Below are 57,671 nucleotides of genomic sequence, written 5' to 3'. Positions count from 1 at the left end.
CGAATAATCATTTTTGTACATGTGTACGATAGCGATCAAGAGTCCTAAAAGCAGGGTTACTATCATCGTGACAACAATTTGCTGAAAAGTTACCAAATGGTGTTTTGTTCCTAAGTAGCTAATGAGCATAGTGAAAATCCTCCTTAATTAAACCATATTTATATGCCATTCCGTATTTTGAGAATGGACGTGGACGTAGTGCAAGTTGCGAAAAAGTCTTGCTCCAAGAATAAGGAATTGCATTCATAACTTTTATCTCCATAACGACCGTTCCCGGTTCAAGTAGAAAATGATAAGAATCGTCGTCATTCATTTTTTTCCAGCGAATATTTTCATCAAAAGTCATACGAATAGATGAATCTAGCTTTCCAAAGCAAGCTGTTCTTTCATAAGCAATCTCAGTTTCGTTAACTAGAGGCCATTGTTCGACAAAAGTTGTTATTTCAGAGAAACCAGGTTGACCTTGACAGAGTTGAGGCAGTTGCTGTTGCTGTTTCATATAGTTGAGTGCTGATAATTTAGAGCTGCTGATACGCCTTTTGTAAGTTATGCCGCTCAACTTTTTTTTGAGTTCAATATAGGCAGGGGACTCTGGCGTTGCTTGTCCATAAGTTCGCAGACGAAGCTTTTCACGAAAGCTTTGTTTTGTCAGCTGCTTGCGAGCAAAAAAATAATCTTGGGTATCATAATAAATCGAACGGATGGTTTGGCTGCCATATTGATCAATCTGTATTGTTGGTTCTAATTCTCCCATAAGTGTTTGGTATTGAGCAGATGTTAGTAGATACTTTTGTTCAACACGCTTAAAAGTTGCTTGAAATGTTTTTTTCTGAGATAAAACATTGTTAGTAGTCAATTTAAATCTCCCCCTAAATTATATTTATAACTGTTCATTGATAAGGATGCTTCTTTTCATAGAATAAAATAACTATGTACAACAGAAGTCCAATACTAGAAAGAAGGAATCCACTTATAAGACCAGGTGAGCGGTAGCGCAAATCAACGTGGTTTTTTCCTGTATTGAGCGGCAAAACAATAAATCCATGCAACCCTTTCTGAATTTGAACAGGATGGTGGTTAACTTCAGCATGCCATCCTTTTTCGTATGGAATAGATAAGAAAAGATGACGGCAAACAGATGTGCCTTCAATTTCTCCATGCAAAGAGTTACGGGTCATGTGTTGCAGGTGAAATCGTTGTTCATATATTTTATTCATTGCCTCATCAAATTGTTGGGTATTTAGGACAACTAATTGCTGTGCTTTGTTCCAATACTTTGATTTTGTAGCAACTGAAAGGTGGACTACTTGATTTTTTTGATAATTACCCAGCTGACAAATCATACGTTGTCTTTGATTGTCTACAAGAGGTTTTTTTGGAGTATCATTTATTTGTAAAGTTTTCAAATCGGCAGATGCATCTTGAGAGTAATAATATAAAGGACCAGCAGTTGTTGTTCGTAAAGTAACTCGATGAATGAATTCTCCAGAGCTGTTTCTTTTTTGATCATGGACTTTTAGAAGATCAACCTTTTTAAAATAATGTTTTTGCGCGGGAGCGAGATTTTGAAGAATCTTTTCTTGATTCATTAAAGCATGCTGTTGCGATAGGTTGAGGTTCAAAAACTTCTGATTGACAGCAGTGCCCAAGCCAAAATAGGTTGGATTAATTCTAAGTTGGGCGTTGTTTTTATTAAGATCTAGTTCATTTTGGACACCCAACAAACTGTTAGTCAGTTCTGTGCCGCCGACAAAACTTATGCGCCGTGAATTAATACTTAAGTATCCGAGAGTTGCCAAACTTTGGCGTGTTGCTTTGTTCAAGGTGGAACTGTACAGACTGATACCATAATAGTGAAAAAGAAGAGCATCATTGTAACAGTTGTATTTTTCGTTATAAGCATCTTGCGAGAATGTATCTTTAACAACAGTCCGGCCGTGGTAATGAGAGTATCTGTCACGGTTCAAGTTTGTAATTTGTTGTCGTTTTGACAGGTAGTTAGAAGCATAGTTTTTCTGATTACCAAAAGGAGTTCCAGCCATATTTAAGCCAAAATTGATCATCAGTTCGATACTTGTTAATGTAATTAAAAGCAACGATATTTTGTTTGAGGGTTGGAGCTTGAAAAATAAAAACCACCCTAGAATGTAAAAAACTATACTTAACAAGAAAGATATACAAATTGTCATTGAAGGAACTGTGACTTGTATAAATGGCTTTACTTGAAATTCACCCGAATTGATTTTTAAAATGTTTTTCCAAATTAACCCGACAGAAAAAAATGCAAGTGGAATGAGAAGTGTTGAAAACTTCTGGGAATCGGTTAATGCATGCCAAGGCTTGTATTGTAGGGAGCGATAAGCCGCGTAAACTGCAAAAAAGGTGAAAAATAAGGCATTGCGGAAAGGAAAACCAGCTGGATGCTGAAATAAATGCCATATGGTATTAAAACAATTGATCCACATACATAGAAATAAAACTAGCAATGTTGTTGCAGTGCGTTTTTTTTCTTTTGAAGGAACTTCTTGATTGAAAAAAAAGGCAACTATCAATAAGATAATACAGCTACCAGCAAAGAGTGCAGGACCGTGATTTAAACGTGAGCTATAATCGTTGGCTCCTAAACCTAATTGCTTGAGGCTTCCAAGACCAAAAGTAGGCAATAAACTGTAATTTGACCATTGAAGGGCTGCTTTATCTGTCGCTAACATTCCAAGAAGGGAGGGCAATAGTATAAACATACTTGAAAAAGCTGCTACGAGCGAACTCAAAATAAAATGAATGATAAGTTTTTTTTCGCGTTTAAGAAAAGTTTGAAAATGCTCATTTTTATTTTGAAGACCTGAAAGCTGATATAAAAAATAAATTACAGCGAAAAGACAAGTCATATATCCCAAATAGTAGTTAGTAATAATCGATCCAAACAAGGAAATGAAATATATTTTTGAGGTGTGTTTACGAGTCAAACGGTCAAGCCCAGCACATACTAGCGGCAGTAGGAGAAGGGCATCAAGCCACATCAGTGTGTAATATACAGAAGCAACCCAACTTGAAACAGCATACCCAGTTGAAAAAAGCAAAATTATTATGTTTTTTTTGTTTTGATAAGATGTAGTCGAGAGAAAATATGCCATTGTCAAACCACTCAGACTGATTTTTAAGGTAACAATCCAAGTCAGCGCAGTTGGGATCTGAGACGCTGAGAAAAAGACAACTAATAAGTTTATCGGACTCATCAGGTAATAAGCATATGTGGGCAATGTGTTACTGCCTAAACCTAAATAATAGGAATACTGACTTAAGGCGTGGTGAAGAATATCGTGACGCAAGTTTGTGAGAAAAATATTATATTGTGTACCTACATCACTAAAAAGCAAGTTATGATTGCCCCATGGAGTGATTTGCCAAAGCATAAAGAGAATTATCATAATTGCGAATGGAAGCAGAAATGCAAAGAAAAATAATTCTTGTTGTCTATGTGAACGAAAATAACGTAGCATAACGATTTAAATACTCCTCAAAAAAATTTATGGTAGTTTGGAGTGCAAAGCTTTGTTTGCCGTAGAAACAGGTAGACACAGCTTGTTAGAAACTAGCATGGAATTAAAATAACATTATTAGCATACACGCTTGCTTTCACTAATGCAAGTAAGCACTTGTATGCTTTTTGGGGCGCCAAACAATAATATATCAAAGAGTAAAAAGATTTATTTATAAGTTTTTTTTAGCGCAGACTGTTTAATTTTGTTTCTTTAATTAATAACGATGGGTATCGTCAAATTTTTGATGTTTTATTTGTGTTACATGGGCTTGATACTAGCGAAACATATGGTTATTTCTCTGCCGCTTTGTCGGGATAACATTGCTTCATTTATCTTTTTGTTTTAGATAGATGTAAATACTTACATTTATTTAATTATTATTTAAAGACGAATTGTTTTTATCTTACGGAAAACTAAGACTGTTGTGAATAGATAATTATGTTACAATAAACATTAAATGTTCATTGTACAGAAAATGGTGCATAAATTATTTACGGTTCCTTGAAAAACATGTCCTAAAGGGCAATCAAAAATAACTTTCTTTGAATTATCGGATAGTTCAGGATATTTTTGAAAAATATTTACATGAGATGTAACCGAACAAAAGCTTAGGGATTTTTCAGTTATGTAGTTTCATCTTGCTGATATGTGTAGATGTTTGCCGGAGTTTAACTCGTAAAGCCTAGTTTATATAATTGGCAAAACTCTGTGGATGACTGGAATAGTATAATTATCCAAATTTAATCAATTATTGCTGATGTGATTGTTCCTTAATTGATATTCCTTCAAACAACTGCAAAATCTAATTTTTTACATACAGGCATTAATTACCTTTAGAAATGGCAGCAATAGAGTATGCGGTCAATTAAGCACATATTTCAGTAAAAAACATGAAAGTCTACCCAACATTGATTTGGATAGACTTTCATGTTTTTTGAATCGTATTTCGTAAAAGCTTTTTTTAATTAAGTTGCTGTATCTTTAAAAGTCCGAATTTACGCTTAACTTTCAAAATACGGTAGATAGAGCTATTAATTTGTTTTTCTTTAATTTTACCGGTATGTACAGCTTGTTCGATAGCAGGTATGCCCTGCGCGTAATTATTGCTGAGCAATGCATCGTTACCTGCTTGAACAGCAAGAACATCCGGTGTAACATGATGCTCTTGACTGTATTTTGTAATGGCACCCATTCCTAAATCATCTGTGATGATCATTCCTTTAAACTTAAGCTTTTTACGCAAGAGTTGATGAACTGCTGGGGATAAGGATGCAGGCATTTGACTATCAATACTTTTCATAATGACATGTGCAACTAATACTGTTGCAGCATTTTTCTTAATGCCTGCTTCAAAAGGGAGAAAATCATTTTTTTGAAAATTTTCAAGTGAACGATCAGTGCTTGCAAAGCCTATATGAGTGTCGGCGGCAGAACCATAGCCTGGAAAGTGTTTCAAACTAGTAATTACATGCTGTTTTTGAATAGCAGGAATGACTTTTGAAATATAGGAGGCAGTCGTTTGGTAGTTTTGGCCTAGTGTACGCGAGTAAATAAAGCTCTTTGAATCACTTGAAACATCTGCAACGGGAGCAAAGTTCCAATTGATTCCCAGAGCATACATAATCTTGGCTGTTTCAGAGGCTTCAGTGACAGTTCCGGCAAGACCTTTTTCTTTGTATACTACTTGAGGCGAAGGGAACGATCTACCGTTAGTCAATTGCGGGTCAGTACTTAGCCGTGAAACATCACCGCCCTCTTGATCAGTTGCGATGAAGAGGGGAAGCTTTGCGGAACCTTGCAGAGTGCTGATTTTTTCTTTTAGCTGGGCAGCATTTTGGTTTTTAAAGTCATTGCCGAATAAAACTATTCCGCCTAAATGATATCTGCTGATGTCACTTTTAGCTTGGGAAATATCCACCGGACTTGGGCTAACGTACATTTGACCAATTTTTTCAGCAAGTGACATTTTTTTAATAACTCTATGAAGTTGATTATTAGTCGGCTTGGTTGTTTTGGCATGCACAATTTGGTTGGGTGAAAATAATACTAGTAATAGTCCGAAGACTAGGACACTTAAAAACTTTTTCTTCATTGCAATAGTTTCCTTCTTTATATAAATCATTTGAAAGCACACGATCTATTATATATTTTTTTTTACTAAGACGATAGGTGTAAAAAGAACAGTTTATAAGATTAGGTTCGTAAAAAAGACATGGTGAATTGAATGATGGTTTTAAAAAACGACGACAGTGACATACTCAGAAACTATGCTAATGATTTTTTAGACAGAGTTGCCTATAAATCATTCTTTATTTTTGAACATAAAATATTTGCAGCATTGATTTGTCAAAGATAGGAAGTGTATACTTATATGTGGTATTTTTTGTTACACAATTTTGCCTGAGCAGGAAGGATTTATAATACATACTATGAAAGAGAACAAAGCGTTACAAAAATTTAATGAGCTCAACAGCTGGCAGCTTTTTGCAATGACAGCTTCAATGGTGATGACTGTTTATGGCTTTGCACCATTTGCTAAAGAAGGACCAACTGCACTATTTTTCCTTTTTTTGGCAGGAATTTTTTGGTTTACGCCTGTTACTAGAGCTGCTGGAGAGATGGCATCTATCGATGGTTGGAGCAAAGGCGGTGTTTTTACATGGACAAGTAATATGTTAGGAGAAAAGTCTGGATGGGCCGCCTTATTTTATCAGTGGATTCATATCACTGTCGGAATGGATGCTATGATGTACTTTATTATCGGCTGTTTTTCAATGGTTTTCGATGTGCCGCTTTTAAATAACAATCCGCTAATAAGATTTGTCTTAATGATGGTCATTCTCTGGACGATTATTCTGTGTCAACAACACGGAACGAAACGTTCAGGCAAAATTGCACAATGGTGTTTTTCTTTAGGGGTTATCTTACCAGTCTTTTTTTTGCTACTTTTATTCGTAGCATACTTGGTTCATGGTAATCCAGTATATGTCCATGTTTCCTGGAAGACCGTAATTCCGCATAGTTTCAACGGAACAGTATTAGTGGGCTTTGTCCCATTTATGCTGGCTTTTGCAGGTGCAGAAGGATCAGCTGCGCATGTTAAAGATTTGAAAAAAACCAGTTCATATCCTACTGTTATGTTCGCATTATCGATAGCAGCGATTGTGTCTGATATTGTAGGCAGTATGTCAATAGCAATGACGGTTCCAAATGATCGCATTCATCTTAGCACAGGGATTGTCTATGCTTATGGTGAGCTAGTTAAACATATTGGATTGGCGCCTGTTTATTTTGAAAAAATGATTGGGCTTATGCTTGCAATTGGAGCGATTGGTGAAATCAGTAGCTGGGTAGTAGGACCAAATCAGGGGATGTTTGAGGCTGCCAAAAAAGGTTTTCTCCCAGCTCGTTTTGGGAAAGTAAATAAATTTGGTGTTCCAACTAAAGTTATGGTATTACAAGGTATCATTGTGTCTATTACCGCAGCATTATTTACTTTTTCAGGTGGAAAAAATGCTGATTTGGCATTTAATATGGCGATGAGTTCAACGGTGGCTCAATACACGCTTATGTATATGCTGCTTTTCGTGAGTTACTTGGTTTTGCAGTTCAAACATGCTGACTTACATAGGGCTTACTTTGCCTCAAAACACAAATTAATCAGGCTGCTTTATGGTTTCTTTGGTTTAGGCCTATCAGCCTTTGGATTTATCGTTACATTCTTTCCAACTGCAGGAATGGACCAGCGTATGCGTCATGTTTATACATGGCTATTATTAGTAACTTGTCTGTTAGTTTTTATAGCTCCATTTGTTTTATATAAGTTTCACTATCGTTGGAGTCAGAGAAAACTGAGTTAATCTGATTGAAAAAATTATTTGCACGTGGTGAAGATTGCTAGGAAAAAGTTGTTGTGACAATTTATTTTAAATACCAGTAACATAGAAGTGAGGACTTGATAGATGTCTTAAAAAGTTTATCAAGTCCTTACTTTTTTTGTGGTAAATTATCTTGTCAGCAACTAAATGGTGAAGTTTTTTAGAATGCAATTAAGTAAAAAAGCTTCTGCAACCTCATTTTTGACAATTAACACTATAATAATGATATAAGTATTTTTTTAAATTAATATGAAAAGTGAGACAGAGGGGTAAATATCTCTCAATAGATAAGATCAGAGTTGAACAGTTTATGATGAGGTGAAGAAATATATGTTGGAACATGGACGAGCAAAGATAGGGGACTCATTTTTAAGATATGCATCCTCAGTAATTGCATTGGGCGGTTTTCTGTTTGGATACGACACGGGTGTAATCAATGGAGCACTTTCATTTTTGAGCCAACCAAATCAATTAAATTTAAATTCGGCTCAGCAAGGTATCGTATCAAGCTCTTTAATCATTGGTTGCTGTTTTGGTGCATTGCTGAGTGGTCGATTAGCAGATAAGATTGGTAGAAAGGCTGCCTTGCAGTGGGTGGCTGTTGTGTTCACTGTAGCGACACTCGGATGCTCCCTATCAACTACTAGTAATATGCTGATCGCTTTTCGCACTATTTTGGGTCTGTCTGTTGGCTGCGCTTCAGATTTAGCACCAATGTATTTGGCTGAAATTTCACCTAGAGAACAGCGATCTCGAAATGTTAATAAAAACGCAATAGCAATTGTTATCGGGCAATTGGCTTCATTTACTGTCAATGCTATTTTAGGAAATGTTTGGGGAAACTGGGGTCCAATTTGGCGCATAATGATGGGGGTTGCGGCCTTGCCAGCATTTTTACTTTGGCTTTTATCTTTCGATTTGCCACAAAGCCCTAAATGGCAATTATTGAATACGTCCTTGGCACAGGCAAAGCAAAATTTTAAAAAACTAGGTTTTTCCGGTATTGATATTCGAAAAAATTTGATAAATACTAAAAAAATAGTTCAAACCGAAGAGAGTAAGATAGATATTAAAAGAATATTCAACAATAAGTATTTAGTGTATCTTCTCGCAGTTGGTATCAGTATTGGTCTTATTCAACAATTGTCTGGTGTTAACGCTATTATGTATTATGGCACGATTCTGTTGGAGAAGGTCGGAATGAGCAGAGAAATGTCTCTTTACAGCAATATTCTTGTGGGTGTAATTTCAACGGTGGCAACACTTTTGGGGACACGATTAATAGTTAATCACAATCATCGAGAAATGTTGGGAATCGGACTACTTGGCAATGCGTTCTTCTTGGGTTTGTTAACAGCAGTTTTGCACTTTAATTTTTTCTCGGGTGTAAATACAAACATAGCTGTCTTGCTGCTGCTAGCTTTTTTCTTAGCTACACAGCAAGGAATTGTCAGCCCGGTTACTTGGCTGATGCTATCTGAAATCTTTCCACAACGGCTCAAAGCTCGCTTCATGGCTGTTTCCACAACGGTTATTTGGCTGACTAACTTTGTAATCAGTTTGGTTTGTCCTATCTTGCTTGGAAGTTTTGGTACAACCAATGTTTTCTTGCTTTTTACAATCAGTAATATTTTGTGTGTTTGTTTAACGTTCTTTTTTATAAATCCACAGGCAATGAGAAATGCTCTTAAACGAGTAAAATAGAATGTTTTTTTAAAATTGTGTCCTACGACTTTTAGGAAGATGAATTGTTTGTTTTGAGTTCGTACTTTGTTGATTGGATAAGTGTGAAAGTATACAGTCAGAGGCTCCTTACATGATGTATAATCAAGAAGGAATAAGACTAAAGGAGGTTTTATTATTGAAAACAGTTGTTATAACAGGTGCAGCATCAGGTATGGGGCTTAGTGCTACAAAATTGTTTTTAGCAAAAGGTTGGAAAGTCATGATGGCTGATTTTAACCAAAAAGCAGGAGAAAATGTAGCTAATGAACTAGCCGATCTTTATTCCAAAGAACAAGTGGCTTTTCACAAAACCAATGTTGCAGATGCTTTATCAGTTAAGGAACTGAAAAGCGCCACAGAGCAAAGATTTGGTGTTGCCGATACAATTGTGAATAATGCTGGTATATTCACTAAAGGAGCATTGCATGAGGTTTCAGAAGAAAATTGGGATCGAATTATGGCTGTTGATGTCAAATCCATTTTTTTAATGACTAAGTATTTTGTGCCGGATATGATAAAACAGAAGGCGGGAACAATTGTTAACACAGCTTCTATTTCTGGATTAACAGGTGATTATAATATGGCTGCCTATAATGCTGCCAAGGGAGCTGTCGTTAACTTGGTTCGTGCGATGGCATTAGATTATGGCAAGTATAATATTCGCGTCAATAATGTTGCTCCCGGTCCAACGAATACTCCAATGTTTCAAGCAAATCCCCAGTCCGTAATTAAAACATTCAAACAAGCTAGCCCGTTAGGGCGCTTGGCTGAACCCGATGAAATTGCTAAAACAATTTATTTTTTGGCATCTGAGGATTCCAATTCAATAACTGGTGAAAATATTCCAGTTTCAACGGGTTATGAGATTTATAGCGGTCAGCCGGTTCAGTAAAAAATTAGGAAAAGAGAATTGTAGAAAAGGGAAGAGCCTGTGACAAAATGTTAGTTTTGTCACAGGCTCTTCCTGCCCACTTGATAATTATTTTACAATAATAAAAGGAGTGAAACCATGTAACTAGGGGAAGTTACGGGGATTTGAAGGATCATCATGCTTGTAAAATAATTAGTATGTAGTTTAATGTCATTGCGGACAAACTAAAGTTTCTTATCCGCTAGCAGGAGTAGGTCCCAATAATAATGTACTTGGGTAGACATCAAGGCTAAATCTGGTGTATACCGTTCATCTGCTAGCTGGAAGAAATATAAGGGCAACGGTGTAAGAGAAATCGTAGGAATTTTATAATCAGTGGCCTTACTCAGATGAAAATAATGTCTAGGAGATACGAATATTCTTTTAGTCGTCAATTGTTTTTGCTTATAAATTTGAATAAGCAGTTTTCGAACAGAACGTGTTGAATCATAAACAATATTTGTTGGATTCTTTGCTTCGGAGAACTTTTTTGCTCCGAAGCTTTTAATTTTCTTAATTAAGGCGGCGATACGTTGACTGGTAATTCCAGGACGCAGGATTTTTGATGGAAAGCTGAATTTGCCCGGTAATTGATCGTAAATTCTGAAAAGCAAATGTCTATTTGTTTCATAGGGATAAACATCTAAAAGAACTAATTTATTTTTGCCCTTTTTTTGCTTGAACCGTGTCCATTTGACCAATGTTTCGGTTATACCGCCAGTGGAAGTCAAACCTGAATAGGGAACATAACCGCCAGACCTAATTTTTTGAAAGTTTTTATCAGGCATCCGCAGCTCAAACTGCCAGTGATTAACTCATAGTAATTAAAGAACTGTGGACAGCTTTTGAAGTTGTAATGCATGTTTAACAGTTCAGTCTTCAATCATTCAATGAATGCAACATGTTCACAATTCCCAGTTAGATGCGGTCCAAGCTGATCAAGGTGTTTCTGCCATTTTGCTAGAATAACCCTTAACTGTTCTTGCATCTGTTTATCCAACGAATATACCTCCCAAACAAGTAAATTAATCTGCGGCTTTTGTAACACCAAATTTTTTGTAGGTTTTACAACTGACAATGATTAAATGTATAATAATTGAAGCTAATCCAAGCAATATCAATGAGAGGAGTAAATGATGATAATCCGGTCCTCCATACAAAAGGTTGAAATCAGCTTGAATAGTGTAGAAACATGGGGAGACGCTGCTCATTATTTTGAAGAACCTCGGGAGAATCATTGCTGGAATCAAACCTGCTCCCGAAACGACTTGAACCAGCATAAACGGCATGTTAATCAGAATTCCTAATTGTCCCAAAATAAGTGTAAAAATAAAGTTAACGTTTAAAGCGGTAAACAGTTCAGTACCATGGACCATCCAAAGCTGTAGAAAGGCTTGGTTGTCAAAGCTATTGAGATGTTTTGCTAAAGCGATAACAAGTGGTGGTGCGATAACAGCAAGCAGGACAATGGATAATTCAGTAAGCGCATAGGATTTCCATTTACCTATGATGCTTACGAATTCGTTATAAGTCATATATAGGATCATTGCTCCAATCATTGATCCTATATAAAAGGCAAGTGAAAGAAAGAAGGGTGCCATGCTGTGGTTCATACCTGAAGGTACTTTGTTGATCTTCTTTATTTTGTAATTTACAGTATTACCAGCTTTTTTGTATAAAGCAGCAGATGTGCTAGTGATGTTTTTGCTCTGTTGCTGAGCCTTGGCTTGAATTTCTTTTGCTGCAGCAGGATTGTTTTTGATTTCCTGTTCGGTCTGACTCTGCAAAGCTAGTAATTGGCTTTTAGTAAATATTGCTTGTCCAGATGTCAGAGTCACTTTGTTTTTTATAGAGGACCCGATCAGATTAGCGGTGCTTTCCATAGCTGTAACAGCCGTTGTGGGATTTGATTCGTTGATCCAGAATTTTAAATTTGTGTTCTGTTTCTGTTTAACAATATTGTTGTGAAAATTTTGGGGTATTTGAATGATCATATAAACTTTTCTGTTTTTCAATTTTTTTTGTGCTTGGCTTAAATTGTACTGAGTTCGAACATGGTGAAAAGGCAGATCTTTTTTGAGTTGCTTTTTTAAACCTTGACTTTGATTATCTTGATTAACAATGGCGACGGGCAGATCTTTTACTTTGTGAGGTATTACTTTGTAGCCTGAAAAATATGTCCCTACCATTACTAATCCATAAAAAAGAATCATAAACAAAGCTCCGATGGTTCCTTTGCTTATTAAAAATTTGCGTACGTTGTTCATTGAATATTCCTCCCTATCTGCTATGGAGATAAGATAACACTTTTATTGCAAGTGTGCAAGTGCTCACTTGCGATAAAAGTAAATGAGATCATTATGGCTGCAAAGCTAACTTTGACGCGTATGGAATCGTGGTAAGCAAAATAAAAAAAACATGACTAAACTCAAAAGAGCTTAACCATGTTTTTATCTGAAGGAAAGAGCGATCTTAAGTGCTGTGGATACTTATGCTTTTTTTAAGTAAATACGTGATTCATAAGGCTTGAAAATTTTTGTGTTGGAATTCTCATAGTTTCCAAGCAGAAGCTTGTCATATGTTTCTTGACCATAATCTCTTTCGATATTCTGGTTTGTAAAATTATTTATGACTAAAAGTGTTTGGCCTTTGTAGTTGCGTCGATAGGCAAAAACTTCATTATCTTCTGGATCAAGTTCTTCATAATTACCATAAACAACTATGTCATTTTGGTGACGGAGACTGATCAATTTTTGGTAATAATAAAATACTGAATCAGGATCTGCTAATTCATCTTTGGCATTGATTTCAGGATAGTTAGAATTTAAAGCAAACCAAGGTTCACCGTTTGTAAAACCTGCATTGGCAGAAGCATCCCATTGCATAGGCGTACGTGCATTATCACGAGACATATTTGCAAGATAACGCAACATAGTTTTTCCATCAACTAGCTTTTCTTCTTCTACTAATTCTTTATATGCATTAATAGCTTCGACATCCTCATATTGAGATAATTGCTTGTAGTGAGCATTCGTCATTCCAAGTTCTTCGCCTTCGTAAACATAGGGCGTTCCTTGCAGCATGTGTAGGGTTGTTGCAAGCATTTTTGCCGCTGTTACTCGATATTTAGGATCATCAGCTGCGAAACGCGATACAGCCCGTGGTTGATCATGATTGTTCCAGTATAGACTGTTCCAAGCTTTCCCGTCCAAAGCTTTTTGCCAGCGCGATAGTGCGTGTTTTAGTTCGACTAGTTTGACGGGTTGATCATTCCATTTGCCTAAGCGTTTGTTGGGATTGGGAGACAAGCTGACATGTTCAAATTGGAAGACCATATTTAATTCATGTGAATCGAAGCCCGTGTAATTGATAACATCTTCTGGTGTTGAACCAGGCATTTCACCAACGGTCATTATATCGTATTTTGAAAGAACTTTCTTATTCATTTCTTTAAGAAATTCATTTAGCCGATGACCATCTGCTACAACTGCTTGGACATCACCATAAACAGCATTATCGGGTGTAGGGGCATCGGGCAATCCTGCCGGTTTAGAGATCAAATTAATAACATCCATTCTAAAGCCATCTACGCCCTTGTCTAACCAGAAACGCATGATGTCCCACACTGATTCGCGAACTGCAGGATTTTCCCAATTTAAATCAGGTTGGCCTTCTTCAAATAAATGTAAATAATATTGTTTTGTTTTTTCATCGTACTTCCAAGCTGGACCGCTAAAATAAGATCCCCAATTATTAGGTTCGCGGTTGTTTTTTGGATCCCGCCAAATATAGTAGTCACGGAATTTATTATCCGTAGATTTTCGGCTTTCTTTAAACCACTCAGCCTGATCGGAAGTGTGGTTGACAACTAGGTCCATTAAAATCTTTAAGCCTTTGTTATGGGCTTCATCTAAAAGTTCGTCAAAATCTTGCATAGTCCCATACATAGGGTTTATTTTTCGATAATTACTGATATCATAACCATTATCTTTGTCAGGTGATTCATAAATCGGATTTAACCAGATTACGTCAGCACCTAGTTTCTTGATGTACGCTAAGCGGGATCTTAAACCGTTCAAATCACCAATTCCATCACCATTACTATCTTGATAACTCCGCGGATAAACTTGATAAACGACGGCGTGCTGCCACCAATTATTACTTGCCATAATATAAAACCTCCATTATGTTATGTTTGTTTTCACTGCCTTCCAGTTAAGTTAGCAGTTGATACGCAAAAGTTTAATTTGAAAATAAGTTTGACCAATTAAGGCTGCGCTGTATGTGAGCAATAAGTAGCTTCAAGCGCAATACCGGTTTTATTTAAGGGTAAATATAGCGCTTACGGTAAGTAGAAGAAATATTTTATGATTTTATTCGTAACTAAAGTTTTTAATACCTATTGCAAACGTTTACTGGAATAATATAACATTTTTAGTAAACGTTTGCAATGGGCGGTATAGAAATTATCTGATTTTTTGCCAAAAGACTAGCAGATAAGCTGAGGCAGGGGATAACCCCCTTTTTGTCGACTAGTTGTATTTTGAATACTTAAGTAATGCAGTATCAATGAAAAGTTTTTTTTATAAAAAAACTGCAAAAAAAAGAGAAAATTTTCTCAATTTTTTGCAGTTTTTGTGACAAATTTTATTAAAAACCTGACAATAAGGAGTAGCTGTTGTTTTATAATTTTTCCGCTAGTTTTTCACTAATTTCAATTAACTCGGAATTCAATTTATGATGCTGTTCAATTAACTCTTCAATTGATTGTTTAGCTAATTTACTAAACATTTGTTGTGTGAGCCACACTTTGTTTCTAATGTCTTTAAGTGTTTTGAAAGAATTTCTATCTAATGAAATTTCCAGACATCTGCTGTCTTTGGCAGATCTTTTTTTTGACAACCATTTTTTGTCAACCAGTTTTTGAATAACTGGGGTTAAGGTGTTATTTGCCAAATCTAGTTTTGAGCAAATTGTTGATAGTGGGATCTGTTCTTCGTTCCTTACAACAATTAAAACCATATATTGCAAGTAGGTTAAGTCATATTGGCTGAGTATTTTACTGTATAGGTGATGAAAATAGCGATTGGTTGTGTATACGGAAAAACACAATTCATCATAAGGTTCATGTGCTGGTTTGGTCATAGTTAACGAGCTCCTTTACAAATTATACATCGTGCACGATACATGATAGCACATAAACCGAAAAGGTCAAGAAAATTATCTTTTTATTTTGTGTTTTTTTAAATGATGGCAAGCTAATATGGCTTACAAGATTTTTGGCTTGAGGATAAGATTACGAAGTAATGGCCAGCTTTTTCGTATTAACATAGGCGTAGATGTGTTGCAACTTGCTAATGTAATTCTGAACATCAAACTTGACAGCAGTTTTTTTAATTTGATGACGATCAAGTTCATTGCGTAAATAGTAAATTTTTGAACAGGCATCCACAAACGCACCTTGGTCATTCATAGGGGTTAAAATGCCATTCTTAGCATTGATAATGTCGGCTGGACCTGTTGGACAGTCAGTTGAGATGACGGGAAGACCGTGGGAGACGGCTTCAATAACAACCATCGGAAAACCCTCATATGTTGAGCACAAAAGCAGACAATCGGCTTCTGAAATTTGATCCCAGGGATTAGGTGTCCAACCATGCCAAATAATATTTTGATCAATGTTTAATTGATGAGCCATTTGTTGGGCAGCATGTAGATCTTTACCCTGTCCGAAAATATCAATCAACCATTTAAAAGGTAGTTTAGATAAGACATGGAGCAGCATACGGACATTCTTTTGATCGTCCAGTAGAATACGCCCGATAAAAACTGCATGAAAAGATGATTCGGTCTTTGGACGAGCAATTATTTTATTTGAATCTGTTTGAATTGGATTAAAAATCAGGAAAACATTTTCTGGCGCGACACCAAAATCAATCAACTGTTTTTTGATACCCGAACTGATTGCTAGATGATAGTCAGCATAATGAATGTTTTCTTTCATAAAGTTTTTTGAATCGGTAATTGAGGTATGTCCCCATGAAATAATTTTAAAATGAAGATGGTAGTGTTTCCTGACATATGAAGCCAATTTGTTGGCTTTTCCCTCTAAGCAAAGAACAATAGCGGGTTTTTCGGTCAAAATATTTTGAATCACAAAACAGCGTTTTTCCTGTTCGGTCTTGCGGTGGCAAATTTTAACAGAATACCCGCCTTGGCGATTAAACCATTGAAGCCACTCGGGTTTTCCGCTTGAAGGTACCAAAACCTGATAACTGTTTTTTAAATCATGATTAATTAATTCTGAAATTACACGTTCGGTTCCTCCGTGTCCTTCTAAATATTGCGTTACTAATGTTATTTTCACGGTATGTCATCCTTTCGAGTATGAACCTAACATTAAAAGTTACCATCGATGAAGCTTCACTGTAATTGTTTTATAAAAATACATAAACAAATTATCTATAACATAAAGTACATCTTAATTATAGTACGATTCTAATTATATGTTAATTATAATGTTATAAATTACGCCGTACATTAAGTATTGTTAGATAATCATGGTCTCAAAAAATTTAATAACTAATACAAATTATAAAAAAGTTAACACTTATATATTTTAAAATATAAGACTTTTAAAGTTAACCTACATTGATTTTTAAGTTAACTAATCATATAATTACGCTTAATAAAACAAAGAAAAAAGCGTGAGGAAGATATCAATGACGAGGTATTTTGATTTTGAAGCAATAGCTGCTCAATACGGTGATCGAGTAGCTATCATTTCTGGGAAACAAAAAGTAACTTATCGAGAGCTGGCTAAGTGTGCATACAAAAAATCGCAAAAATATCACTGGACTTGTCCATATATCGTACTTAAGGGTAGGCAAGAAATAGACTTTGTTGAAGATTTTCTTGCGATTCATTACACCAAAAGGACGCCGATCATTGTTAATGAATTTATGATGAAACATTTGGATAAAGTGCTTAAAAAGATAAAAGGTAAGTGGCAATATATTGAAGAGCAAAAAAAGCAGAAAGATCAAACAGTAGAAAACAATTTGTTATTTCTGGGATTAACATCAGGCACAACAGGCATTCCAAAGGTTTATTGTCGAAATTGGGTTTCATGGCGTGCAGGTTTCGTTTTGTGCAATAGGAATTTCAAGATGACATCTTGTGAGGGAGTAGCAACTCCAAGCCCAATGACAACGTCATTGGGGATGCATACACTAATGCTGAGTTTATATTTAGGCAAAACAATGTATTTTATGAATGAAAAAAGTTTATCTCCTAATAACCAAAAGACGGCAATATTCACTGTGCCAGCTTTTTTAGAGCAAAAATTCGGCTCAGTTATTTGGAAGAATGTCAAAAGTTTAGTGTTGTGCGGTGGCCTTTTGAATAAAAACCTGTTAAGCAAAATTCAGCAGCAAGATAGCGGAACGAGTGTTTTCGAGATGTATGGTTCATCAGAGACCAGCTTAATTTCCTGGCAGGAACTGAATAAAGATAAAAAGGCAAATTGTGTTGGCAAACTTTTTGACCAAGTCCAGTTTAAGTGTAATCATTCCTCACTGATTGAGGTCGGAAGTCCATATTTATTTTCGGGTTATTTAGGTTGTGAAGAGGAGAAAACAGTTGTTACTAGTGATATTGGTGAATTAAAAGAAGGAGAAGTATTTGTTTATTCTCGTCAGAGCGAGGTAATTAATCATTGTGGAAACAAAATTTTTCCAGGTGAAATTGAAAAGAGTTTATTGCACTTTGCGGAGGATGCGGTGACTTTTGGGGTACAGGATAAGAAGTCTGGCGAACGAATAATTGCATTAGTTGTTTGCAAGTTGAAATATGCAGAACTTGAACATGGAGTGGAACAATACCTTGAAAGTTTTAAAAGGCCACAGGAATATATTTATGTCTCAAAAATACCTTTGGCGCCAAATCAAAAAATATCTCGTTTGTGGCTTGCACAAAAATACGAGAGGGGAGAATTTGATGAAGTTTGAGAATAAGGTGAGTATTGTCGATGCGAAAAGGCTGCCTGTTGGCAGAGTCAACGGCCTTTTACAGACTGCCTTGCCAGAGGACTTGTATTCTGTTTTAATTGCAGAACAATTTGCAGAATTAAAGTCAATCAGTTTAGCTGATATTGATCAGGTTTTTTTAGGTAATGTCATGAATCTTGGGGGTAATGTTGCTCGGAGATGTGCTTTAGCCGCGGGAGTTGCTGCAAGTGCTCCAGCGCAGACGATTGACTGTCAGTGTGCATCGGGGCTAGCTGCAATAATAAATGGCGCTGCCAATATTTTGGCTGGTAACGCAGAAACGGTGCTTGCAGGAGGGATAGAAAGTAATTCGAATGCGAATTTGATAATTGATCGAGTTACTAAAAAACAAAAGTTTCGTTATCCGATGACAGCTGGGGACTTTTCAGATGAAGATGTCGGGCTCCTAACAGATAAACAGGCAGACAAATTTGAATTGAAACGGACAGAAGTTGACGAGTATGCTCTAGAAAGTCAAAAAAAGGCTCATGTCGCTTTTTCAAAGGGCATGTTAAATGCCGAAATGCTTCCATACATGGGCCTTACACGAGATGAATGTCCGCGTTTTGATACAAATATGGAAAAATTGAGTCATTTAAAATCTGTTTTTACAGGTTCAGGAATTTGTACAGCCGGAAATAGTTGCCCAATCAATGATGGTGCATCCTCTGTTATTTTGCGGAAATTCCATAAAAATGAAAAAAACGCTGGTTATCTACTGGGTTCTCAAATAGTTGGCTGTCGACCAGAAGAATTCATCTTAGGTCCGGTCTTTGCAACCAGAAAACTATTGCGGAAATATAATCTGACTGTTCAACAAATTGAAGCATTCGAGGTGAATGAAGCTTTTGCCGCTCAGGCGCTTATTTGTCAAAGAAAATTGGGAATCCCCAAAGAAAAGTTAAACAAGTTAGGTGGCGCAATAGCATACGGACATCCCTACGGGGCCACTGGAGGAATTCTTATTGCTCACTTGTTAAACGTTTTAAACAGAGTGCAGCGACCAGCACTGGGAGTGGCAACATTATGTGTAGCTGGTGGCATGGGGGCAAGTGTTTTAGTTGGGAACACTTATTGGGGTCAGAAGCATGCTTAAGCTTTGCGAACAGCGAATATTGCCCCAAAAAATTGTGGGACCGCACCTTTTAAGTGACATCGTTGCGATGTGGCAGAGTCTTCCGCTACCCTCTGAATACAAAAATGGTAATAACATTTTGTTAGAGGAGAACTTCTACATTTTGGAAGAAGAACCCCTTCAAACAGATAAACTCGTTTTGAATTTGATTCGCAATTATCGTACCTCAAAAGGAAAAAAAATTACTGAATTGTCTTTGGAACTGTGGTACAAAAGGAGAATGAGTGCAAAGGTCGTATTAACAATGATGACAGAGGTTGATTGGAATGAAGGTCTATTTAATAATTACGAACAAAATGGTTAAGGAATATATTCAACAAGCTAATGATCTGAACCCTCTGCATGTTGGTCTTAACAAGATTGTTCCCGGAAATTTGCTTGTTGATCAGCTGGAAAACTACTGTATGGATCTAAAAAAAACAGCACTAAAACACTTGAAAATCAAATTTATTAAGTCTTTGCGTACAAATGAAAGAATAATGATTGAAATTAGTGGAAAAAGTTTTAATATCAAGCGGATACAGCATGGTAAAGCTGTATTAGTTGCGTTCGGGAGTTGGGAATGATGAAAAAAAAGATTTTAATAACCGGAGCCACACGCGGCATAGGTTGGGCGCTCGCTAAAAAAGCTGCTGCTTCTGATTTGAGTGTACTTCTTCAAGGACGAGACCGGCAGCTTCTGTCGGAAAGAAAAAATTTTTTGAGCGAAAAAGGGTTTGAAGTACGGATGGTCTGTTTTGATATTCGAGATCGGTTGACGGCTTCTAAGGAACTTGCGAAAATCGATGATATCGATTACATTGTTAATAATGCAGGAATTGTTGCTGATAATTGGTGGGGTAAGATGAAGCCCGAGCAATGGGACGATGTGCTGGCAACAAATCTGACAGGTGCTTTCAATGTAACAAAGGTTTTGACTTCAAAGCTAAACAAAAATGGTCAGATCATATTTTTAACTTCTCAATCAGGAATTCTAGGGAATGCTGGGCAATCTAATTATAGTGCTGCTAAAGCTGGACTGGTCGGTTTGACATACACTTTGTCCAAAGAATTGCAGCGCTTTGGGATTCGAGTAAATGCTGTTTCTCCAGGAGCAGTGACTGAAATGACTGCTCCTGTTTTAAAAAAAATAAAAGATAAGTATGGTAGCTTGCCAGCTGAGTGGAAGCTAGGTTCGGCAGATGAGGTTGCAAACTTTATTATTGATGATGTTTTGTCAACCAAAAAAACGGGTATAGTTTTTGCAATAAATGGTAACAAAAAGGGATATTGGAGTAAACCGCAATATAACTCTCTCTAAATATTGAAAGCAGGCGATGGGAAATGTGGTATCAAGATATAGGGCTGAAGTATCCGATTTTTCAGGGAGCGATGTCATGGATCGCAACCCCAACTTTAGTGGCGGCGGTGTCAAATGAAGGCGGCTTAGGCATACTTGCCAGTGGCGGCCGGACTGCTTCTGAATTGCGAGATATGATCCGACAGACTAAAAGAATGACTAAGAGACCTTTTGGGGTTAATTTAGTTTTATTTGAGAAAAATGCTTCAGCATTATGCAAAGTGATTTGCGAGGAGAAGGTTGCAGTTGTTACAACTGGGGCGGGAACTCCAAAATCTTTTATTGAGCAGTTAAAATCTGCGCAAATAAAAATTTATCCCGTAGTTCCAACGCTCAAGATTGCTAGGAAAATGCTGACACTTGCGATTGATGGATTAATTGTTGAGGGTATGGAAGCTGGTGGGCATATTGGAACTGAAACCTTGCTGACGGTTTTGCCGCAGGTGACAGCAATCACTGATATACCGGTGATCGCTGCTGGCGGAATATATGACAAGTCTTCGATTGAAGCGGTCAAGTGTTTAGGAGCGCAAGGTGGACAGGCGGGCACCATTTTTCTGGCAACTGAGGAGGCTGAAATAGCGCCAAAATACAAGAAACTGATCATTTCTGCAAGTAATCCAGGGACGACTATCAAGAAGTCGAATGCAGGCTTCCCTGCTAGAGTCCTTGACCTTGGTGAGAATAATCAGGCACTCTCGTTAAGAGATGCAGTTACCAAGGGGGATGTTGTTAAGGGTGCCTTTATGGCGGGCCAAGTTGCTGATCGTGTGAAGAAGATCGAGCCTTTGAAAAGAGTTTTCGAACGCCTAATATAGGCAGACGAATTGTCAAAAAAATATATCAATATTTTTAAAATATATTTAAATGCAGATTATAACAAAATACAAAAAGAGAAGCTTTTGCCAGCAAAAAAACGTAAAACACGGCAGAAAGCTTCTCTTTTGTGATCAGGTAATTAATCAAGCATTGTAATCCATACGAATAATAACAGGTGCTTTAGTAACGTAGTCTCCAATATGAGCTAAGAATTTTTGAAAATGGGGTGTTTCATTATGACTGGCAACAGCATCTTGATCTTTCCAGTGTTCAATAATTTCATATTCGAAGTCAGTATTTAACTTTTTAAAGTGACTGTATGAGATGTTGCCTTGTTCGGCAGCGGAATGTTCTACCAATTCATTTACAAAATTTTCATACTCAGCTTGTAGTTCGGGTTTAACGGTTAATTCAACATTAATGACTTTCATTGTTTCCTCCAAAATTTGTCTCAATATTTATTACACAGGTACTTTAAACGTATCTGACAGCTGTTCCGTAAGCTGCAACTGATTGCATGTCGGTCCCAATTGACCCAGAATCAAAACGCATCATAACGACTGCATCTGCACCCATTGCTTGGGCATTTTTTCTAAGCCGCTCAAGTGAAACCATTCTTGATTCTTCAAGCATTTTCGAATAATCCTTTATCTCGCCGCCGACGAGATTTTTGAGTGAAGCTCCAATATTTCTGAAAATATTTTTTGACTGTGTAGTTAAACCAAAGACTTCTCCAATAACTTCATATCTTTTACCAGGAATATTTTCGGTGGTAACGATTAAAATATCAGACACTAGAATCCCTCCTTTAGTACTATTGTACAATAGTTGAAAAATATACCAAGAGACGAATTAAGAGATTTAGAAATTGTCTATGCTAAAAAAACTTAAAAGAGGTTAATAAAAAGTTAAAATAGCAACAAACAGATCAAAAATATCTCAATTCCAGTTAAACTGGTGGTGTGTAAGACAAAGTATAGCTTTACCAGCACCTCATTGGAGATGAAAGTATGAAGTTTTTTAAAGGTTTGTTCAATGGTGTATTTATGAGTATGTTTTTATGGGCGTTGGTTTTTTTGATAATTAAAATTGTATAATTAAATGATCAAGTAAAGTTTCTGAGGGTGCAATATCCCTTAGAAACTTTTTTCATGTATGATAGAATTATAAAAAAGATTGAGGAGTGAAAGTTTTATGGAAATTGGAATTGATAAGTTGGGCTTTTTCACCCCTGATTTGTATGTTGACATGGCTAAACTAGCTCATGCAAGACAAGAGGATCCAAATAAATATTTAATTGGGATCGGTCAAGAAAAGATGTCTGTTATTCCCCCGACCCAGGATGTTGTGACGATGGCGGCTAATGCTGCAAATAAAATATTGACAGATGAAGACAAAAAACAAATTGACTTTGTGATTTTTGCGACTGAATCGGGTATCGACAATTCAAAAGCAGCAGCTGTTTATTTGGTGCGGCTCCTGGATTTGCAGCCTAATGTTCGTGCAATAGAGGTAAAGCAGGCATGTTATGGAGCGACGGCTGGAATACAGCTTGCTAAAGAACATGTGGCGTTTTCCCCAGAAAGTAAAGTTTTGGTAATCGGAGCTGACATTGCGCGTTATGGACTGAGTGTCCCTGGTGAACCCACTCAGGGAGGTGGTGCAGTTGCAATTTTAGTGAGTGCTGAGCCTCGAATTTTAGCGCTAAGTAAGGAAAGTACATATTATACGCAGGATATCATGGACTTTTGGCGGCCTTTAGGTAAAACTGAAGCCATGGTTGATGGTAAGTATTCTTCGAATGTTTATTTAGAATTTCTTGCGCAGGTTTGGAATGACTATCAAAAGAAAACGGGTCTTGTACTTAAAGATTTTGATGCGTTACTGTTCCATTTACCGTATACCAAGTTAGGCTTGAAGGGGTTGCGCCAGCTACTTGTTGGTACTGATCCTGCTCTGGCAGCGCGCCTCACGCAAGAATTTGAAAATGCGCGTAAATTCAATCAGATTGTCGGTAATCTGTATACCGGTTCGCTTTACCTGAGTCTGGTATCCTTATTACAGAACAGCGAGCAGCTGGCAGCTGGTTCAAGAATTGGCTTGTTCAGTTATGGTTCGGGAGCAGAGGCTGAATTTTATTCAGGTATTCTGCAGGAGAAGTTCAAAGAAGGTTTGATGGGGGTCGACTACGCGCAAATATTAGGCCATCGCAAAGAAGTCAGTGTTGCAGAATATGAGGAACTATTCAATGATCAGCTATATGATGTCGAGACACGGAAACTTGATTATGTGAATGATTCAGCTAGCTTTATTTTGACAGGGGTCACAGAATATCAGCGGCAGTATCTCAAAAAATAAACACTGGCAATGCAACGATTGCAAAACAAGGGTCAATTGTTAAGGCGGTAGTTATATTATTGAGTTGTTTTATTAGGAAATGTTATAATAATGTCATACATTAGTGCAATAATTTTAGAATTATAAATAACCTCTGCTGTTTTTGGACACAAAATGGGCCGTCTAATGTTTTTTTCATTTAGTAAGGCTTTAAACAGGTAGTTGTTGATAAGGGGAGATAGATTTGGCGAATATACAGGACAGTGTAATACAACGGGAACATGTGCTTGCAACGACTGAATTGTCAAAGGCGGTTGCGAACAAAGCAAGGTATTTGCAGACCTTGGCAGCGGCGATTCAAGATCAAGATGACCGTTTAGTTTATCAGCTGATAGATGGTGAACGCTATTCCAAAGAAATTCTGCAGGCCAAGCACGGTTCCTCAGATGAAAGAAATGAACAACTTGTTCTTGATATTTCAGATAAGCTTAGTCAGTATCTTAGTGGTAACTTGATTGCATATCTCCGTGAAACTTATCCTTTTTTTTATTTTGAACAGACTAGTCTAGGCCATTTTCAGTTTTATTTTGGAAATTGGTGGGATCGGCGGCTTTTTGGAGCCTTAGATGTTCTTAAAGTTAAGTTTAATTTTGACCAGACGGAATATAAAAAGTTAGAACTTGCATTCAAACTTGAAACACAGAAAAAAAGATTGAACAGTGATAAGATTGCAGAAATATCGCAGCAAACAGATCAATTACAATCGTTGATAGACTCACAAGATAGTCGCGATCAGGAAAAAGAAAAGGTTAGACTGCAGTTGAAAAAATTAGCGCAGGACAAGGTTTTACCGTGGGAAGCATCCAAGGCTAAAGAGGCCAAGCAGAAATTAGTTGAACGTTTATCTTTTTTAACTGATCAGGATGAAAAAGCACAGCAAGCGTATAAGATTATTCGGGAAAGTGAAGAAAAAGTGCTGGTTCTTTCAAAAGAGGACACGCTAATTGGTTATGAAAAGCAAAGTATTGTTGCCAAGTTTGGCAGCTTTGAGAACTTTACCGCACGCAACGAATCGCTTTATCGCGATTACATTGCTGATTTAATCGCCACAAAAGGGCGGGTGAAGATCAATGAATGAGAAAGACGAGAAGAAGACAGTGACCTTTGAACCGAAGGTGGAAGACAAGAATGAGGCAACAAACAAAAGTATCAGGGAAAGTGCTGCAACTTTAAGTACAACAGGCCGTTTGATGTCATATAACCAAGAGTTAAAAGATAGTCTGCATAATGGAATTCATTTTACGCAGCTCTTAGATAAGTTGGTTCAAACAAAAGAACCGCAGACCTTATTTGAAGCGGCACAGAAACTTGTTAATTATCACTTGGACAACTCTTATCTTGTTTTTCCGCAGCAGTACAGCCGGGCTGATTTTTATTTGATTTTCTTGAATCGTTTATTGGAATTACATAATAGCGAGAAGGTAATCTTGCAGTCGTCTGATAGAAATCGGGAACTATATCATGAGTTCCCGGGGATAAATACGCAGGGCTATTTTGTTTTCCAGCTTGAAAAAGGAACAACTGACGGGGCATATTATACCGAAAAAAATTCCGGTGAAATTATTTTTTACTTGAATTTTCACAAAAATATTGTACGTTTCAACAGTCGGTCCCTCGCTCAACTGCTGCTTGTAGATTACCCGAAGAAAATTCGCGTTGAAGCTATTAAAAGTTTTGAAAATTATCTGTTGAATCTCGGACGTTTCTTCAAAGAGGACTACGGTTTTGATGTTGATTTTAATTTATTGGATCCATCCAACAGTGCGGTTTATCAATTGTCGAATCCGCAAATTTCGCATAGTATCATCGATCAATTGTTTGTGATGGCTGCTGACGGAGGTAGAATGCTAAAAGTCGGTCCGCAGAATGAAGCTATTTTAAACCTGAATGGTGGAACAGTTGTTACTTTATTTGATAAAGGTTCACAAGATAACGCAGGTGTATCTGAATGGGTAATCAAAGTTAATGATACTGAACACCAAGTTTCGTGGTTTGACATTTTGCTCCAATATCAATTTATTAGGGAATGGTATCTTGATAACCTATCTGATCTAGAAGTGAGATCCGATTCGTTATATTTTAACTAAGGACAAAGGAGAGAGCTGGGCTTGAAGATAAAAGAAATGATCGATGCCGCACGGCATTTTGAAGACAGATCGCTAGTTGAAAAGTTTACAGACGAAGAAAAAATAGCGATTTTGTATCTTAAGTTAAACAACACACTGGCAGTTCTTTTTTCAAAAACAGCCCAGAAAATGAAAGACACAGACATACTTGCGAGTTATTGCGATGTTCTGTGTGCATTCTGCAGAGTTGGTAATCATCAAAAGTGGACATACTTGATGCTGCTTTCGGATGAAGAAACTGACCGCTTGCGGCAGAAGTGGGTAAGCCACTCATTTGCAAATTTGTTTATGATTCTGCAGCAGCAGCTGAATAAAAGCTTTTTTGAGCGGCAAAATGAACCTTTTTTGCATGCTTGGCATATTCTGCTTAAATTTGGTCTGGTTGAACTGGGGTATACACCTGCACAGATTGAAGAGAAGTATTTTGAAAAATTTACTGATTAAAGCTTAAACAGTCACAGTTAGATTCATGGCGATTTGAGTTAAGGCCTTATCTACCATTATGTTGGGAGAAGGTCTTTTTTATTTTTTTAAGAAGTTATTTATTTAGTAATAAATAACACATTGCCAATCAGCATAAGACAGTTTATTACAATAGCAAGAACCAAATGCAATATGGTCAATAACGTGTTAATGGAAAAACTTATTACTTCAACAAGGCGACAGGTGCATTACAAAAATAAGATTTTCAAGTTATATCAAAAAGCTGCAACCGATATAGTGGTTGCAGCTTTTTGATTCAGCTGGTTAGCTTTTAAAAGCAGCTGCTACTTGAGTTATTACTATAATAATATAATTAAGCAAGAGTTAATTATTGCAAGTTTCAGAAAAACGAGGTCATTTACCTAAAAGCTTATCTTGCTGCACATCATCTTTGAAATGCTTATAGCCGCTGCGAGTTTTGCGTTGGTTGTCGTAAAGCTGAATAATACCAGCAAGGAGCAAAATACCAATAAGTGCTAGAAATTGTATCATTCAAACCATCCCTTTTCTATATATTACATTTCATTTACAATATTATCACATGATTACACGAATGTTTCAATTATAATGCTTGTTTATAGATTATTAATAAAGTAAGAATATTTTCAAAAAAAGTTTTGACAACATAGGTAGAATCATCCTATAATAGTTAGTGTTGTTTATGGCTCGGTAGCTCAGCTGGATAGAGCATCCGCCTTCTAAGCGGACGGTCGAGAGTTCGAATCTCTCCCGCGCCATTACGGCAGTAATAGCTAGGATGCCTTATAGCATCTTAGCTTTTTTGTTTTAGAGGATAGGTTTTTGAAAACGGAAAATGAATTAGTAAAAAAGATTGACGATTCGCTTGTTTTTTGCTATCATTTGAGTGTTGTATTTGTGCATGCCACAACTGCAACCGCACGTTTTAAGTTTAAGAACTTGAGAGCATTGATCTTGGGTCACTACATTACGGCGAGTCTAAGAAATCATAAGGAGGTGCACAAATGTACGCAATTATTGAAACAGGTGGTAAACAATTGAAGGTAGAAGCTGGTCAAGCTATCTACGTTGAAAAAATTGCTGCCGACGCAGGTGAAAAGGTTACTTTTGACCGTATCGTTTTAGTTGGTGGAGATAAGACTGTTGTTGGCAAACCATTCATCGATGGTGCCAGTGTTACAGGAACAGTTGAAAAACAAGGCCGTGCTAAGAAAGTTGTTACTTTCAAGTACAAGGCTAAAAAGCATTCACATACAAAGCAAGGCCATCGTCAACCATATACAAAGGTTGTCATTGATGCTATCAACGCTTAGTTAGTGATGAAAGTGGGGCCTTGGCGATGATAAAAGTCCGTTTCTTTGATAAGAATCAGAAAAAATGTGGTTTTGAATTGACAGGCCATGCAGATTCTGGAGAGTATGGGCAGGATATTGTTTGTGCAGCTGTTTCAGTCTTGGCGATCAGTACGATCAATGGACTGGAGAAGCTCGCACAGGCTGTTCCCAAGGTCAACGCGAATGAAGAGGAAGGCGGCTATCTGAAGGTTGAACTGGACCAACAAGGGTTGGATAACAGTGATGCTCAGTTGTTATTAGCTAATTTCGAACTTGGTTTGCGCGATATTGTAAAAAATTACGCTGAATATATTAAAATAATCGATTGAATTTAGGGAGGTGCACTTAACTATGTTAATGAACTTACAATTCTTTGCTCATAAAAAGGGTGGTGGTTCCACAGCTAACGGCCGTGATTCAGAATCTAAGCGTTTAGGCGCAAAGAGTGCTGATGGACAAGTTGTTACGGGTGGTTCCATCCTTTACCGTCAACGCGGAACACGTATCTATCCAGGTGCGAATGTTGGATTGGGCGGCGATGATACATTGTTTGCTAAGGTCAGCGGCGTTGTTCGTTTCGAACGTAAGGGTCGTGACAAGAAACAAGTGTCAGTTTACCCAGTAGCTGAATAAAAAACGTTTCATTATAAGACCAATGCGAGACAGACCGTTTTGTGTTGGTCTTTTTTGTTTTTTCATGACTGTTTTTGGGAGGTCATCAAGTGAATGCTAAAAGAATCATGAAATTATTAACTCAACTAGAACAGATGAGTCTTGACTCCTTTTTGGTGACAGATCCAGTGAATATTTTCTATCTAAGCGGTTTTACTGGCGACGCAGGAGTTCTGCTGATTACAAACGATGAGCAGTATCTGCTGACAGACAGCCGCTTTGAACAGCAGGCCCAAGAGGAGCTGACAGGCTGGAGAATTGTAATTACGAGAGACTATATCGGAGAAGTTTGTAGACTAGCTGAACGGTTAAAGTTAACAGTTCTTGGGTTCGAGGATTCGTTAGTTTATCGTCAATATGATTATCTTGATGAAAATGCTGTTTGTGATATTGTCCCAATTACGAACGTTATCGAGAAGCTACGTTCAGTTAAAGAGCCGGATGAAATTAAGATTATCAAAGAAGCAACGGCACTTGCAGGCAAGTGTTATCGTAATTTCCTACAGGTGGTAAGGCCTGGTTGCTCTGAAGTTGAGCTGGCAAATTGGATAGACATTTATATGAAACAAAACGGTGCAAGTGAAAGATCATTTCCAACGATAGTAGCTAGCGGGGAGAGAACAGCATGGCCGCATGCTGTTGCTTCTTCTCAGCGGATTGCTCCTAATGACTTGGTGACACTTGATTTCGGTTATTACTATCAAGGATACACGTCAGATGTAACACGGACTTTTGCGTTAGGCCAACAACCAGCTGAAATCAGGAGGATTTACGAAACTGTTTTACAGGCGCAGCAAAAAACAATTGCAGCAATCAGGCCGGGCATTTCAGGTGACGAATTGGATAAAATAGGACGTTCCTTTATTGAAGATGCTGGGTTTGGTGCTTTCTTCAATCATGGAATGGGTCACGGAATTGGCTTGTCGATCCATGAACTACCCAATATTGGACATGGTTTTTCGAATGAATTATTAGCGGGAGAGGTTATTACAATTGAGCCGGGAATTTATGTTCCCGATACTGGCGGTGTTAGAATAGAAGATGACATCTTAGTTACAAAAAACGGATATGAAATCTTAACGGATTTTGAGCACAGCTATAGAGAGATTGAAGGATAGACTTGCATTTTAAGGGTTTTTATTGATATTATTAACTGTAATCAATAGAATCTGAAGATGTGTATTGAAGTTTTTCCTAAGTAGAGTGAGTTTTACAAAGGGCATATAATTCAGAGATTTGTAGGAGGATCATTATGATTTCAGTAAACGAATTTAAAAACGGTTTGACCATCGAAGTAAATGGTGAACTTTGGCGTGTTGTGGAGTTTCAACACGTTAAGCCAGGAAAGGGCAGCGCATTTGTACGTTCAAAACTTAAAAACTTACGAACAGGTGCCGTTCAGGAAAAAACTTTCCGCGCAGGTGAAAAAGTTGAACGTGCGCAAATTGACAACCGTAAAATGCAATATTTATATGCAGATGGTACGAACTACGTCTTCATGGACACGGAAACATATGAACAATTGGAGTTGCCAGAAGAGAAGATTAAGAATGAACTGAACTACTTGAAAGAAAATATGCTTGTTAGCATCATTATGTATGGCAATGAGACTCTGGGAGTGGACCTTCCTAATACAGTTGACTTGAAAGTTACTGCGACAGAACCAGGAATCAAAGGTGACACGGCTTCAGGCGGTTCTAAACCCGCAACTTTGGAAACAGGGTTAATTGTACAAGTTCCTTTTTTTGTCAACGAGGATGATGTCTTAACGATCAATACACAAGATGGAAGTTATATTTCCCGCGCCTAAAGCTTAGAGGAGGTACTTATCGATGGCTGAGAGTAAAAGTATTGTTTTAACTAGTCAAAAACCTGCACTGGGTCAGATAGAAGTTGCACCTGAAGTTATTGAGATTATAGCAGGAATTGCTGCCAAACAAGTCGAAGGTGTCTACTCGATGCGAGGTTCGCTGGCAAACAGTTTGAATGAATTGTTTGGACGCAAGAGCCGCGGTAAAGGTATTAAACTTGAACAAGACGAAGATGCATTAAAAGTTGAGATATATGCTTTTCTTAATTATGGTGTTTCTGTTCCTAAGGTAGCATTGGAGATTCAGGAAAAGGTTAAGCAGCAATTATTGTTTATGACAGGATTGGAACTCAAAATGGTTGACGTTTACGTTCAAGGTGTGGTTCCTGAAAAAAAGGCCCAGGGTGTTGATCCAGACGATCTGTTTGGCGAAGAAAATGGTGACAATAAGTGAGCATGACAAGACATACTATTCGACGTATTGTTTTTCAAATACTATTTGCACTTGAAAGCAATTCGGAGACGAATATAGCAGAACTGTATACTCAAATTCAAAGTGAAGACAAAACTAATGTTGATGCTGAAATGCCGGTGTATTTAACTAAACTGGTGGAAGGTGTGTCAGCTAAAAAAGAAGAGCTTGATCAGGTTATTACTGCACATTTGAGCAGTAAATGGAGTATTTCAAGGTTGAACAAGACTGATTTGCTTATTTTGCGTATCGCAATCTATGAAGCAAAGTTTGAAGATGGAGTGCCTGAGAAGGTTGCAGTTAATGAAGCACTGCAGTTGTCGAAGGAATTCAGCGATGAGAAATCACGTCGTTTTATAAACGGAGTTTTGTCTAATTTGATAACTGAAAAGAATGACACTCAATAAACGACTAAGAACATTTGAAAACTTGGGTTTACAAGTGAGCGGTTAAGACTACTGAAAAGGTCAGTCTTAACCGCTTATTTCATTTGCTTATTTTAAATGAGTTTGGATTGACCTATAGAAAGAAAAGAAGATATGCTAAAATATACTTTAAGTAAATAATGATGAGGATGAGTAGAATGGTCGCAAAACTGTTGGATGGGAAAGAGTTGTCTAAGGAAATACGCAACAAATTGGAACAAAGAGTGAAGATATTGAAAGAGAAGGGAATCATCCCCAAATTAGTAGTAATCCTAGTGGGTGAAGATGAAGCGAGCAAGGTTTATGTGCGTAACAAACATCGTGCTGCTGAAAAAGTTGGAATTAAAACGATTGATATAAAGTTTCCGAAAAACATTACTGAAAAGGAATTACTTCTGCACATAAAAAAATATAATGAGGATAATTCTGTTCACGGGATACTTGTCCAACTGCCTTTGCCCAAACAAATAAGTGAAGAGAAAATTACATGTGCAATAGAACCAGAAAAAGATGTAGACGGTTTTCATCCTGTTAACATCGGACATTTGTTTATGAATAATCCGCATTCTTTACCTTGCACACCACATGGGATTATGCAATTTTTTGAAAAATATAAATTACCGATTGCAGGGAAGAATGTTGTGATAGTAGGACGAAGTAACATTGTTGGCCGTCCGATGGCGGCGATGATGTTAAATAATGATGCGACTGTGACGGTCACACACAGTAAAACCAAAAATCTTTCTGAATTCACGCGGCAAGCAGATATTCTGATTGCGGCAGTTGGGCGAGCATCTTTCATAAAAAAAGAGGATGTAAAGCCTGGAGCAGTTGTAATCGATGTTGGAATGAATCGGAACGGTGAGGGGAAGCTAGTCGGTGATGTTGAGCAAAAAGGGGTGGCTGAAGTAGCTTCTTATCTAACGCCTGTTCCGGGGGGAGTCGGGCCAATGACGATCGCAATGTTAATGGAACAAACAGTTAAGTTTGCAGAACGGAGTGTCCAAATTGTCAATAGAAAAGTATCTAACAGTTAGCGCTTTAACAAAATATTTGAAGCGCAAGTTTGATGCAGATCCTTATTTAGGACGTGTTTATCTCACGGGAGAAATCTCAAATTTTCGTGTACGTCCTAATGCTCATCAATATTTCAGTTTGAAAGATGAACGCGCGAAAATCAGTGCCATCATGTTTCGTTCATCTTTTGAAAAAATAAAATTTAAACCTGAGGAAGGTATGAAGGTCCTAGTTGTTGGGCGAATCTCCCTTTATGAAGCAACTGGTAATTATCAGATTTATGTGGAAAAGATGGAGCCGGATGGCGTAGGGGCTTTATATCAAGCTTATGAGCAGCTGAAAAAGAAGCTCGCAGCCGAAGGGCTCTTCTCTGCGCCTAAGCGAGAGTTACCTATCTTTCCTAAAAAAATAGCTGTTATTACGAGCCGTTCTGGAGCTGTCATCAAGGATATCATGACGACTGTTAGACGAAGGTACCCCATAGTACAGCTAGTGTTGTTCCCTGCACTTGTTCAGGGCGAAAGTGCAGCTGCTGATATCGTGGAGAAGATTCACTGTGTCGAACGCTCAAATAGTTTTGATACGCTAATAATTGGGCGCGGCGGCGGATCGATTGAAGATCTATGGCCTTTCAATGAAGAAATAGTTGCGCGTGCTATTTATGATTGCAAAATACCTGTGATTTCTTCTGTCGGTCATGAAACAGATACGACAATTGCAGATTTAGTGGCAGATGTTAGAGCAGCGACACCGACAGCTGCTGCTGAACTTGCTGTTCCTGTGCTGGGAGATGAAATCCTAAAGATCAATCAGTTGAAAATGCGGCTTTACCAAGCTTTTAAGGCTGAATTGAAAATAAAAACGCAGCAGTTGGTCAAACTCCAGGGATCTTATGTTTTTCAACAGCCAGAGCGACTCTATGAAGGCTATCTCCAAAAACTTGATTATTTTGATAAAAGAGCTAGGCAAGCTATGCAAGCGATATATACTGAAAACGAGTTAAAGCTGCAGCACATGTTATCACGGTTGCGTGAAGTAGCTCCGATTGAAAGTGTACGTTTAAATAAAAAAAATATTGAGTATCTTCAGCAAAGGATCCGCAATGCTGGATTAACTTATCTCGAAAGAAAAGAACAAAGAGTTCAAGCAGCAATGGTAAGCTTGGACATGTTGAGTCCTTTAAAAATTATGTCACGTGGGTATAGTTATGTTTCTCAAGATAAGCACGTCATTAAGTCGGTTAAGCGATTGAAAACTACACAGCAAATTGAAATTCATTTTGCGGATGGTACTGCTGCTGCCGAAATCAAGAAAATTAAGGAGGATCAGAGTAATGACTGACAAACCAACGTTTGAAGAAAATCTAACTGAGCTTGAAGAAATTGTGCAAAATTTAGAAAAAGGCGACATTCCATTGGAAAAATCGCTTGAAAAGTTTCAGCGTGGAATGGAACTTAGCAAGGAGTTACAATTTAAGCTTGAGAACGCAGAGAAAACACTAACCAGAGTAATGGATCAGAATGGTAACGAAGAGAAGTTTGAGCGGGACGAAGACAATGAAAAGTGAGCTGGAACGTTTTCAACTTCAACATCTATCGGTTCTTAACGATTATCTTGAAAGCTATTTATCAAATTTGAATGGTGAACGGACACTTAAAGATGCGATGCTTTATTCTGTATCTGCAGGTGGTAAACGAATTAGGCCTATGCTAATTCTTGCAATCTGCTGTGAGTCAAGAAGAAAAATAGATAAGGATGTTTATGCAGTTGCTGCCAGTTTAGAGTTATTGCATACTTATTCATTGATACATGATGATCTTCCAGAGATGGATAATGATGATCTTCGACGAGGACAGTTGACAAACCATAAGAAATTTGGACAAGCAATTGCAGTATTAGCAGGAGATGGTTTGCTAACGACGGCATTCGAATGTATTGGAAAAACCAATTTAGACGACAGCATTAAAGCAACTTTAATGTCTGCTTTAGCTAAAGCTGCTGGGCCGCAAGGTATGGTCAGTGGTCAGGTTGCAGACATTCAAGGTGAAAACAAACAGCTTACGCTTGCACAGCTGCAAGAACTGCATCAGTGTAAAACGGGCGCTTTAATTGACTATTCATGCTATGCAGGTGGCGTCCTAAGCGCTCTATCTGCTGCACAGCAGGCAGAATTGCATCAATTTGCAATGTCTTTTGGGTTGGCTTTTCAGATTTATGATGACATCTTGGATGTTGTCTCCACGGAAAAGCAAATGGGCAAAGCTGTTCATAAAGATCAGTCGGAGCACAAGAATACATATCCAGAGCTGATGGGACTCGACGGGGCTTATCGGCAATTGGATGCAGCCATACTTAAGGCCCAAGCCAGTTTAGATATTTTAGAGAAAATGGGAATGAAAACTGAATTGTTGAGCGGCTTTTTAGATTATTTTGCGAGAAGGAAAATTAAATGAAAAAAGAACGTGTTGATGTTTTATTAGTAAAGCAAGGGCTGTTTGCCACGCGTGAGCAAGCTAAAAGAGCTGTTATGGCAGGTGAGATATTAGGCAAGAATGAAGAACGGATTGACAAACCTGGAATGAAAATAGATGAGGCTACACAGCTTCATTTCAAAGGTGTTAAGATGCCTTTTGTCAGCCGTGGCGGCTTCAAGCTTGATAAGGCATTGAAAGTTTTTGATCTAAGTATCAAAGACAAAGTAGTGTTGGATATCGGATCATCGACAGGCGGATTTACGGATGTTGCTTTGCAGAATCAGGCTAAAATGAGTTACGCACTAGACGTCGGCACAAATCAATTAGCATGGAAAATACGTCAAGATCCGCGTGTTGTGGTCATGGAAAATACGAATTTTCGCTATAGTAAGTTAGAAGATTTTACCCATGGTCAGCCAGATTTCGCAACAATCGATGTCTCTTTTATATCTCTTGAGCTGATTTTACCGGCACTACACGAGATTATTGTTCCAGGTGGCGATGTTGTTGCGCTGATTAAGCCTCAATTTGAGGCTGGAAAAGAGAATGTCGGTAAGCATGGTATTGTTCGCGACGAGAAAGTGCATAAAACTGTTTTGAAAAAAATTATTTCTTTTGCACTGGAGACTGGTTATGACGTTCGCGGCCTGGACTTTTCACCTATTACTGGCGGTGAGGGCAATATTGAATTCCTCGTTCACTTACGCAGTGTCACTCAGAAGTTAGAGCTTTCTGAACAGATAAGTATCGAAGAAGTACTCGAGGCAGCTTATACAGTTTTAAAGTAAAGCGGCTTTAGTTCAAATTCAATTATTCTTTAATATTTATACAATATAGGCTATTATTAGGTATAAATGCGAATATTATTTTAGAGGTTGGTGACTGTAATGCGAAAGCAAGAGAGACAAAAAGCAATAAAAACGCTAATACAACAAAATAGTATTGATCGGCAAGAGGATATTGTTAAACTTTTAAGAGAACGGGGAATTGATGTAACGCAGGCAACGATTTCACGTGATATTAAAGAAATGCAGTTAATCAAGTTGCCTTCACTTGATGGTAATTATCAATACAGTATGCCAACAGAGAAAAAAATGGATGCGGAGAAAAAGTTAAGGCATACGTTGCGAGATGCATACGTTTCCTCCAAAATTCAAAATGAATTTTTCTTGATTAAAGTTTTACCAGGAAATGGTCCGGCAGTAGCAAGTTTAATTGATCAGCTCAAATTAGAACAAATTTTTGGAACGATTGGCGATGATGATACGGTGTTAGTCATTGCAGCTTCGAATGAGAAGACCCACGAAGTTAGAAAAATATTAATAGATATGGCAGAGTAACAATTACATTAGTCATTAAAAGATTATGATTATCGGTTAATTTAGATGATCAAAGGGATGGTTCGATGTTACAGGAACTCACAATTAGGGATTTTGCGATTATTGAAAAAATGGATATCGAATTTCAGGCAGGAATGACAGTTTTGACAGGTGAAACAGGAGCCGGTAAGTCAATTGTGATCGATGCATTGGGGCTTTTAGCAGGTGGTCGTGCTTCACAGGAATTCATCCGTAAAGGTGCAAACAAGTCAATGCTGCAAGGGCTTTTTACGCTTTCTCCGAATGATAAATTGAATGTACTTTTGAATGAACTTGGAATAGAGCTTGAAGATGATGGCTTAATTTTGCAGCGTGATCTCTATCGTAGTGGGCGCAGTGTCTGCCGAGTAAACGGGATTCTTGTTAACCTGTCAGTACTCAAACAAATTGGTGAAAAACTGATTGATATTCATGGTCAAAATGAGCATCAAGAATTAATGAAAACGGACAGACATATAGCTCTTCTTGATGAGTATATTCCTTCTTTTGTTCCGCTAAAGGAGCAGTATGTGCATGCTTTTCATAAGTATAATTCTTTAAAAGCAGCTTTGAAGAAAAAAGAAGCAAACGAAAAGGAATGGGTACAAAGACTTGATATGCTGAAATTTCAAGTTAAAGAGATCGAAGATGCTGATCTGAAGATGGGTGAAGAAGAAAAACTGAGTGCTGAAAAAAATCAATTGGAAAATTATCAGACTATTCGGAGTGCACTTCTGAGAAGCTATCAGTTACTATCTGGCGAAACAACTGATACGTTAGGTCAAATCGGAGGGGCAATGGAGGAACTCAACAACATTGCTTCTTATTCAGATAAACTACGTACGATTAGTGAAGGATTCGCAGATGCTTTCTATGCGCTCCAAGATGCTGCGCATGAAATATCAGGTGAACTAGATATGATGGAATGGGATGAAGATCGTCTAAATGAGATTGTTCAGCGGTTGGAGTTGATTCATCAGCTAGAACACAAATACGGTGACTCAATTCAACAGATTATTAAATATCAGCAAAAAATTTCTAAAGAGTTATCCGAGATGCAAAAAACTGAAGATAACAGTGAACAGCAAAAAGAAGCTGTGCAGACTGCTTTTGAGACAGCTAGTCAACTCGCAAACAAATTGTCAGGCAAACGTCATGAAGCGGCGAAAAAGCTGCAAAAAGATGTCCACCGGCAGTTAAAAGAGCTTTTCATGGATAAAGCGCTTTTTGAAGTCAAATTTAGACGTGTGAAAGTTGAACTCGGGCGTGAGGGCATAGATGAGGTTGAGTTTTATATTCAGACAAACCCAGGCGAAGCAATGGGACCTTTAGCAAAAATTGCTTCAGGAGGCGAGTTGTCTCGTATTATGCTTGCACTAAAAACAATTTTTGCACAAACTCAAGGTGTCACCAGCATCATTTTTGATGAGGTGGACACGGGGGTTAGCGGCCGTGTTGCCCAAGCGATAGCTGAAAAAATCAGTCAAATAGCATCGCACTCTCAAGTGCTGTGCATTACCCATCTGCCGCAGGTGGCAGCTATCAGTGATCATCATTACTTCCTTGCTAAGCATACTACTGCAAGCGGAAGGACGGAAACGTCTATTAAAAAAATGAGTACGCGTGAACGTGTAAATGAGTTAGCACGTATGCTTGCAGGAACAACAATTACTAAACTAACGCTTGAACATGCTGAAGAATTATTAGAAATGTCGAATGCATTAAAGGTAAAACGGGACAAAAACACACAAAAAAACTAGGATTGTAACGTCGACGCTCAACAATTCTTAAGCTATTGAGCAGCCTCGTATGTAATCCTAGTTTTTGTAATAAATACGTGCTATTTTAAAGGAAGTTCCGATATAAACCAATGACTTTCCCAAGAATCAAAACCGAATCCAAAATGATGGGATCCATTGAATCATTCTCTGGTTGCAAACGAACATGATCATCTTCTTTGAAGAAACGTTTGCATGTTGCCTCGTTCTCCTCGGTCATCGCAATTACGATATCTCCATTATCGGCATATCGCTGTTTTCGGACAATCACTTTATCGCCATTTAAGATCCCAACGTTAATCATGCTTTTACCGCGTATGGTTAACATGAAGAGGTCATTTGCTGACTCTATGTTCGGCGGCAGTGGAAAATATTCTGTTGCTTCTTCAACGGCAAGAATGGGTGCTCCAGCAGTTACAGTTCCTAAAACTGGAATTGAATCTGCGTGTTCCTCTATTCCAAGTGCTTCCAAACCAGCCGCAGTTAATTCGATTGCACGTGGTTTGGTTGGATCTTTTTGAAGAAATCCTTTTTTTTCTAGTCGTGCAAGGTGTCCGTGGACCGTTGAAGTTGAAGAAAGATCAACTGCTTGACAGATCTCGCGAACTGTTGGCGGATACCCCTTTTCGTTGACTCGTTCATATATGAAGTGTAGAACAGCCATTTGCCTTTTTTCAGAAGCCTTTGTCATTTATGACACCCCAATTACTAAGTTAATAGTTAGATTTTAGCACAAAAGAGTTTTAGTTACAAACAAATGTTCGTGTTGATTATTTGAAGAACACTTGTGTTTCTTGTATGATGTTCTTTGTCAAATTAAAGTGAAACTAGGAGTGAACTAACGATGACTGAAAAAATACCACAAAAGTTGATTGATCGTATTAATGAATTAGCCAAAAAGAAAAAAACGAGTGGTCTTTCACAAACTGAACTTGAAGAGCAAAAAAGCCTGCGGGAGACATACTTGGCACTTTTTCGTGAAACATTCAGAAGTAATATTGAGATGATGCAGGTTTTCGATAAAAAGGGAAAAGAAGTCACACCAGAAAAAGTAAAAAAAATTCAACGAAAAAAAGGATTGCGTGATGATTAGTTTTTTTATATTTTAAGATATGTCCTTTATTTTTTAAGGGTAGTTGTGTAAAATTAGAGAAGAAGTGACTTGAAAGGAGCAATTGTTGATGTCAACGACGATCTGGGTACTTATTGCAATTCTTGCATTGATCGTGGGTTTTGCCGGCGGCTTTTTTGCAGCGCGCAAGTATATGGAAAATTACTTGAAGAAGAATCCTCCAATTGATGAGAATATGCTGAAAGCAATGATGTTGCAAATGGGACAAAAACCATCAGAAAAGAAACTACATCAGATGATGAATGCAATGAAGGCACAAAATAAGAAAAAGAAATAAAAAAAGAGCTCCTTTATGGAGCTCCTTTTTTATTTCTTTAACGTTTTAGGATCAATATATTGGTAAGTTGGATCAATTTCTTTATCTAATTCATCAAAAGAATCGTGGAGTTTCTTGAGAATCTTTTGCTGTCCTTCAGCAGTCAGACGATCCTTACGTCCGATGTACACTGGATCTCCAAATGCGATCGTTACGCGTTTACGGAGAAAAAGTTGTTTAAAAGTTGGAGGTCCTTGGTAGACAGCTGGAACAAGCGGAACTCCAGCTAATTTTGCGATAAGCAGTGCTCCGCCCTTTAGCTTCTGTGAATGACGTGTTCCAGATGGAAACATAATTAAGGAGAGATCGCGCTGTTTAAGCCATTTAACTGGTTTTTTGATTGCAGATGGTCCTGGATGCTTGCGATCTACAGGAAAAGCGTTGGCATGAACCAAAATAAAGCGTAGAATTGGATTCTTGAATAATTCTGATTTTGCCATGAAGGAAAATTTCTTTGGTGAAGCGGCAAGTGCAAAATAAATCATATCGAACCATGCCCGATGCGGGCCAACTAGAATATAGTTACCAGTTGGAAGCTTCTCCTTATGTTGATAATGTGCATTACCATGAATTAAAAAAAGAAAACAGCGTGCAACAACACGAATAAATGAATAGAACATCACGATGACATTCCTTTCTGAATTAAAATATTTCAGTGATTAGTATTGCATAAATTTCGAGTTAGTTGCAAGTCTAAATAAGGTTAGGTAAAAAAATGTGTTTAAATGAAAATGAAAGAATTGATATGTTATATTCAAATGATGTTAAGATAATTCAAAGTGCAGAAGTTTTTTCCTTTTCGTTGGATGCGGTTTTGCTAGCAAATTTTGCAAAACCAGTTAGGAAAAAGAATGGTCGGATCGCGGACCTCTGTGCCGGTAATGGGGCAGTAGGCCTTTTTCTGAGTTCCAAAACACAAGCTCGCATTGTTGAAGTTGAAATTCAGCAACGTTTAGCTGATATGGCGCAACGAAGTATCAAATTAAATAAGCTTGCCGAACAAATGGAAGTCTTGAATATTGATTTAGCTGATGCATATCAATACTTGGAAAAGGATTCTTTTGATACGGTTACCTGTAATCCGCCGTATTTTCCTAATTTGGATGATAGTAAAAAAAATGAAAATCCTTACTTTGCAATTGCTCGTCATGAAATTACAGTTAATCTTGAAAAAATCGTCAAAATTACAAGTGGTTTGCTAAAAATGAATGGGAAAGCTTATTTTGTTCATCGGCCAGAGCGTTCTTTAGAGCTTTTGACACTTCTGCAGAAAAACAGATTGGCTCCTAAAAAAATTCAGCTGGTGTACCCTAAAAAGGGCCGTGAGGCTAATATGATTTTGGTTGAAGCTATTAAAGACGGGCGACAGCAAGGAATTCGTTATTTGCCGCCAATAACAGTATATAATGAAGATAATCAGTATGGATCGTTTGTACAGGAGATTTTGTATGGAGGAAAAAAGTCAGATTAAAAAGTATTTTTTTTATGTTTTGTTATGTGCGGATGGAACGTTGTATGGAGGTTTTACCACAGATTTAAAGCATCGGCTCCATGCTCATAACACCGGGCATGGAGCAAAATATACCAGAGTCAAAAAAAGACGTCCAGTTAAAATTATACATTATGAGATTTTTCAAAAAAAAACGCTGGCTTTGAAGGCAGAGTATGCTTTTAAACATCAGAGCCGTGCTAAAAAAGTTGCGTATTTGAAATCTTGTGGTCTAAATGATGATATTTTCTTGTCCTTGAAAAGAAAAACTGATAAGTTTGCATAGAAACGAGGCAAGCTAAAAGTTTAAACCCAGCTAGAGTTCATGTTACAATGATAGTCGTGCAATTGTCACTGGATTCTAGTGAATGCTGTGGGAGTTGTGCCGCCGTATTATAGATATATTATATAGTTGGAGGTTCACGATGAAGTTTATTGCATTTAACGCTCGTGAGGATGAGCAACAGTATTTTGAAGCTTGGGAAAAGAAAAATGATATCCAAGTCAAAACGGTTAAAGGAGCGCTTGATTCGAATACCCTAGATCGGACTATAGGTTACGACGGGGTGCTTGCATTACAAACAGGCGTTTTCCCAAATAAAATGTTTGATAAGTTAAACAAAAATGGTGTTAAAGTCTTTTCTATTCGAAACGTTGGCGTTGATAATCTTGATTTAGAAGAAGCAAAAAGCAATGGAATCAAGGTTACAAATGTTCCGGCATATTCGCCAAATGCGATTGCTGAATTCTCAGTCACGCAATTAATGCAACTTTTGCGTAATACAACCGTTTTCCGGCGCAAGGTGGCAGAGCATGATTTTCGTTGGGCGCCTTTTGTTGGAAAAGAGCTGCGTTCGCTAACTGTTGGTGTCATTGGAACCGGTCGGATCGGTCGTGCAGCAATTAACATTTATCGCGGTTTTGGAGCAAAAGTCATTGCCTATGATGTCTATCCAAATTCAGAGTTAGAGAAGGAAGGAATGTATGTCTCTTCTTATGATGAATTATTTGCACAATCTGATGTCATTACAATGCATATGCCGGCAACTCCTAAGGATCATCATCTTATCAATGCTGAGACCATTGCTAAGATGAAAAAAGGCGTATATATTATCAATACGGCAAGGGGTTCGCTTATTAATACGCCCGATTTGATTGCTGCCTTAAAAAATGGTCAAGTTGCAGGTGCAGCTTTGGATACTTATGAAAATGAAAGCCCGCTGTTTAACCATGATTTGCGGGAAGAAGAGTTGCAAGATAAGGTCTTCAGCGAATTGCTGGAACTTGATAATGTTCTTGTAACGCCGCATGTGGCCTTTTACACGGAAACGGCAGTTAAAAATATGGTCTTCGTTGCGCTTGATAGTGCTAAAGCTGTTTGTGAAACAGGTACAGCTGATACAATAGTTATTTAGAGAATTTGAATTTAACTTTGTTAATTATAGAAGTTGCTTTTTAAGCAACAATAAGGTAGAATATTAGAGGTTGCTGTGTAGGCAACAATTCACACTCTACGTGATGGCATGAAAGGTGCTCGTATCGAGTCTTCTGTCAGATGAGCCTAGGGGAGGAAAACAAAACAATATCGGAGGTAACAAATTATGGCAGTAATTACCATGAAACAATTGCTCGAAGCAGGTGTTCATTTTGGACATCAAACACGTCGTTGGAATCCTAAGATGAAGAAGTATATTTTCACAGAACGTAATGGAATTTACATTATTGATTTACAAAAAACAGTTAAGCTGATCGATAATGCATATAACTTTGTGAAAGATGCTGCTCAAGATGATGGTGTTATTCTGTTTGTTGGAACAAAAAAACAAGCACAAGATGCAATTGAAGAAGAAGCAAAACGTGCTGGTCAATATTTCGTTAACCATCGTTGGTTAGGTGGAACTTTGACAAACTGGGATACAATTCAAAAACGTATCAAACGTTTGAAGGAAATCAAGGCAATGGCTGAAGATGGAACATTTGATGTCTTGCCCAAGAAAGAAGTTGCTTTGTTGATTAAGCAAAGAGAACGTCTTGAAAAATTCCTTGGCGGTATCGAAGATATGCCACGTATTCCAGATGTGATGTTTATCGTTGATCCTCGCAAAGAAAGAATTGCTGTTAAGGAAGCACGTAAACTTAACATTCCGATCGTTGCGATGGTTGATACAAACGCTGATCCAGATGAAATTGATGTTAAGATTCCATCAAATGATGATGCAATTCGTGCTGTTCGCTTGATTACTTCTAAGATGGCGGATGCTGTTATTGAAGCTCATCAAGGTGAAGATCAGGAAAAATTAACAGAGAATTCATTTGGCGAAACTAAAAAAGCTGATTCAATTGAAGACATCGTAGAAGCTGTTGAAGGCAAAAACGATACCAAAGATGCTGAATAGTTAAAACATAGGCTGTCTCAAACGTTAGGCACGTTAAGGGCCTTGGGTTTTGAGGCAGTTTTTATTAAAAAACTTTTAAGGAGGCCATTGATATGGCAAAGATTTCTGCTTCTCAAGTTAAAGAATTGCGTGATAAAACAGGTGTTGGAATGATGGCTGCTAAAAAAGCCCTCGTTGCAGTGGATGGAGATATGGCTAAGGCCGTTGATTATTTACGTGAAAAAGGAATTGCTAAAGCTGCTAAAAAAAGTGACCGAGTTGCGGCTGAAGGGTTGGCTGATGTTGAAGTTGTTGGAAATACGGCTGCAATTGTTGAAGTTAACGCAGAAACAGATTTTGTTGCTCAAAATGCCCAATTCAAAGAATTAGTTAAAAAAATTGCTAATACTGTTGCGAAAGAAAAGCCAGCAACTGTTGAAGATGCATTGAAGGTAAAAACAGCCAATGGGACTGTGAACGATGAAATCATTGAAGCAACACAGGTCATCGGTGAAAAAATTACTTTGCGTCGTTTCACGATTGCTGAGAAAAATGACAGCCAAAACTTTGGAGCATATTTGCATATGGGTGGCAAGATCGCAACATTAGTTGTTCTTGAGGGTGCCGATGAAGCAACTGCAAAAGATGTTGCAATGCATGTAGCTGCAATTAATCCCAAGTATGTCAACCGTGATCAAGTTCCCGCTGAGGAACTGAGTCATGAAAAAGAAGTCTTGACCCAAGAAGCCTTAAATGAAGGCAAGCCTGAAAAAATCGTTGAAAAAATGGTTGAGGGTCGTTTAAACAAGTTCTTGGCAGAAATTAGTCTTGTTGATCAAGAGTTTGTCAAAGATCCTGATCAAACTGTTGGTAAATATGTTGCTTCAAAGAATGGCAAAGTGCTCTCCTTTGTCCGTTATGAAGTTGGCGAAGGTATTGAAAAGAAGGAAGATAACTTTGTTGATGAAGTAATGAGCCAAATTAAAGATTAATTTGGGATCTATTAACTTAGAATTGCATTTTTATTCATGGGACTGTGGCTAATAATGTCACAGTTTTTTTTTTTAGAAAATAAATTTTTGTATTTAATAAGGTTTAGTACATTCAAGAAATGGTATGACGTAAAATTGCTTTTAAGATATTCAAGTCAACAAAAGTATGTTAAAATAAATAAGAATGTGTTCGTAAAATATTGATTGTGAATTTACAATGAACGAGGAGGGCCATAATGGCAAACGTTAAGTATAAACGTGTGGTATTAAAATTAAGTGGTGAGGCGTTAGCGGGTGACTTAGGCACCGGGATCAACCCTCCAGAAATTCGAAAAGTTGCGGAAGAAATTAAAGAGGTACATAATTTAGGTGTTCAGATAACAATTGTTGTTGGTGGTGGAAACATGTGGCGCGGTGAAGCTGGCGCACAAATGGGAATGGAACGTTCACAAGCTGATTATATCGGAATGCTTGCGACAGTTATGAATGCATTAGCATTGCAAGATAATTTGGAATCAATTGGTGTTCCAACCCGTGTTCAAACCTCTATTGAGATGCGACAAATTGCAGAACCTTACATTCGGCGCAAGGCAATTCGTCACTTAGAGAAGGGACGAATTGTGATTTTTGCTGGCGGAACAGGTTCTCCTTACTTTTCGACAGACACAACAGCAGCTTTGCGTGCGTCAGAGGTTAACGCTGATGTGATTCTGATGGCCAAAAATGGTGTTGATGGTATTTATTCAGCTGATCCAATGAAAGATGCAAGTGCAGTAAAATATGATAAGTTAACACACTTGGATATTATTAATAAAGGCTTGCAGGTTATGGATACAACAGCATCTTCCTTATCGATGGATAACGATATTCCGTTAGTTGTTTTCAACATGAATGAGCGTGGAAATATTAAACGTGTTGTGAAAGGTGAAACAATCGGAACAACAGTGAAAGGAAAATAATATTATGCAAATCAATGACCCGATAATCAAGAAAGCAAAAGATAGAATGACTAAAGCAGAAGAAGCATTTCAACGTGAGCTGGGGAATATTCGCGCGGGACGTGCTAATGCTAGTTTACTGAATCGTATCATGGTTGACTATTATGGTGTTTCGACGCCATTAAATCAGATAGCGCAAATTTCAGTTCCAGAAGCTCGTGTTTTGCTTGTCACACCGTATGATAAATCAGCATTAAAAGATATCGAACATGCAATTTTGGCTTCTGACTTGGGTATTTCGCCTGCTAATGATGGCTCAGCTATTCGGCTGGTTATTCCACAGTTGACCGAGGAAAGACGTAAGGATCTCGCTAAGGAAGTTAAAGCTGAAGCTGAAAATGCTAAGATTGCTGTGAGAAATGTACGTCGCGATATGATGGATGAACTTAAAAAGGCCGAAAAAAATGGTGATCTCACCGAGGACGACCTGCATGTTCTAGAAGAACAAGGACAAAAGGTAACAAATAGCTCAATTAAGAATGTTGAAGCTATACAAGCTGAAAAAGAAAAAGAAATTCTTGACGTTTAAAGTAAGCAGCCATCTGCTGAGGATGGTCATGAACAACGGGTAGCATTGTTGGATCTTTTGATTGATTGAATCAACAGAGTCATTTTTAAGATTCTTTGTTGATGGTGTGAATCAATGGGTTCCTCTTTGCCCCGTTGTTCATTTTTTGCTAAAATATATTTTGACTTTTAATGGAGGTGTATCTTTGTTCTCAAAGCTAATTAAGAATGGGTCACATTCGGAAGAAGAGATGGTACTCGATCCAAAAAGGATTCCTGCGCATATTGCAATAATTATGGATGGAAATGGTCGTTGGGCACAAAAACGGCATCTTCCGCGCATTGCTGGACACAAAACAGCCTTAGAGACTGTCAAGGAAGTCACAAGGGCAGCAAATGGATTGGGTGTAAGAGTGCTTACACTGTATACTTTTTCAACTGAGAATTGGAAAAGGCCCAAAAAAGAAGTAGATTTTTTAATGGGATTACCGATAACTTTTTTTGATACATTTGTTCCTGAACTAATTGAAAAAAATATCCGTGTCAATGCCATCGGCTATATTGATGACCTGCCTGCTAAAACTAAAGAAGCAGTTAGACGAGCCATTGAGCAAACCGCACTGAATGATGGAATGATCCTTAATTTTGCGATTAACTATGGTGGGCGTGCGGAAATAAATACCATGGTTAAAGAAATTGCTAAACAGGTAAAAGCTGGACGGTTGGATATTGATGAAATAGATGATCAAAAAATTACGGAAACACTTATGACTGATTCCTTAAAACCATATAATGATCCTGATTTGTTGATTAGAACCAGTGGAGAAATAAGATTGTCCAATTTTTTGCTGTGGCAAGTTGCTTACAGTGAATTTGTATTTTCAGATGTTTTGTGGCCAGATTATACGGCAGAAACTCTAAAGGAAAATATTTACGAATACCAAAGCCGTAATCGGCGCTTTGGTGGTTTGAAGAAGGAGTAGTTTATTATGAAACAACGTGTAATAACAGCGACGATAGCTTTATTAATTTTTATTCCATTAGTTATCTATGGAAAATTACCATTTGAGATATTGTGTATATTGCTCGGTTTAATTGGTTTATCGGAAATATATATAATGCGAAAAAAATTATTAGTTTCACCTGAAGCGATGATTGGCTCTCTGGCAGGATTAACGCTTCTAATTCCGGAGCAGTGGTTAACCTTTTTGCCTGATCCAGAGCTGCGTTTCAGCATTTTTTATTTTTTCATTCTCATATATTTGTTGTACACAGTTGTGACACGTAACCGTTTTTCATTTGACGATGCGGGTTTTTTAACGCTTGGCGTTATTTACATTTCCGTCGGATTTCACTACTTGATTGTCGCACGTCAAGCAGGATTAGATGTTCTTTTTCTAATTCTATTTGTTGTTTGGGCAACTGACAGTGGGGCTTATATGGTCGGACGTAAGTTTGGGAAAAACAAACTTGCCCCGCATATTAGTCCTAATAAAACTTGGGAAGGCACGATTGGTGGGTCAGTAATAGCGTTGATAGTCGGTGCAGTATTTACATACTTTTTCCCACAGGTTTACAGTTGGGGAACGATGCTGTTAGTGATACTCTTAGCTTCTGTTGCAGGACAGTTAGGCGATCTTGTTGAATCAGCACTTAAACGTTATTATGGTGTTAAGGATTCTGGAAAAATTCTGCCTGGCCATGGTGGCATTTTGGATCGTTTTGATTCGTTATTGGTTGTTTTACCCATTATGCATTTTGTTGGATTGATCTGATAATTAGACGCTTTTATTCATGATGAAAGGAATATTATATGATTATAACTATCATTACTTTTATTATCATTTTTGGAATTCTTGTACTTGTGCATGAATTTGGACATTTCTATTTTGCCAAGCGTGCAAATATACTCGTACGTGAATTTTCAATTGGAATGGGTCCTAAAATCTTTTCTTACCATAAAAATGCGACTACTTATACGATTAGAATCCTTCCTTTAGGCGGATATGTCAGAATGGCGGGATTAGAAGAAAATGATGAATCGTTAAAAGCGGGTAAACTCATTACGCTCATTTTGGACGAGCAAGGAAAAGTTGCTAAAATAAATGCAAGTCAGAAGAAATTATTGTTGAATGGGATTCCATTTCAAGTTGTAAAATGGGATTTAGAAAAAGAACTGTGGATTGAAGGTTATGAAAATGGCGATGAGGACCAGTATCATCGCTATTCCGTTTTTCATGATGCATCAATTATTGAGGATGATGGTACTGAGGTAAGAATTGCTCCGCTTGATGTGCAGTTTCAATCTGCAAAGTTAACACAAAGAATGTTAACTAATTTTGCTGGGCCGCTTAACAACTTTATTTTAGCAATTGTTGCATTTACACTGCTAGCTGTTTTGCAGGGTGGGGTTCTTAGTTCAACCAATACGATTGGAAAAGTAGTAACCGATTCAGCTGCCGATAAAGCTGGGCTTAAAGCAAGCGATAAAATTGTCGAGGTCAATAATGAAAAAACTGATAGTTGGGAGAAGCTAGTTGCTCAGATCAGTAAACAAGGCGGAAAAAAGACAGATTTATTGATAGAGAGAGACGGAAAAAAACAAAGTATTACGATTACACCGAAAGTTAAAAATAGCAATGGTCAGAAAATTGGTCAAATTGGGATTGAGTCAAAAGTAAATAAAAACAGATCTCCATGGGCAATTATCACATATGGTTTTACTGAGACATGGGGAATGATTGTGGCTATTTTTAGTGCTCTCATTGGAATGTTTACAAAAGGTTTCAGTTTAAATGATCTTGGGGGGCCTGTCGCAATGTATTCCTACACCTCACAGGCGGCTAAATATGGAATTGTAAATGTTATTCGTTTGTTAGCCTTCTTATCAGTTAATCTAGGAGTGGTTAATCTATTACCGATACCAGCACTGGATGGTGGAAAACTGCTGCTGAATGTTATCGAGGGAATTAGGCATAAACCGATATCACCTGAAAAAGAAGGAATCATTACATTGATAGGTTTCGGTTTTTTGATGCTGTTGATGATACTTGTTACGTGGAATGATATTCAGCGTTATTTTTTTAATTAGTCAAAAGAAAATTTTGAAGAGCACAATTATTTAATTAAGATGGGTTTATAAAGGAGATTTTTTGTATGAAACAGTCAAAAATATTGATTCCAACAATCAAAGAGGTGCCAAGTGATGCTGAAGCACTGAGCCATAAGATGATGCTGCGTGCAGGATATGTCAAGCAAATTACAGCGGGAATGTACGCTTATTTACCATTGGCACACAAAGTGCTACAGAAAATCGAACAGATAATTCGTGAGGAAATGGATAAAATTGATGCAGTAGAGATGTTGGTCCCGGCTATTATCCCTGCTGAGCTATGGAAGGAATCCGGCCGTTATGACACTTATGGACCAACCATGTTTAAACTAAAAGATCGACATAAACGTGATTTTATCATGGGACCAACACATGAAGAAACATTTACTGCTATTATGCGTGACGCTGTTAAATCATATAAAAAATTACCTTTGACACTGTATCAGATTCAAATGAAGTATCGTGATGAAAATCGTCCACGGTTTGGATTATTGCGTGGTCGCGAATTTTTGATGTTCGATGGGTATTCATTTCACGCGGACCAGAGCAGCCTTGATAAAGTTTACCGCCAATTCGAATCAGCCTATCAAAATATTTTTGAACGTTGTGGTTTAGACTTCAGAAGTATTATCGGAGATGCTGGTGCAATGGGTGGTCGTGACTCCAAGGAATTTATGGCGATTGCAGACATTGGTGAAGACACCGTTGTTTATTCGGATCAAAGCGATTATGCGGCTAATCTTGAAATGGCAACGAACAAAAGAACTCTGCAGACTAAGCACGAAGCACAATTGGAGTTGAAAAAGGTTGCAACTCAAAGTGCCAAAACAATTGATGAAGTTGCCAAGTTATTGGATGTTGAACAGAGCAAGATAATTAAAACGTTGCTTGTTATTGCTGACGAAAAACCTATTGTGGTTTTGCTGCGGGGAACAGATGAACTCAATGAAGTCAAACTTAAAAATTATCTAAGCGCCAATGTTATGCGAATGGCAAGTGATGCTGAAACTAAGCAGTACTTAGGAGCTGATTTTGGAGCGCTAGGTCCTGTCGGAATTGATGAAAAAATTAAAGTTATTGCCGATTTAGATGTTGAAGAACTAAATAATAGCGTTGTTGGTGCTAACGAAGATGGATACCATCTGTTGAATGCTAACATTGACCGTGATTTTAAAGTCGATGACTACAGTGATTTGCGTTTAGTTCACGAGGGTGAAATTGCTCCTGACGGTAAAGGCAAGTTGCGATTTACAAAGGGAATTGAAATTGGACATATTTTTAAATTAGGAACGAGATATTCTGAAACACTTGGTGCTAACGTGCTTGACGAAAATGGGCGTCAAAAACAAGTTATCATGGGTTGCTATGGTATTGGAATTTCACGTTTGCTTTCAGCAATTGTTGAACAGCATTGCGATGAGAATGGGATTATTTGGCCTCAGAATATAGCTCCATTTGATGTTCATGTTGTTCCTGTCAATGTTAAAAATAAAGAACAGATGACTGTAGCTGAAGAAGCCGCATCTATTCTGGAAAAAGCAGGGTATAGCGTCTTATTTGATGATCGTAAAGCTAGAGCTGGGGTTAAATTTGCGGACTCAGATTTAATGGGGCTGCCAGTACGAATTACTGCTGGCAAGAAAGCAGATGAAGGCATTGTGGAAATCAAACTCAGAAAGAACGGCGAAACTTTGGAAGTTCGAACGGATGAGTTGCTTAATTCTGTTACTATTTTATTAAATGAAGAAAAAAAAGCTCAATAGTATGCAACAAGCTGGCGGCTAATTTAATAATAACAATTAGGCTGAAATGAATGACGAATTTATTCCAGCCTTTTATGAATCGTAAAGGAAGGATAATCACTGTGAAACTTGATAAACGATTGTTGTTCCGTAAATTACTTGAGCAGATCAAGTGGGAACCTTCTCCAGAACAAGAAAAACACTTAGCTGAAACTGAAATAAGAAAAGTTGAGGTTCATCGCAAATCTAAACGCTGGGATTTTGTAATATGCACTGATGACATATGGCCATTTGCAACATTTTTTGAATTTTGGCAGCATCTTAAACTGGGCTTCAAGGATATTGCAGAAACGGACATTATTATTCAAACTGATTCACCAAACTTAAGTGATAAAAATCTTGGAGAATACTGGGAATGGGTCGTCAAAAACTGCGGCATTAGTTCGCCGCTTGTTCAAGAGCTATGCAATAGTAATGTCCCATATCTTGACGAAAAGCGTGTGATGTTTATCGCAGACAATGAAGTTGTCAAAAATTTTTTAACAACACAAGCTCTGGGGCCGATCGAACAAGAGTACCAAAAATTGGGATTTCCGGACTTTTCTGTTCAGACTTTGGTTGATCAATCAAAATCACAAAAGAAAATTGATGAATTTAAAGAAAGAAAAGCTAAAACTGATGCTGAGCTGGCAAAAAAGGCAGTTGAAGCAATAAAAAAACAGAATAAACAAAAAAAGGAAAATGAACAAGCTTTACCTGTAATCGAAGGTCCGGTAACTTTAGGCAAAAAGATTGATAACAGAGAACAGCCGCTTCAAATGGTTGATATTACAGAAGAAGAACGTTCAGTAATTGTCCAAGGTTATATCTTTGATAAAGAAGTTCGCAAGCTGCGTTCATCGCGCGAGTTGTTAATTATCAAAATAACTGATTATAGTTCATCGATCGTTGTCAAAAAATTCTCGCGGACCGATGAGGACGAGGCATGTTTCAATGCTATCAAGGAAGGCCAGTGGGTCAAAGTTCGAGGAAGTGTGCAAGAAGATAATTTTATGCATGATCTAGTTATCAATGCTTATGATATCAATCAGATTCCACACAGCGAACGGCAGGATACAGCAGCGGAGGATGAAAAGCGAGTTGAACTGCATCTTCACACAAATATGAGTATGATGGATGCAACAAACAGTATTACAAGTTACGTTGAGCAGGCAGCTAAATGGGGCCAAAAGGCAATCGCGGTAACAGATCACAGTACATTGCAGGCTTTCCCAGAAGCACATACAGCTGGTCAAAAAAATAATATAAAGATTTTATACGGTGTTGAAGCCAATGTGGTAGATGATGGGACTCCGATCGGTTACAATGATGCACATGTGTTATTGAAAGATGCTACTTACGTTGTTTTTGATACCGAAACAACAGGCCTTTCTGCCCGCTATGACAAGGTCATTGAATTGTCGGCTGTCAAGATGAATAAGGGAAACGTTATTGACCAGTTTGAAGAATTTATAGATCCAGGTCACCCTCTGTCTCAAACAACAATCAACCTAACAAGTATCACGGATGATATGGTTCGTGGATCAAAAAGTGAAGCAGAGGTCTTTAAATTATTTCAGGCTTTTTGTAAGGATTCTATTATTGTAGGACATAACGCGACTTTTGATGTTGACTTCATGAATACAGGCTACAAGCGGCATAATTTACCGCTTATTCAAAGCCCGTGGATTGATACACTGACATTGGCTCGGTTGTTATACCCGCAATTAAAAAGTTTTCGTTTGAACAAATTAACAAAAATGCTGAATGTCAACTTAGAACATCATCATCGTGCTATCTATGATGCTGAAGCAACAGGGCATATTTACTTTGCAATGTTAAAAGAAGCAGAAGAAAAATATCATATAGAGTATCATGATCAGCTAAACAATTACTTGGGTGAAAGTGCAGCATATAAACATGAACATCCTTTTCATGCGACGATTATCGCAGTCAATCAGATTGGTTTAAAAAATCTTTTCAAACTTGCTTCTTTATCGATGGTTAAATATTTCTATCGCATGCCGCGAATACCGCGTTCTGAGCTAACAAAGTATCGTGAGGGATTAATAATTGGTTCTGCTTGTTCGAATGGTGAAGTGTTTACTGCGATGATGCAAAAGGGGTATAACGAAGCTAAGGAAAAAGCGATGTTCTATGATTATCTTGAAATACAGCCTAAGCCGCTTTATGCACCGTTGTTAGAGCAAGAGCTCATTAAAGATACACAAGATTTAGAAGAAATAATCAAAAACATGGTCGATCTTGGGAAAGAATTGAAAAAACCAGTCGCTGCAACTGGGGATGTTCACTTTTTAAATAAAGAAGATGCTATTTATCGAAAAATTTTGGTCCATTCACAAGGTGGTGCTAATCCACTCAATCGTATCAAACAATTACCAGATGCACATTTCAGAACAACGGATGAAATGTTGGCTGAGTTCTCATTTTTAGGAGAGGAGACAGCCAAAAAGGTGGTTGTTGATGATCCTAACAGGATTAAAGATATGACGGAGGAAATAACTCCTGTCAAGGACAAGTTGTATACTCCAAAAATGGACGGGGCAGAAGAAGAAATTAAAGAGTTAACGATGAATAAGGCGCATGAACTTTATGGTGATGAACTTCCTGACATTGTGCAGAAGCGATTGGACAAGGAACTTAAAAGCGTTATAGGAAATGGATTCTCTGTTATTTATCTGATTGCACAAAAGTTGGTTTTCAAGTCAAATAAGGATGGATATTTGGTTGGGTCGCGAGGATCTGTTGGTTCAAGTTTAGTTGCAACAATGGCAGGGATTACAGAAGTCAATCCTCTCCCGCCTCATTATCGTTGTCCTAGCTGCAAGTGGAGTCATTTCTATGAAAAAGGTGAGTATGGGTCCGGTTACGATTTGCCTGAAAAGAAATGCCCCAACTGTGGAACAGAATTAGTTAAAGATGGACATGATATTCCGTTTGAGACTTTCCTTGGATTTTATGGTAATAAGGTACCTGATATTGATTTAAACTTTTCAGGCGACTATCAGCCGATTGCACATAATTACACTAAAGTTTTGTTTGGTGAAAAGAATGTTTACCGCGCAGGAACGATCGGAACAGTTGCTGATAAAACAGCGTATGGATATGTAAAAGCATATGAGCGTGATACAGAACAAACGCTGCGAAATGCAGAAATTGATCGGCTTGCGAAGGGAGCTACTGGGGTTAAAAGGACGACTGGTCAACATCCAGCAGGGATTATTGTTGTACCTGACTACATGGATATTTATGACTTTACGCCTATTCAGTATCCAGCTGATGACTTGTCAGCTGCATGGCAGACAACCCATTTTGATTTCCATTCAATTCACGATAACATTCTTAAATTAGATATTCTGGGGCATGATGATCCAACGATGATTAGAATGCTGCAGGATCTTTCTGGAGTTGATCCAAAAACTATTCCTCCGACTGATCCGGGAATAATGCAGTTATTCACCGGAACTGAGATTTTAAATGTAACTTCTGATCAGATTAATTCTAATACGGGAACTTTGGGTATTCCGGAATTTGGGACGCGTTTTGTTCGCGGAATGTTGGAAGAAACTGAACCTCAGACATTTTCTGAATTGCTGAAAATTTCAGGTTTATCACATGGAACCGATGTTTGGCTTGGGAATGCTGAAGAACTGATCAAAGATGGAACAGTTACAATGCCTGAAGTTATCGGATGTCGTGATGATATCATGATGGATCTAATCCATATGGGCGTCGAGGCTGATCGTGCTTTCAAAATAATGGAACATGTGCGAAAAGGACGTGGAATACCTGATGATTGGCAGCAAGATATGCGGGATGCAAAAGTCCCAGAATGGTATATTGACGCATGCCTAAAAATCAAGTATATGTTTCCTAAAGCACATGCTGCAGCTTATGTCATGATGGCGCTGCGCATTGCATACTTCAAAGTTTACTTTCCACTTCTTTACTACTGCGCATATTTTAGTGTTCGTGCAGATGATTTTGATCTGGTAGCAATGTCACGCGGTAAAGATGCAGTTAAAGCTGCTATGAAGGACATTACAGATAAAGGAATGGATGCTTCGACGAAAGAAAAGAATCTCCTGACAGTACTTGAGTTGGCTAATGAAATGCTTGAACGCGGTTTTACATTTCAGATGGTCGAACTTAAAAAATCTGATGTTTCGACATGGAAAATCGAGGGTAAAAGCTTGATTGCACCATTTAATGCCGTTCCTGGTTTAGGAACTAACGTTGCAAAGCAAATAGTAGCAGCGCGCGAAGAAAGGCCATTCTTATCAAAAGAGGATCTTGCCAAAAGAGGGAAAGTTTCTAAGACATTAATCGACTTCATGACTGAAAATCATGTTTTAGATAATCTGCCAGATGAGAACCAATTAAGTTTATTTGATTCAATGTTTTAATTAACGCTAAAAACGTGCTTTTTTTCAATAGGCATAGTTGTTTAGACCGCTTTTTTATGGTAAAATTGTTATTGTAATTAGATAACTCGTTAAGAGTGAGCAGTGATGCTCGCTCTTTTTATTGCAACTACTGAAGTAACAGTAGAATCGGAAAAGTTATAAGGAGGTCAATGCGTGAGTACCGTAGTAAAGACAGTTACTGAGTTAGTTACGCCTATTTTAAAAGCAAATAATTTCGAATTGGTCGATATTGAATTTGTAAAGGAAGGTAAAAGCTGGTATCTACGTGTTTTTATCGATAAAGAAAATGGGATTAACATTGAAGAATGTGCTTTGGTAAGTGATCAGCTAAGTGAAAAACTTGACTCTTGTGACCCTGATCCGATTCCTCAGGCATATTATCTTGAAGTTTCCTCTCCAGGAGCGGAACGTCCACTTAAAAAAGCGCGCGATTTTGAGAGAGCGATGAATAAATATATTCATGTTTCATTGTACCAGCAGCTTGATGGTTCAAAAGTGTACGAGGGGACCTTGATTGCTCTAAATGATACAGATCTAACACTTGAATATATGGATAAAACACGTAAAAAAACAGTTAAAATAAATCGTAAACAGATTGCCCAAGCACGGTTGGCCATCAAATTCTAAATACCATTAAGGAGAAAAAGTAAGATGAGTAAGGAATTATTGAATGCCTTAGATGCATTAGAAAAGGAAAAAGGTATAAAAAAACAAGTCGTACTTGATGCGCTTGAAGCGGCGTTAGTTTCGGCTTATAAACGTAATTATGGTCAAGCTCAAAATGTTGAAGTTGATTTTGATCAAAATGGCGGCGATATACATGTTTACGCTGTTAAAGAAGTTGTTGATGAGGTATTTGATTCGCGTTTAGAGGTCAGCCTGAAAGAGGCTCTTCAGATCAACAAAGCATATGAGGTCGGGGATACGATTCGCTTTGAGGTAACACCCAAGAACTTTGGGCGAATAGCTGCGCAGACTGCTAAGCAAGTTATCATGCAACGTGTTCGTGAAGCAGAACGTGGAATCATTTATGATGAGTATATCCAATATGAAAATGAAATTGTAACAGGTGAAGTGGAACGGCATGATCATCGCTATGTTTATGTGAACTTAGGACGTGTTGAGGCTGTATTATCACACCAAGATCAAATTCCAGGTGAGGAATATAAAGCGCATGATCGTATTAAAGTTTATATTTATAAAGTGGAAAATACTTCAAAGGGTCCGCAAGTCTTTGTAAGTCGATCACACCCTGATCTTTTAAAACGTCTGTTTGAACAAGAAATTCCGGAAATATTCGATGGCACAGTTGAAATTGTTTCAATAGCACGCGAGGCGGGCGATCGCGCTAAGGTAGCTGTACGTTCAAATAGTGAAGGTGTTGACCCAGTTGGAACATGTGTCGGCCCTCGCGGCGAACGAGTTCAGGTAATTGTTAATGAACTGAAGGGCGAGAATATGGATATCGTTGAGTGGCGCGATGAACCAGCAGATTTTATTAGCAATGCTTTAAATCCCGCTGAAGTCTTAAACGTTGTTTTTGATCCGCAAAATGAACGTGCATGTACAGTGGTTGTTCCAGATGATCAGCTTTCACTTGCCATTGGGAAAAAAGGGCAAAATGCTCGACTTGCGGCCAAATTGACTGGCTTCAAAATTGATATTAAGTCTGAATCAGAGTTCGATAATACAAGCAGCTCTGAAGAAAACAAAGAAACTGTAACAGATCAATCTATTGACAATAACTAAGGGGGTATTCAAATGGCTCGTAAGCGAAAGATACCAATGCGCAAAGATATTGTTACTGGTGAAATGAAGCCCAAAAAAGAGCTGGTGCGGATTGTTAAGAACAAAGAAAACGAAGTCAGTCTTGACCCAACTGGTAAAAAAGCTGGACGTGGTGCCTACATTTGTTTGGATGTCGATATTGCTAAAAAGGCTCAGGCGGAGCGAACTTTTGACAAAGTATTCGAAACAAAAATTCCTGATGAATTTTACGATGAATTAGTAAAATATGTTGACCATCAAGCTGCACGGCGTGAGTTGTTCGGAAATGGAAAATAAAAAGAAAGTACTCCAGATGCTTGGGCTTGCTCGACGAGCAAATAAACTCACAACGGGCGATGAAAATGTTTTGAAAAAAATTCGTACAAATAAAACATACTTCGTTTTTGTAGCGAGTGATTGTTCTGAAACTACACTCAAAAAATATACAGACAAATGTCAAAGTTACAATATCACAATGAATAGTAGTTTTACGCAGATTGAACTTAGCAATGCTATTGGAATTCAACGCAAAATTGTTGCGGTCGATGATAGTGGCTTTAGTCGAAAAATTACTTTATTATTAGAGTGAGAGTAATATTTTGCAACTTTGGATTGTTGTATTTGAACGAATAGCTCTGGAAATGATTTTATTTAATGATAGGAGTGTGAATGTATGGGGAAAAAACGAATTTACCAATTAGCTAAAGAATTAAATGTCAACAGTAAAGCTGTCATTGAAGTTGCGCGACAAAAAGGATTTTCAGTTAGCAATCATATGTCAACTATTGGTGATAATGAAGAACGTCAATTACGAGAAGTATTAGCAAAAAAGGCCGTAAAAACTGTAAATAAAAATAAGCCTGTGGCTATGAACGAGCGGCCGTCAAAGCATCATGAAGGCTCACAACATAAAACAGCCAGTGTTCATAAAAATAATAATCATAAGAATGAGGTAAAGTCTATTCCTAATAAAAGTGATCAGTCTCTAAAATCAAAGAAAACAGTGACAAACAATACCAGAAAACAAAGTACC

The 57,671-nt window shown here is 37.7% G+C and carries 60 protein-coding genes, 1 tRNA gene and 1 other annotated feature (1 of these 62 cut by a window edge); of the genes, 47 read left to right on the top strand and 14 right to left on the bottom strand.

Going from position 1 to position 57,671, the window contains the following annotated elements; all coding sequences use genetic code 11:
* The 4 genes from FC19_RS04395 to FC19_RS04380 all read right to left on the bottom strand — a co-directional run.
* Window positions 1-129: the beginning of a DUF4956 domain-containing protein gene (locus tag FC19_RS04395; protein WP_057875775.1), read on the bottom strand. The gene continues 549 nt to the left of window position 1, outside the view; only the first 129 of its 678 coding nucleotides appear in the window; it begins with the start codon at window positions 127-129; its stop codon lies off the left edge, out of view.
* Window positions 119-856 (bottom strand): polyphosphate polymerase domain-containing protein, encoded by a 738-nt coding sequence (locus FC19_RS04390; protein WP_057875774.1) that lies wholly within the window; start codon window positions 854-856, stop codon window positions 119-121. The genes FC19_RS04395 and FC19_RS04390 overlap by 11 nt, the downstream gene beginning before the upstream one ends.
* Before the next feature lie 34 nt (window positions 857-890).
* Window positions 891-3,500: a YfhO family protein gene (locus FC19_RS04385; protein WP_057875773.1), complete on the bottom strand. Its 2,610-nt coding sequence runs from the start codon at window positions 3,498-3,500 to the stop codon at window positions 891-893.
* Window positions 3,501-4,503: 1,003 nt separating this feature from the next.
* Window positions 4,504-5,634, bottom strand: coding sequence for a glycoside hydrolase family 3 N-terminal domain-containing protein (locus FC19_RS04380; RefSeq protein WP_057875772.1), 1,131 nt, complete (start codon window positions 5,632-5,634; stop codon window positions 4,504-4,506).
* A gap of 337 nt (window positions 5,635-5,971) precedes the next feature.
* Here FC19_RS04380 and FC19_RS04375 point away from each other — a divergent pair, with 337 nt between their 5' ends.
* From FC19_RS04375 to FC19_RS04365, 3 genes are all read left to right on the top strand, one after another.
* Window positions 5,972-7,402, top strand: coding sequence for an APC family permease (locus FC19_RS04375; protein ID WP_083488351.1), 1,431 nt, complete (start codon window positions 5,972-5,974; stop codon window positions 7,400-7,402).
* Between the two features lie 348 nt (window positions 7,403-7,750).
* Window positions 7,751-9,124 (top strand): sugar porter family MFS transporter, encoded by a 1,374-nt coding sequence (locus FC19_RS04370; RefSeq protein ID WP_476703310.1) that lies wholly within the window; start codon window positions 7,751-7,753, stop codon window positions 9,122-9,124.
* 157 nt (window positions 9,125-9,281) lie between these two features.
* Window positions 9,282-10,037, top strand: a complete 756-nt coding sequence (locus FC19_RS04365) for an SDR family NAD(P)-dependent oxidoreductase (RefSeq protein ID WP_235809316.1) — start codon at window positions 9,282-9,284, stop codon at window positions 10,035-10,037.
* 203 nt (window positions 10,038-10,240) lie between these two features.
* Here the strand turns inward: FC19_RS04365 and FC19_RS04360 are convergent, their stop codons facing one another.
* The 5 genes from FC19_RS04360 to FC19_RS04340 form a co-directional block, all read right to left on the bottom strand.
* The gene (locus FC19_RS04360) at window positions 10,241-10,843 is read right to left on the bottom strand and encodes a hypothetical protein (protein ID WP_057875771.1); all 603 of its coding nucleotides are present in this window, start codon (window positions 10,841-10,843) and stop codon (window positions 10,241-10,243) included.
* 237 nt (window positions 10,844-11,080) lie between these two features.
* On the bottom strand, window positions 11,081-12,322 hold the full coding sequence (locus FC19_RS04355) for a YhgE/Pip domain-containing protein (RefSeq protein ID WP_057875770.1): 1,242 nt from the start codon (window positions 12,320-12,322) through the stop codon (window positions 11,081-11,083).
* 222 nt (window positions 12,323-12,544) lie between these two features.
* Window positions 12,545-14,224 (bottom strand): glycoside hydrolase family 13 protein, encoded by a 1,680-nt coding sequence (locus FC19_RS04350; protein ID WP_057875769.1) that lies wholly within the window; start codon window positions 14,222-14,224, stop codon window positions 12,545-12,547.
* A gap of 514 nt (window positions 14,225-14,738) precedes the next feature.
* Window positions 14,739-15,200 (bottom strand): MarR family winged helix-turn-helix transcriptional regulator, encoded by a 462-nt coding sequence (locus FC19_RS04345; RefSeq protein ID WP_057875768.1) that lies wholly within the window; start codon window positions 15,198-15,200, stop codon window positions 14,739-14,741.
* A gap of 151 nt (window positions 15,201-15,351) precedes the next feature.
* Window positions 15,352-16,422: a glycosyltransferase gene (locus FC19_RS04340; protein ID WP_057875767.1), complete on the bottom strand. Its 1,071-nt coding sequence runs from the start codon at window positions 16,420-16,422 to the stop codon at window positions 15,352-15,354.
* Window positions 16,423-16,777: 355 nt separating this feature from the next.
* Between FC19_RS04340 and FC19_RS04335 the strand changes: the two genes are divergently transcribed.
* Genes FC19_RS04335 through FC19_RS04310 form a run of 6 tightly spaced genes read left to right on the top strand, consistent with a single transcriptional unit; the run spans window position 16,778 to window position 21,395 of the window.
* Window positions 16,778-18,064, top strand: coding sequence for an AMP-binding protein (locus tag FC19_RS04335; protein ID WP_057875766.1), 1,287 nt, complete (start codon window positions 16,778-16,780; stop codon window positions 18,062-18,064).
* Window positions 18,054-19,199, top strand: a complete 1,146-nt coding sequence (locus FC19_RS04330) for a thiolase family protein (protein ID WP_057875765.1) — start codon at window positions 18,054-18,056, stop codon at window positions 19,197-19,199. Before FC19_RS04335 ends, FC19_RS04330 begins: the two co-directional genes overlap by 11 nt.
* A complete protein-coding gene (locus tag FC19_RS04325; protein ID WP_057875764.1) occupies window positions 19,192-19,542 on the top strand; it encodes a hypothetical protein in 351 nt (116 codons plus the stop codon). Before FC19_RS04330 ends, FC19_RS04325 begins: the two co-directional genes overlap by 8 nt.
* A complete protein-coding gene (locus FC19_RS04320) occupies window positions 19,535-19,804 on the top strand; it encodes a hypothetical protein (protein ID WP_201782311.1) in 270 nt (89 codons plus the stop codon). The genes FC19_RS04325 and FC19_RS04320 overlap by 8 nt, the downstream gene beginning before the upstream one ends.
* Window positions 19,804-20,538 (top strand): SDR family NAD(P)-dependent oxidoreductase, encoded by a 735-nt coding sequence (locus FC19_RS04315; RefSeq protein WP_235809315.1) that lies wholly within the window; start codon window positions 19,804-19,806, stop codon window positions 20,536-20,538. The genes FC19_RS04320 and FC19_RS04315 overlap by 1 nt, the downstream gene beginning before the upstream one ends.
* A 23-nt stretch (window positions 20,539-20,561) precedes the next feature.
* Complete coding sequence (locus tag FC19_RS04310) at window positions 20,562-21,395, top strand: NAD(P)H-dependent flavin oxidoreductase (protein WP_057875761.1); 834 nt, start codon at window positions 20,562-20,564, stop codon at window positions 21,393-21,395.
* A 144-nt stretch (window positions 21,396-21,539) separates the two neighbouring features.
* On the opposite strand, the gene FC19_RS04305 is transcribed toward FC19_RS04310, so the two are convergent.
* On the bottom strand, window positions 21,540-21,827 hold the full coding sequence (locus FC19_RS04305; protein WP_057875760.1) for a putative quinol monooxygenase: 288 nt from the start codon (window positions 21,825-21,827) through the stop codon (window positions 21,540-21,542).
* 43 nt (window positions 21,828-21,870) lie between these two features.
* Window positions 21,871-22,191, bottom strand: coding sequence for a heavy metal-binding domain-containing protein (locus tag FC19_RS04300; protein ID WP_057875759.1), 321 nt, complete (start codon window positions 22,189-22,191; stop codon window positions 21,871-21,873).
* Between the two features lie 399 nt (window positions 22,192-22,590).
* On the opposite strand from FC19_RS04300, the gene FC19_RS04295 reads away from it, so the two are divergent.
* The 4 genes from FC19_RS04295 to FC19_RS04280 all read left to right on the top strand — a co-directional run bounded on the left by FC19_RS04295 (window position 22,591) and on the right by FC19_RS04280 (window position 26,363).
* Window positions 22,591-23,754 carry a hydroxymethylglutaryl-CoA synthase gene (locus tag FC19_RS04295; protein WP_057875758.1) on the top strand — a complete coding sequence of 388 codons (1,164 nt, stop codon included), beginning with the start codon at window positions 22,591-22,593 and terminating at the stop codon, window positions 23,752-23,754.
* 223 nt (window positions 23,755-23,977) lie between these two features.
* On the top strand, window positions 23,978-24,871 hold the full coding sequence (locus FC19_RS04290; RefSeq protein ID WP_057875757.1) for a hypothetical protein: 894 nt from the start codon (window positions 23,978-23,980) through the stop codon (window positions 24,869-24,871).
* Complete coding sequence (locus FC19_RS04285; protein ID WP_057875756.1) at window positions 24,864-25,880, top strand: hypothetical protein; 1,017 nt, start codon at window positions 24,864-24,866, stop codon at window positions 25,878-25,880. Before FC19_RS04290 ends, FC19_RS04285 begins: the two co-directional genes overlap by 8 nt.
* Window positions 25,881-25,901: 21 nt before the next feature.
* Window positions 25,902-26,363: a hypothetical protein gene (locus tag FC19_RS04280; protein ID WP_057875755.1), complete on the top strand. Its 462-nt coding sequence runs from the start codon at window positions 25,902-25,904 to the stop codon at window positions 26,361-26,363.
* Between the two features lie 393 nt (window positions 26,364-26,756).
* Here FC19_RS04280 and FC19_RS11460 read toward each other — a convergent pair whose 3' ends face one another.
* Window positions 26,757-26,894 carry a hypothetical protein gene (locus FC19_RS11460; RefSeq protein ID WP_157061255.1) on the bottom strand — a complete coding sequence of 46 codons (138 nt, stop codon included), beginning with the start codon at window positions 26,892-26,894 and terminating at the stop codon, window positions 26,757-26,759.
* A 171-nt stretch (window positions 26,895-27,065) separates the two neighbouring features.
* Here FC19_RS11460 and FC19_RS04275 point away from each other — a divergent pair.
* The 15 genes from FC19_RS04275 to recN all read left to right on the top strand — a co-directional run bounded on the left by FC19_RS04275 (window position 27,066) and on the right by recN (window position 37,703).
* Window positions 27,066-27,139: transfer RNA gene (locus FC19_RS04275), tRNA-Arg, on the top strand.
* A 146-nt stretch (window positions 27,140-27,285) separates the two neighbouring features.
* Window positions 27,286-27,371, top strand: a sequence feature (ribosomal protein L21 leader region).
* 14 nt (window positions 27,372-27,385) lie between these two features.
* On the top strand, window positions 27,386-27,694 hold the full coding sequence (gene rplU, locus FC19_RS04270) for a 50S ribosomal protein L21 (protein WP_057875754.1): 309 nt from the start codon (window positions 27,386-27,388) through the stop codon (window positions 27,692-27,694).
* A gap of 26 nt (window positions 27,695-27,720) precedes the next feature.
* Window positions 27,721-28,044, top strand: coding sequence for a ribosomal-processing cysteine protease Prp (locus tag FC19_RS04265; RefSeq protein ID WP_057875753.1), 324 nt, complete (start codon window positions 27,721-27,723; stop codon window positions 28,042-28,044).
* A 22-nt stretch (window positions 28,045-28,066) separates the two neighbouring features.
* Complete coding sequence (gene rpmA / locus FC19_RS04260; protein WP_057875752.1) at window positions 28,067-28,348, top strand: 50S ribosomal protein L27; 282 nt, start codon at window positions 28,067-28,069, stop codon at window positions 28,346-28,348.
* Between the two features lie 107 nt (window positions 28,349-28,455).
* Entirely contained in the window at window positions 28,456-29,505 is a 1,050-nt protein-coding gene (locus FC19_RS04255; protein ID WP_083488365.1) for a M24 family metallopeptidase, read from the top strand.
* Between the two features lie 134 nt (window positions 29,506-29,639).
* Window positions 29,640-30,197 carry an elongation factor P gene (gene efp / locus FC19_RS04250; protein ID WP_057875750.1) on the top strand — a complete coding sequence of 186 codons (558 nt, stop codon included), beginning with the start codon at window positions 29,640-29,642 and terminating at the stop codon, window positions 30,195-30,197.
* A 22-nt stretch (window positions 30,198-30,219) separates the two neighbouring features.
* Window positions 30,220-30,651 carry an Asp23/Gls24 family envelope stress response protein gene (locus tag FC19_RS04245; protein WP_057875749.1) on the top strand — a complete coding sequence of 144 codons (432 nt, stop codon included), beginning with the start codon at window positions 30,220-30,222 and terminating at the stop codon, window positions 30,649-30,651.
* 2 nt (window positions 30,652-30,653) lie between these two features.
* Window positions 30,654-31,076 (top strand): transcription antitermination factor NusB, encoded by a 423-nt coding sequence (gene nusB / locus FC19_RS04240; protein WP_057875748.1) that lies wholly within the window; start codon window positions 30,654-30,656, stop codon window positions 31,074-31,076.
* 176 nt (window positions 31,077-31,252) lie between these two features.
* On the top strand, window positions 31,253-32,131 hold the full coding sequence (folD, locus tag FC19_RS04235) for a bifunctional methylenetetrahydrofolate dehydrogenase/methenyltetrahydrofolate cyclohydrolase FolD (protein WP_057875747.1): 879 nt from the start codon (window positions 31,253-31,255) through the stop codon (window positions 32,129-32,131).
* Window positions 32,103-33,452, top strand: coding sequence for an exodeoxyribonuclease VII large subunit (gene xseA, locus FC19_RS04230; protein WP_057875746.1), 1,350 nt, complete (start codon window positions 32,103-32,105; stop codon window positions 33,450-33,452). Before folD ends, xseA begins: the two co-directional genes overlap by 29 nt.
* Window positions 33,445-33,678, top strand: a complete 234-nt coding sequence (locus FC19_RS04225) for an exodeoxyribonuclease VII small subunit (protein ID WP_057875745.1) — start codon at window positions 33,445-33,447, stop codon at window positions 33,676-33,678. The genes xseA and FC19_RS04225 overlap by 8 nt, the downstream gene beginning before the upstream one ends.
* On the top strand, window positions 33,668-34,564 hold the full coding sequence (locus FC19_RS04220) for a polyprenyl synthetase family protein (RefSeq protein WP_057875744.1): 897 nt from the start codon (window positions 33,668-33,670) through the stop codon (window positions 34,562-34,564). Before FC19_RS04225 ends, FC19_RS04220 begins: the two co-directional genes overlap by 11 nt.
* Complete coding sequence (locus tag FC19_RS04215; protein ID WP_057875743.1) at window positions 34,561-35,373, top strand: TlyA family RNA methyltransferase; 813 nt, start codon at window positions 34,561-34,563, stop codon at window positions 35,371-35,373. The genes FC19_RS04220 and FC19_RS04215 overlap by 4 nt, the downstream gene beginning before the upstream one ends.
* Before the next feature lie 99 nt (window positions 35,374-35,472).
* On the top strand, window positions 35,473-35,925 hold the full coding sequence (gene argR, locus FC19_RS04210) for an arginine repressor (RefSeq protein WP_057875742.1): 453 nt from the start codon (window positions 35,473-35,475) through the stop codon (window positions 35,923-35,925).
* A gap of 65 nt (window positions 35,926-35,990) precedes the next feature.
* Window positions 35,991-37,703: a DNA repair protein RecN gene (gene recN, locus FC19_RS04205; protein WP_057875741.1), complete on the top strand. Its 1,713-nt coding sequence runs from the start codon at window positions 35,991-35,993 to the stop codon at window positions 37,701-37,703.
* Window positions 37,704-37,788: 85 nt separating this feature from the next.
* Here recN and lexA read toward each other — a convergent pair whose 3' ends face one another.
* The gene (lexA, locus tag FC19_RS04200) at window positions 37,789-38,412 is read right to left on the bottom strand and encodes a transcriptional repressor LexA (protein ID WP_057875740.1); all 624 of its coding nucleotides are present in this window, start codon (window positions 38,410-38,412) and stop codon (window positions 37,789-37,791) included.
* A gap of 153 nt (window positions 38,413-38,565) precedes the next feature.
* On the opposite strand from lexA, the gene FC19_RS04195 reads away from it, so the two are divergent.
* The gene (locus tag FC19_RS04195) at window positions 38,566-38,814 is read left to right on the top strand and encodes a DUF896 domain-containing protein (protein WP_057875739.1); all 249 of its coding nucleotides are present in this window, start codon (window positions 38,566-38,568) and stop codon (window positions 38,812-38,814) included.
* Window positions 38,815-38,902: 88 nt separating this feature from the next.
* Window positions 38,903-39,130, top strand: coding sequence for a YneF family protein (locus FC19_RS04190; RefSeq protein WP_057875738.1), 228 nt, complete (start codon window positions 38,903-38,905; stop codon window positions 39,128-39,130).
* Window positions 39,131-39,159: 29 nt separating this feature from the next.
* On the opposite strand, the gene FC19_RS04185 is transcribed toward FC19_RS04190, so the two are convergent.
* Window positions 39,160-39,789 (bottom strand): lysophospholipid acyltransferase family protein, encoded by a 630-nt coding sequence (locus tag FC19_RS04185; RefSeq protein WP_057875737.1) that lies wholly within the window; start codon window positions 39,787-39,789, stop codon window positions 39,160-39,162.
* A gap of 95 nt (window positions 39,790-39,884) precedes the next feature.
* Between FC19_RS04185 and FC19_RS04180 the strand changes: the two genes are divergently transcribed.
* From FC19_RS04180 to FC19_RS04100, 17 genes are all read left to right on the top strand, one after another.
* On the top strand, window positions 39,885-40,640 hold the full coding sequence (locus tag FC19_RS04180) for a tRNA1(Val) (adenine(37)-N6)-methyltransferase (RefSeq protein ID WP_057875736.1): 756 nt from the start codon (window positions 39,885-39,887) through the stop codon (window positions 40,638-40,640).
* On the top strand, window positions 40,618-40,944 hold the full coding sequence (locus FC19_RS04175) for a GIY-YIG nuclease family protein (RefSeq protein WP_057875735.1): 327 nt from the start codon (window positions 40,618-40,620) through the stop codon (window positions 40,942-40,944). The genes FC19_RS04180 and FC19_RS04175 overlap by 23 nt, the downstream gene beginning before the upstream one ends.
* Before the next feature lie 139 nt (window positions 40,945-41,083).
* Entirely contained in the window at window positions 41,084-42,073 is a 990-nt protein-coding gene (locus tag FC19_RS04170) for a D-2-hydroxyacid dehydrogenase (protein WP_057875734.1), read from the top strand.
* 186 nt (window positions 42,074-42,259) lie between these two features.
* Entirely contained in the window at window positions 42,260-43,054 is a 795-nt protein-coding gene (gene rpsB / locus FC19_RS04165; RefSeq protein ID WP_057875733.1) for a 30S ribosomal protein S2, read from the top strand.
* 92 nt (window positions 43,055-43,146) lie between these two features.
* On the top strand, window positions 43,147-44,025 hold the full coding sequence (tsf, locus tag FC19_RS04160) for a translation elongation factor Ts (protein WP_057875732.1): 879 nt from the start codon (window positions 43,147-43,149) through the stop codon (window positions 44,023-44,025).
* A 236-nt stretch (window positions 44,026-44,261) separates the two neighbouring features.
* On the top strand, window positions 44,262-44,984 hold the full coding sequence (pyrH, locus tag FC19_RS04155; protein ID WP_057875731.1) for a UMP kinase: 723 nt from the start codon (window positions 44,262-44,264) through the stop codon (window positions 44,982-44,984).
* Window positions 44,985-44,988: 4 nt separating this feature from the next.
* Complete coding sequence (gene frr / locus FC19_RS04150) at window positions 44,989-45,552, top strand: ribosome recycling factor (RefSeq protein ID WP_057875730.1); 564 nt, start codon at window positions 44,989-44,991, stop codon at window positions 45,550-45,552.
* 184 nt (window positions 45,553-45,736) lie between these two features.
* Window positions 45,737-46,513, top strand: coding sequence for an isoprenyl transferase (locus tag FC19_RS04145; RefSeq protein WP_083488349.1), 777 nt, complete (start codon window positions 45,737-45,739; stop codon window positions 46,511-46,513).
* Between the two features lie 6 nt (window positions 46,514-46,519).
* Entirely contained in the window at window positions 46,520-47,305 is a 786-nt protein-coding gene (locus FC19_RS04140; protein ID WP_057875729.1) for a phosphatidate cytidylyltransferase, read from the top strand.
* A gap of 38 nt (window positions 47,306-47,343) precedes the next feature.
* A complete protein-coding gene (rseP, locus tag FC19_RS04135; protein ID WP_057875728.1) occupies window positions 47,344-48,621 on the top strand; it encodes an RIP metalloprotease RseP in 1,278 nt (425 codons plus the stop codon).
* A gap of 65 nt (window positions 48,622-48,686) precedes the next feature.
* The gene (locus FC19_RS04130; protein ID WP_057875727.1) at window positions 48,687-50,405 is read left to right on the top strand and encodes a proline--tRNA ligase; all 1,719 of its coding nucleotides are present in this window, start codon (window positions 48,687-48,689) and stop codon (window positions 50,403-50,405) included.
* 74 nt (window positions 50,406-50,479) lie between these two features.
* Complete coding sequence (locus FC19_RS04125) at window positions 50,480-54,850, top strand: PolC-type DNA polymerase III (RefSeq protein ID WP_420805485.1); 4,371 nt, start codon at window positions 50,480-50,482, stop codon at window positions 54,848-54,850.
* 174 nt (window positions 54,851-55,024) lie between these two features.
* The gene (gene rimP / locus FC19_RS04120) at window positions 55,025-55,498 is read left to right on the top strand and encodes a ribosome maturation factor RimP (RefSeq protein ID WP_057875725.1); all 474 of its coding nucleotides are present in this window, start codon (window positions 55,025-55,027) and stop codon (window positions 55,496-55,498) included.
* Window positions 55,499-55,522: 24 nt separating this feature from the next.
* Window positions 55,523-56,620, top strand: a complete 1,098-nt coding sequence (gene nusA / locus FC19_RS04115) for a transcription termination factor NusA (RefSeq protein WP_057875724.1) — start codon at window positions 55,523-55,525, stop codon at window positions 56,618-56,620.
* A 12-nt stretch (window positions 56,621-56,632) separates the two neighbouring features.
* Window positions 56,633-56,935, top strand: coding sequence for an RNase P modulator RnpM (gene rnpM, locus FC19_RS04110; protein ID WP_057875723.1), 303 nt, complete (start codon window positions 56,633-56,635; stop codon window positions 56,933-56,935).
* On the top strand, window positions 56,925-57,227 hold the full coding sequence (locus FC19_RS04105) for a L7Ae/L30e/S12e/Gadd45 family ribosomal protein (protein ID WP_057875722.1): 303 nt from the start codon (window positions 56,925-56,927) through the stop codon (window positions 57,225-57,227). The genes rnpM and FC19_RS04105 overlap by 11 nt, the downstream gene beginning before the upstream one ends.
* An 84-nt stretch (window positions 57,228-57,311) precedes the next feature.
* A partial coding sequence (locus FC19_RS04100) for a translation initiation factor IF-2 N-terminal domain-containing protein (RefSeq protein WP_057875721.1) occupies window positions 57,312-57,671 on the top strand: 360 nt, incomplete at its 3' end.

It is taken from the genome of Liquorilactobacillus aquaticus DSM 21051 (assembly GCF_001436755.1).
Taxonomy (GTDB): domain Bacteria; phylum Bacillota; class Bacilli; order Lactobacillales; family Lactobacillaceae; genus Liquorilactobacillus; species Liquorilactobacillus aquaticus.
The sequence above is the reverse complement of the archived record's forward strand: the minus strand, read 5'-3'. Positions and strand labels throughout refer to the sequence as shown.

Bases quoted from the DNA above. Each gene is read 5' to 3' on its own strand.
- FC19_RS04255 (WP_083488365.1), top strand. From the start codon at position 28,456: ATGAAATTATTAACTCAACTAGAACAGATGAGTCTTGACTCCTTTTTG.
- tsf (WP_057875732.1), top strand. From the start codon at position 43,147: ATGGCAAAGATTTCTGCTTCTCAAGTTAAAGAATTGCGTGATAAAACA.
- nusA (WP_057875724.1), top strand. From the start codon at position 55,523: ATGAGTAAGGAATTATTGAATGCCTTAGATGCATTAGAAAAGGAAAAA.
- FC19_RS04325 (WP_057875764.1), top strand. From the start codon at position 19,192: ATGCTTAAGCTTTGCGAACAGCGAATATTGCCCCAAAAAATTGTGGGA.
- FC19_RS04330 (WP_057875765.1), top strand. From the start codon at position 18,054: ATGAAGTTTGAGAATAAGGTGAGTATTGTCGATGCGAAAAGGCTGCCT.
- FC19_RS04335 (WP_057875766.1), top strand. From the start codon at position 16,778: ATGACGAGGTATTTTGATTTTGAAGCAATAGCTGCTCAATACGGTGAT.
- rnpM (WP_057875723.1), top strand. From the start codon at position 56,633: ATGGCTCGTAAGCGAAAGATACCAATGCGCAAAGATATTGTTACTGGT.
- rpmA (WP_057875752.1), top strand. From the start codon at position 28,067: ATGTTAATGAACTTACAATTCTTTGCTCATAAAAAGGGTGGTGGTTCC.
- FC19_RS04295 (WP_057875758.1), top strand. From the start codon at position 22,591: ATGGAAATTGGAATTGATAAGTTGGGCTTTTTCACCCCTGATTTGTAT.
- efp (WP_057875750.1), top strand. From the start codon at position 29,640: ATGATTTCAGTAAACGAATTTAAAAACGGTTTGACCATCGAAGTAAAT.
- FC19_RS04285 (WP_057875756.1), top strand. From the start codon at position 24,864: ATGAATGAGAAAGACGAGAAGAAGACAGTGACCTTTGAACCGAAGGTG.
- FC19_RS04125 (WP_420805485.1), top strand. From the start codon at position 50,480: ATGAATCGTAAAGGAAGGATAATCACTGTGAAACTTGATAAACGATTG.
- argR (WP_057875742.1), top strand. From the start codon at position 35,473: ATGCGAAAGCAAGAGAGACAAAAAGCAATAAAAACGCTAATACAACAA.
- FC19_RS04375 (WP_083488351.1), top strand. From the start codon at position 5,972: ATGAAAGAGAACAAAGCGTTACAAAAATTTAATGAGCTCAACAGCTGG.
- FC19_RS04215 (WP_057875743.1), top strand. From the start codon at position 34,561: ATGAAAAAAGAACGTGTTGATGTTTTATTAGTAAAGCAAGGGCTGTTT.
- recN (WP_057875741.1), top strand. From the start codon at position 35,991: ATGTTACAGGAACTCACAATTAGGGATTTTGCGATTATTGAAAAAATG.
- FC19_RS04195 (WP_057875739.1), top strand. From the start codon at position 38,566: ATGACTGAAAAAATACCACAAAAGTTGATTGATCGTATTAATGAATTA.
- rseP (WP_057875728.1), top strand. From the start codon at position 47,344: ATGATTATAACTATCATTACTTTTATTATCATTTTTGGAATTCTTGTA.
- folD (WP_057875747.1), top strand. From the start codon at position 31,253: ATGGTCGCAAAACTGTTGGATGGGAAAGAGTTGTCTAAGGAAATACGC.
- lexA (WP_057875740.1), bottom strand. From the start codon at position 38,412: ATGACAAAGGCTTCTGAAAAAAGGCAAATGGCTGTTCTACACTTCATA.
- FC19_RS04180 (WP_057875736.1), top strand. From the start codon at position 39,885: ATGTGTTTAAATGAAAATGAAAGAATTGATATGTTATATTCAAATGAT.
- FC19_RS04370 (WP_476703310.1), top strand. From the start codon at position 7,751: ATGTTGGAACATGGACGAGCAAAGATAGGGGACTCATTTTTAAGATAT.
- FC19_RS04385 (WP_057875773.1), bottom strand. From the start codon at position 3,500: ATGCTACGTTATTTTCGTTCACATAGACAACAAGAATTATTTTTCTTT.
- FC19_RS04190 (WP_057875738.1), top strand. From the start codon at position 38,903: ATGTCAACGACGATCTGGGTACTTATTGCAATTCTTGCATTGATCGTG.
- FC19_RS04175 (WP_057875735.1), top strand. From the start codon at position 40,618: ATGGAGGAAAAAAGTCAGATTAAAAAGTATTTTTTTTATGTTTTGTTA.
- FC19_RS04225 (WP_057875745.1), top strand. From the start codon at position 33,445: ATGACTGACAAACCAACGTTTGAAGAAAATCTAACTGAGCTTGAAGAA.
- FC19_RS04140 (WP_057875729.1), top strand. From the start codon at position 46,520: ATGAAACAACGTGTAATAACAGCGACGATAGCTTTATTAATTTTTATT.
- rpsB (WP_057875733.1), top strand. From the start codon at position 42,260: ATGGCAGTAATTACCATGAAACAATTGCTCGAAGCAGGTGTTCATTTT.
- FC19_RS04130 (WP_057875727.1), top strand. From the start codon at position 48,687: ATGAAACAGTCAAAAATATTGATTCCAACAATCAAAGAGGTGCCAAGT.
- FC19_RS04220 (WP_057875744.1), top strand. From the start codon at position 33,668: ATGAAAAGTGAGCTGGAACGTTTTCAACTTCAACATCTATCGGTTCTT.
- FC19_RS04350 (WP_057875769.1), bottom strand. From the start codon at position 14,224: ATGGCAAGTAATAATTGGTGGCAGCACGCCGTCGTTTATCAAGTTTAT.
- FC19_RS04320 (WP_201782311.1), top strand. From the start codon at position 19,535: ATGGTTAAGGAATATATTCAACAAGCTAATGATCTGAACCCTCTGCAT.
- FC19_RS04105 (WP_057875722.1), top strand. From the start codon at position 56,925: ATGGAAAATAAAAAGAAAGTACTCCAGATGCTTGGGCTTGCTCGACGA.
- FC19_RS04245 (WP_057875749.1), top strand. From the start codon at position 30,220: ATGGCTGAGAGTAAAAGTATTGTTTTAACTAGTCAAAAACCTGCACTG.
- FC19_RS04355 (WP_057875770.1), bottom strand. From the start codon at position 12,322: ATGAACAACGTACGCAAATTTTTAATAAGCAAAGGAACCATCGGAGCT.
- nusB (WP_057875748.1), top strand. From the start codon at position 30,654: ATGACAAGACATACTATTCGACGTATTGTTTTTCAAATACTATTTGCA.
- frr (WP_057875730.1), top strand. From the start codon at position 44,989: ATGCAAATCAATGACCCGATAATCAAGAAAGCAAAAGATAGAATGACT.
- FC19_RS04185 (WP_057875737.1), bottom strand. From the start codon at position 39,789: ATGTTCTATTCATTTATTCGTGTTGTTGCACGCTGTTTTCTTTTTTTA.
- FC19_RS04345 (WP_057875768.1), bottom strand. From the start codon at position 15,200: ATGACCAAACCAGCACATGAACCTTATGATGAATTGTGTTTTTCCGTA.
- FC19_RS04380 (WP_057875772.1), bottom strand. From the start codon at position 5,634: ATGAAGAAAAAGTTTTTAAGTGTCCTAGTCTTCGGACTATTACTAGTA.
- FC19_RS04265 (WP_057875753.1), top strand. From the start codon at position 27,721: ATGATAAAAGTCCGTTTCTTTGATAAGAATCAGAAAAAATGTGGTTTT.
- FC19_RS04315 (WP_235809315.1), top strand. From the start codon at position 19,804: ATGAAAAAAAAGATTTTAATAACCGGAGCCACACGCGGCATAGGTTGG.
- pyrH (WP_057875731.1), top strand. From the start codon at position 44,262: ATGGCAAACGTTAAGTATAAACGTGTGGTATTAAAATTAAGTGGTGAG.
- rplU (WP_057875754.1), top strand. From the start codon at position 27,386: ATGTACGCAATTATTGAAACAGGTGGTAAACAATTGAAGGTAGAAGCT.
- FC19_RS04170 (WP_057875734.1), top strand. From the start codon at position 41,084: ATGAAGTTTATTGCATTTAACGCTCGTGAGGATGAGCAACAGTATTTT.
- FC19_RS04310 (WP_057875761.1), top strand. From the start codon at position 20,562: ATGTGGTATCAAGATATAGGGCTGAAGTATCCGATTTTTCAGGGAGCG.
- FC19_RS11460 (WP_157061255.1), bottom strand. From the start codon at position 26,894: ATGATACAATTTCTAGCACTTATTGGTATTTTGCTCCTTGCTGGTATT.
- FC19_RS04360 (WP_057875771.1), bottom strand. From the start codon at position 10,843: ATGCCTGATAAAAACTTTCAAAAAATTAGGTCTGGCGGTTATGTTCCC.
- FC19_RS04305 (WP_057875760.1), bottom strand. From the start codon at position 21,827: ATGAAAGTCATTAATGTTGAATTAACCGTTAAACCCGAACTACAAGCT.